The following is a 55873-nucleotide window of genomic DNA, read 5'->3' on the forward strand; positions in this document are numbered from 1 at the left end:
GCAACGCTTGTGGAACGCGCACCCATCCGGCGGATTCAGCGGGTTGGGCAGCTCACCGGCAATGCGGATCTTCGGCTTCAACGGGTCCGGGTGGATCGCCGGTGTCGCCGACAGCAGCGCTTGCGTATACGGATGCAGGGGCTTCTCGTAGATATCCTCCTTCGGCCCCATTTCCGCCGGCCGGCCCAGGTACATCACCAGCACCTGGTCAGCCACATGGCGCACCACCGCCAGGTTGTGGGAGATGAACACGTAGGCGGTGTTGAACTCCTTCTGCAGGTCCATGAACAGGTTCAGCACCTGGGCCTGGATCGACACGTCCAGCGCAGACGTTGGTTCGTCCGCCACCAGCACCTTGGGTTGCAGCATCATCGCCCGGGCCAGGGCGATACGCTGGCGCTGGCCGCCGGAGAACATGTGCGGGTAGCGCTGGTAGTGCTCGGGGCGCAGGCCCACCTGCTCCATCATCTTCTGCACTTTCTCGCGGCGCTCGGCCTTGCTCAGCGAGGTGTTGATCAGCAGCGGTTCGGCCAGTTGGTCGCCGATCTTCTGCCGAGGGTTGAGCGAGGCGTAAGGGCTCTGGAACACCATCTGCACGTCGCGGCGCAGTTGCTTGCGCTGGTCCTTGCTGGCGCCTTTGACTTCATGCCCGGCAATCTGCAGCGAGCCGGACGACGGCTCTTCGATCAGCGTCAGGGCACGGGCCAGGGTGGACTTGCCGCAGCCGGACTCGCCCACCACGGCGAGGGTCTTGCCGGCCTCCAGTTCGAACGACACGCCATTGAGCGCACGCACCAGGGCGTGGCCCTTGAACAGGCCACGGGACACTTCGTAATGACGGGTCAGCTCACGGGCGGATAGAACGACGCTCATCACGCCACCTCCTGGTTCAGCGGGTAGAAGCAACGCACCAGGCTATGGGCCTGGGGATCGAGGGCCGGGCGCTGGCGGCGGCAGTTTTCCTGCACGTACGGGCAGCGTGGCGACAACAGGCAACCCTGAGGGCGGTCATAGCGGCCGGGGACGATGCCGGGCAGCGTGGCCAGGCGTTCGGCGCCGATGCTGTGCTCGGGGATCGCCGCCAGCAGGGCTTCGCTGTAGGGGTGGGCGGGGATGTCGAACAACTCCGGCACCTGGCCCACTTCCACGGCCTGGCCGGCATACATCACGCACACGCGTTTGGCGGTCTCGGCGACCACGGCCAGGTCGTGGGTGATCAGGATCAGCGCCATGTTGCGCTCTTTCTGCAGGTTGACCAGCAGCTCCATGATCTGCGCCTGGATGGTGACGTCCAGCGCGGTGGTGGGTTCGTCGGCGATCAGCAGCTTGGGTTCGCCGGCGATGGCCATGGCGATGGCCACGCGCTGGCTCATGCCGCCGGACAGCTGGTGCGGGTAGGCGTCGAGGCGGCTTTCGGCGGCCGGGATCTCGACCTTCTTCAACAGCTCCAGCGCCCGCTGGCGCGCGGCCTTGCCCTTGAGCCCGAGGTGCTGGCGCAGCACTTCCTCGATCTGGTAGCCGACCGTGTAGCTGGGGTTGAGCGCGGTCATCGGGTCCTGGAAGACCATGGCGATGTCCTTGCCCACCACCTTGCGCCGTTGCCGGCCGCTGAGCTTGAGCATGTCGGTGCCGTCGAACGTCAGATGGTCGGCGGTGATGCGCCCGGGGGCGTCGATCAGGCCCATCAGGGCCATCATGGTGACCGATTTGCCGGAGCCGGATTCGCCGACGATGGCGAGGATCTCGCCGGCCTCCACCGCAAGGTCGAGGCCATCGACGACCGGTACCGCATTGGCGTCGCCGAAGCGCACGTTCAGGTTGTTGATCTGCAACAGTGACATGGCGGTCTCCTCAGGCGGCGTTCTTGAGTTTCGGGTCCAGCGCGTCGCGCAGGCCGTCGCCCATCAGGTTGATTGCCAGCACACTGAGCAAAATGGTCAGGCCTGGCAGGCTTACTACCCACCAGGCGCGCTCGATGTAGTCGCGGGCCGAGGCCAGCATGGTGCCCCACTCGGGGGTTGGCGGCTGCACGCCCAGGCCAAGGAAGCCCAGGGCGGCGGCGTCCAGGATCGCCGAGGAGAAGCTCAGGGTGGCCTGGACGATCAGCGGCGCCATGCAGTTGGGCAGCACGGTGACGAACATCAGCCGTGGCAGGCTGGCACCGGCCAGGCGCGCGGCGGTGACGTAGTCACGGTTCAGCTCGCCCATCACCGCAGCGCGGGTCAGGCGCACGTAGGAGGGCAGCGAGACGATGGCGATGGCGATCACCGTGTTGATCAGCCCTGGGCCGAGGATGGCGACGATGGCCACGGCCAGCAGCAGCGAGGGCAGCGCCAGCATCACGTCCATCAGGCGCATGATCGAAGGGCCGAGGATTTGCGGGAAGAACCCGGCCAGCAGGCCCATCAGGATGCCGGGGATCAGCGACATCACCACCGACGACAGGCCGATCAGCAGCGACAGGCGCGCGCCCTGGATCAGTCGCGACAGCAGGTCGCGGCCCAGTTCGTCGGTACCGAGGATGAATTGCCAGGTGCCGCCTTCGAGCCACACCGGCGGGGTGAGCAGGAAGTCGCGGTACTGCTCGCTGGGGTTGTGTGGTGCCACCCAGGGGGCGAACAACGCGCAGAACACCACCAGGGTCATGAAGGCCAGGCCGGCCACCGCGCCTTTGTTGCGCGAGAAGGCCTGCCAGAATTCCTTGTACGGGGAGGGGTAGAGCAAGCTCTGGTCAACCACGCTGGACGGGGTGACGGATTTCGGGATCGGGCTGGTCATGGCGAACTCCTCAGCGCTGATGACGGATGCGTGGGTTGACCAGGCCGTAGAGGATGTCCACGACGAAGTTCACCAGGATCACCAGGCAGGCGATCAGCAGGATGCCGTTCTGCACCACCGGGTAGTCACGGGCGCCGATGGCTTCGATCAGCCATTTGCCGATGCCCGGCCAGGAGAAGATGGTTTCGGTGAGTACCGCACCGGCCAGCAATGTGCCGACCTGCAGGCCGAACACGGTCAGCACCGGGATCAGGGCGTTGCGCAGGCCGTGGATGAACACCACGCGGGCCGGTGACAGGCCCTTGGCGCGGGCGGTGCGGATGTAGTCTTCGCGCAGCACTTCAAGCATCGACGAACGGGTCATGCGCGCGATCACCGCCAGCGGGATGGTGCCCAGCACGATGGCGGGCAGAATGAGGTGCATCACCGCGTCCTTGAACGCGCCTTCCTCATCGCTGAGCAGGGTGTCGATCAGCATGAAACCGGTCGTTGGCTCGATGTCGTAGAGCAGGTCGATACGCCCGGAAACCGGGGTCCAGCCCAGGCTTACCGAGAAGAACATGATGAGAATCAGGCCCCACCAGAAGATCGGCATGGAGTAGCCGGCCAGCGAGATGCCCATGACGCCGTGGTCGAACAGCGAGCCGCGCTTGAGCGCAGCGATCACCCCGGCCAGCAGGCCGATGATGCCGGCGAACAGCAGGGCGGCGAAGGCCAGTTCGAGGGTCGCGGGGAACAGCGTGGTGAATTCGTGCCACACGCTTTCACGGGTGCGCAGCGACTCGCCGAGGTCGCCCTGGGCGAGCTTGCCGATGTAGTCCAGGTACTGCACCGGAAGGGGTTTGTTCAGGCCCAGGCGCTCCATGGCCTGGGCGTGCATTTCGGGGTCGACCCTGCGTTCGCCCATCATCACTTCCACAGGGTCGCCGGGGATCAGGCGTATGAGCGCGAAGGTCAGCAGGGTGATACCGAAGAAGGTCGGGATCAACAGGCCCAGGCGTCGGGCAATGAAACTCAACATGTTGGGGGTACCTCATCAGCCACTAAGGGCAGAACCGCCGGCTACCTTGCAGATTGCCGGCGGTCGTTATTGTTCTACTTCACCTTGGTGGTGGCGAAGTTATTGTTGGTCAGTGGGTTGATCACATAGCCTTCGACGTTTTCGCGCATCGCGGTGAACATCTTCGGGTGGGCCATGCTGATCCACGGTTGGTCCTCATCGTACACCGCCAAGGCCTGGTTATAGAGCTTGGCGCGTTCGTCGTTGTCGATCACTTCGCGGGCACGGGTGATCAGCTCCTGGAACTTGCTGTTGCACCAGCGCGCGTAGTTCTCGCCGCTCTTGGCGGCATCGCAGCTGAGCATCGGGCTGAGGAAGTTGTCCGGGTCGCCGTTGTCGCCGGCCCAGCCTGCCGAGACCAGGTCGGCCTCACCCTTCTTGGCGCGGCGCAGCATCTCGGCCCATTCCATCACGCGGATATCGAGCTTGATGCCCACCTTGGCCAGGTCGGCCTGCAGCATTTCCGCGGACAGGCGCGGATTGGGGTTGGTCGGGCCGCCACCATTGCGGGTGAACAGGGTGATCACCGTGCCTTCGGGTACGCCGGCCTGCTTGAGCAGTTCACGGGCCTTGTCCAGGTCGTGGGGCGGGTTCTGGTTGTCGGTGTTGTAGCCGATCATGGTGGGTGGGTACGGGTTGACCCCGACCAGTGCGTTGCCCTTGCCGAACAGCTGGTCGACGTGGGTCTGGCGGTCGAAGGCCATGTTGATCGCCTTGCGCACGCGCACATCGCTCAGGTACTTGTGCTGGGTGTTCATCGAGATGTAGCCGGTGACCAATGCCTCGATCTCGGCGACCTTGAGCTTGGGATCGGTCTTGATGCCTGGCACGTCGTCAGGCTTGGGGTACAGGGCGATCTGGCATTCGTTGGCGCGCAGTTTTTGCAGGCGCACGTTGCTGTCGGTGGCGATGGCGAATATCAGCGCGTCGGCCGGTGGCTTGCCACGGAAGTAGTCCGGGTTGGGCTTGTAGCGGACCTGGGCATCCTTGTTGTAGCGCTGGAACACGAACGGGCCGGTGCCGATGGGCTTGCTGTTGAGGTCGCCGGTCTTGCCGGCCTTGAGCAACTGGTCGCCGTACTCGGCGGAGTAGATCGAGGTGAAGGCCATGGCCAGGTCGCGCAGGAAAGGCGCCTCTGGGCGGGTCAGGGTGATCACCACGGTGTGGTCGTCGGTTTTCTCCACCGACTTGAGCAGGTCCTTGAAGGCCATGCTTTCGAAATACGGGTAGCCGACGCTGGTCTTGTCGTGCCACGGGTGGTCCGGCCGCAGCTGGCGGTTCAGGCTCCACAGCACATCGTCGGCGTTGAAGTCGCGGGTGGGGGTGAAGTAGTCGGTCGTGTGGAACTTCACCCCTTCACGCAGGTGGAAGGTGTAGACCAGGCCGTCGGGGCTGATGTCCCAGCGGGTGGCCAGTGCAGGCTGGATCTCGGTGGTGCCGGGCTTGAAGTCGACCAGGCGGTTGAAGATGGCCTCGGCCGTGGCATCGGCGGTGACGGCGGTGGTGTACTGGACGATGTCGAAGCCTTCGGGGCTGGCCTCGGTGCACACCACCAGCGGCTTGGCCGCCACCGTGGATGCCGCGCCCAGGATGACCGCTGCCAGGGCAGCGCGTAGCGGTAACGATTTCATGAAACCTCCCTGCAGTGCTAGTTCCAGCGTAGCCGCCACGGCCCGTGGGGAGTCGGGCCGTGGCGCCAGCGGTCAGAGGATGTTGAACGGAATGGTGGTCACGATACGGAATTCATCGAGGCTGCCGTCGCCCTGGGCCTTGCTGGCGCGGTGGGCGGTGTAGGTGGCGCGGATGCTGGTGTCCTTCAGCGGGCCGCTCTGCACGGCATAGCTGGTGCCGATGCCCCACTCGTAGTGGTTCTCGCCGTTCAGGCCTTTGACGTCATAGGCGGTGCCCTTGTAGTGGGTGCCGTCGATGTCCCAGCCGCGGGCGTTGTACAGGTTGAACTTGAGGCCCGGTACGCCGTACCCCGCCATGTTCAGCACGTAGCTGATCTGCAGCGATTTTTCGTTCGGGCCGTTGAAGTCCGACAGCAGCGAGTTGGCCAGGTAGATGCCGTTGGTCTCGTGCAGGTAGTCGAAGTACTCGTTGCCGTTGACCTGCTGCCAGGAGGCGCTGAGGGTGTGGGCCTGGTGAGTGAGACCGAACGACAGGCTGTAGGTGTCGTTGTCGATCTCGCCCATCTTCTTGCTGCCGGCGTCCACGGTCTTGTAGTAGTTCAAGCCGGTGGTCAGGCTCAGTACCGAACTGTCGCCCAGCACGTGGTTGGCGCCGAAGTAGTACTGGTTCCAGAAATCGTCGACCTTGGTCGCGTAGAGGCTGGTGGTCAGGCTCGTGAACGGCTGGTAGTTGATGCCGGCGGTGCTGGCGCGGTCGGTCTCGACACCCGTGGCGCTGTACTCGCTGCGGAACTTGCTCAGGCTTTGTTCGGTACGTGGCGAGACGCGGTCGAAGGTGCCCAGGTCGAACGACAGGTTGTCGAACTCGGCGCTGTGCAGGAACGCACCCTGGAAGCTCGAGGGCAGGGCGCGGTTGCCGATGTAGGCGATCATCGGGGTGTCCACCGACTGGCGGCCCACGGTGAGGGTGGTGTTGGACACCCGTGCCTTGACGTTGCCCAGGCCCATCTTGCTCCACTGGCCGATCACGTCGCCGTCGCTGTGGGTCAGCGTGCGGTTGTTGGGGCCGGCCACGGCGGCGCGGCCGCGCTCCAGCGCCACGGCGTTGTAGGCGGCGGCCTCGACGGCGAAGCCCACGGTGCCTTCGGTGAAGCCCGAGCTGTAGTTGAGGATGGTGCCCTGTACCCAGTTGTCACGGCTGTGGGTGGGGTGGCGGCTGCCGTCGCTCTTGTAGTACTTCCACAGCGGCGCGCGGGTGGCGCGTTCGCGGGCGTACCAGTTGCGGGTGCTGCCGGACAGGCTCTGGCCTTCGATGAAGCCTTTGGCTTCGGCCTGCTCGCTGTCGGCCTTGAGCGTGACGGGGACGAACTCCTGGCTCATCGGTTCGGCCTGGGCCATGGCGCAGAAGGCACCGATGGACAAGGCCAGTGCGGTTTTGGTGGTGCGTTTCAAAATCAAAGCTCCCTTTCTATTTTTTTAGTTATCACCCGTGCCTTGTGGGCCGGGCCTGTAGCGGTGACGCGGTACTGCAATGTTTGCCTTGGGGTCGCCAGGCAAATCCGGGCTGCACGCGGCCGCGGGAGTGGGTCGCACTCCCGGCCAGGCAATGCAGGGTCAATCGATGCTGACGCCGGAGAAAACGTTGCGTCCGAAGGGGCTGACCTTGAAATCTTTGACGCTGATGCTCAGGGGCTGGTTGACCGTGGAGTGGGCCACCGGGGTGATCGGTACCTGCTGCTTGAGTCGTTGTTGTGCTTGCTGATAAAGCGCGGTGCGTTGTTCGCGGTCGGTGACTTGCTTGGCTTGCTTGACCAGGGTGTCGTACTGGCTGTCGCACCACAGGGAGTAGTTGTTGCTGCCGATGGCATCGCAGCTGAACAGGGTGCCGAGCCAGTTGTCGGGATCGCCGTTGTCGCCGGTCCAACCGATCAGGGCGATGTCGTGCTCACCGCTTTTCATGCGTTTGAGGTACTCACCCCACTCGTAGCTGACGATGCGCACCTTGAAGCCCAGCTTGGACCAGTCAGCTTGCAGCATTTCGGCCATGAGCTTGGCGTTGGGGTTGTAGGGGCGCTGGACGGGCATGGCCCAGAGGGTGATTTCGGTGCCTTCCTTGACCCCGGCCTGCTTGAGCAGGGCCTTGGCTTTTTCCGGGTCGAAAGGTGCGTCCTTGAGCGAGTCGTCGTAGGACCACTGGGTGGGGGGCATGGCGTTGACCGCAGGCTGGCCGGAGTCCTGGTAGACGGCCTGGATGATCGCCTGCTTGTTCACCGCCATGTCCATGGCCTGGCGTACTTCGAGGCGGTCGAACGGCGGATGCTGGGTGTTGTAGGCGATGTAGCCGAGGTTGAAACCAGGTTGCTGCAGCACTTGCAGCTTGTTGTCCTGTTTGAGTGCCTGCAGGTCGGCCGGGCGGGGGTGGAGAGTGACCTGGCATTCATTGCGGCGCAGTTTCTGGATGCGCACCGAAGGGTCGACGTTGATCGAGAACACCAGGTTGTCGATTTTGACCCGCTCGGGTGCCCAGTACTCCTTGTTGCCCTTGTAGCGGATCTGAGAGTCCTTTTGATAGCGCTGGAACACGAACGGGCCGGTGCCGATCGGTTTCTGGTTGATGTCGCTGGGCTTGCCCTGCTTGAGTAGCTGGTCGGCGTACTCGGCAGAAAGTATGGAGGCGAAGGCCATGCCAAGGTTCTGGATAAACGCAGCGTCGACCTTGTTGAGGGTGAATACGACGGTCATGGGTGCGGTTTTTTCGACCTTGGCGATGTTCTTGTCCAGGCCCATGCTGACGAAGTAGGGGAATTCGGTAGGGTAGGCCTTGCGGAAGGGTTGTTCCTTGTCGAGCATGCGGTTGAAGGTGAACAGCACGTCGTCGGCGTTGAAGTCACGGGTGGGCTTGAAGTCCTTGTTGCCGTGGAACTTCACCCCCTTGCGCAGGTGAAAGGTGTAGCGCAGGCCGTCTTCGGAGACTTGCCAATCAGTGGCCAGACCCGGTTGCACGGCGGTGCCGCCGCGCTCGAACTCGACCAGGCGGTTGTAGATTGGTTCGGCGGCGTCGTTGTCGGTGGCCGCGGTGTACTGGGCGGTGTCGAAGCCGGCCGGGCTGCCTTCGGAGCAGAACACCAGGTTGTTGGCCTGGCTCAGCGAGGCCTGGCTCAAGAGGCCGAGGGCCAGCAGGGTGGAGCACAGCGTGGTGAGGCGCATGGCAGATCCTTTGTCCGTGTTTTTTCGGGCCGCGACAGGCAAAAGCGCGGCTGTGGCATCCCGGTCATGACGATAGAGGCGTCACGGTGCGGGAACCAGGGTTCAAGTACTGGGATTGGGGCGGGACTGTTCTGGCAAGCGTGAGGGAAATTTCCTACGCATTGCCCGATCGTGTTATCGCCCCGCCAACAAACCTGCCGGCGGGGCAATCACGAGCGTTACTTGTCCACGCTGACCCCGTAGAAGGAGTTCAGGCCGAAGGGGCTGATCTTGAAGTCCTTCACGGACGTGCTCATGGGCTGATACACGGTGGAGTGGGCGATCGGGGTGATCGGCACCTGTTCCTTGAGGATGTGTTGCGCCTGCTTGTACAGCTCGGTGCGCTTGGCCTGGTCGGAGGTGGCCTTGGCCTGCTTGATCAGGTCGTCATACGGCTTGTAGCACCACTTGGAGAAGTTGTTGCCGTCCATGGCGTCGCAGCCATAGAGCGTGCCCAGCCAGTTGTCCGGGTCACCGTTGTCGCCGCTCCAGCCAATCAGCATGGCGCCTTGCTCGCCACCTTTGGAGCGCTTGATGTACTCACCCCATTCGTAGCTGACGATCTTGGCCTTGATGCCGACCTTGGCCCAGTCGGACTGGAGCATTTCGGCCATCAGCTTGGCGTTGGGGTTGTAGGGGCGCTGCACCGGCATGGCCCACAGGGTGATCTCGGTGCCTTCCTTGATGCCGGCCTCTTTGAGCAGTTGCCTGGCCTTCTCGGGGTCGTACTTGGCGTCCTTGATGGTGGTGTCATAAGACCACTGGGTCGGCGGCATGGCGTTGACCGCCAGCTGGCCAGCACCCTGGTACACCGAATCGATGATCTGCTGCTTGTTCACCGCCATGTCCAGCGCTTCGCGGACCTTGAGTTGCGACAGCGGGTTGGGCTCGTTGCTGCCCTTGACCTTGTCCATCACGTTGTAGGCGATGTAGCCGAGGTTGAAGCCGGCCTGGTCGGGCATCTTCAGCTTCTTGTCCTGCTTCAATGGTTCGATGTCGGCGGGGCGCGGGAACAGGGTGACCTGGCACTCGTTCTTCTTGAGTTTCTGCATGCGCACCGAAGCGTCGGTGCTGATGGCGAAGATCAGGTTGTCGATCTTCACATCCTCGGGCTTCCAGTAGTCCTTGTTGCCCTTGTAGCGGATCTGCGCGTCTTTCTGGTACTTGCTGAACACGAACGGGCCGGTGCCGATCGGCTTCTGGTTGATGTCGGCGGGCTTGCCCTGCTTGAGCAACTGGTCGGCGTATTCGGCGGACTGGATGGACGCGAAGCTCATCGCCAGGTTCTGGATGAACGCGGCATCGACTTCGTTGAGGGTGAACTTGACGGTGTGCTCGTCGACCTTTTCGACCTTGGCGATGTTCTTGTCCATGCCCATGTCGGTGAAGTACGGGAATTCGGTGGGGTACGCCTTGCGGAACGGCTGGTCCTTGTCGAGCATGCGGTTGAAGGTGAACAGCACGTCGTCGGCGTTGAACGCACGGGTGGGCTTGAAATAGTCCGTGGTGTGGAACTTGACGCCTTCGCGCAGGTGGAAGGTGTAGGTTTTGCCGTCGTCGGAGACTTCCCACTTGGTGGCCAGGCCCGGGATCACCGCGGTGCCGCCACGCTCGAACTGGGTGAGGCGGTTGAAGATGGTTTCTGCCGAGGCGTCGAAGTCGGTTCCGGTGGTGTACTGGCCAGGGTCGAAACCTGCCGGGCTGCCTTCGGAGCAGAACACCAGGTTGGAGGCGGCGAGCGCGGACGGAGCGCCGGCTAGCAAGCCTGCACCGACCAGGAACGGAATGACTGCGTGTTTGAGCATGGTGGCCTCATTGTTGTCATTTTTTTAGATTGAGGCGGCCTCGTGAGCCGACCTGCGGATACTTATGCAGGGGCTATTCCCAATGCAACACTCAGCAGGAGGGTTGGCAGCAAAACGTGGGACGGTCGTACATGGATGTCGCATCCATATAACTTTGGCGAATGTTGATCGTTTGCGCGGCGGGTTAGAGCGGGTTTTTCAAGATATTTCGCACTACAGGCGACAAGCGGATGCACCCGTTTGGTGCGTAGGAAGGGTCTGAAATGGCTGCCCGAGACGGTCTTGATCGTCCCGGGCATTCATTTGGAGAGGTCAGGGCACCTGAACTTCGATCAGGCCATCGGCGCTCATGCTGACTTCGCTGGTGCCGGCCTCGATGTCGGGGGCCGGCGCGGCTTCGTCGGCGGCCTTGGCCATCATCGCCATCGGTGCGCTGCGCAGGTATGGGCGAGGGTAGCCGCTGCTGTTGAGGTTGAGGCTGACCACTTTATAGCCCTTGCCGCCGAGTGCCTCGGTGGCCAACTGGGCGCGGGACTTGAACGCGGCGACGGCATCCTTGAGCAGGTCGTCCTCGCTGGCCTTGCGGGTGGACGGGGCGATGGAGAAGTCCATGCCGCCCATTTTCAGGTCCTGCAGCAGCTCGCCGGTGAGCTTGGACAGGGCCGGGAAGTCGGCGCTTTCCAGGCGCAGCTCGGCGCGTTCGCGCCAGCCGGTGATCTTCTGGCCCTTGGTGTCGTAGATCGGGTAGCTGTTGCGGCTGCCCTGGCTGATCTTCACGTCCTTCACTTCGCGGGCCTGCTGCACCGCCTTGTTCATGGTTTCGGTGATCTGCTTGGCGAGCTTGCCCGGGTCGGTGTTCTGCGCTTCGCTGTACAGCGTCACCACCATCAGGTCGCGGGCGACCTCCTTGCTGACTTCTGCGCGCAGCGACACCTGGTTGTAGCGCGGCTCGTCGGCGGCCATGGCGGGCAGGCTGGCAAGCATGCCGCAGGACAGGGCGAACGCGGCACCGCGACGGGAAATGTGCATGTATAGCTCCTTGGCAAAGAAAGGCGTGGGCAGAACCTGCGTTCCACGCATGGCCGATCAGACCGGGGTCAGTGTAGTGGGTTCAAAAATGCCATCATGAATCTGTGACAAAGTGTGGCGCTTTGCCGCATCGCTGCAGCGAGGCGCCTGGCTTCGGTATACTCCAGCCGATTTTCCTGGAGCACTCATCGGGAGAGCTCATGCTCGCCGCCGCACATCCGCTGTCCGCTACACGCCAGAACCTCTGGCGCCTGACCTTCATTCGCATCCTCGTTCTGGCCGCCCAGGCCGGCTCGGTGGGCGTGGCCTACTGGACCGAGCTGCTGCCGCTGCCGTGGTTCTCGCTGGCGCTCACGTTGGTGCTGTCGTCGCTGCTGTGCGCCTTCACCGCCTTGCGCCTGCGCCTGTCGCTGCCGGTCACCGAACTCGAGTACGCGCTGCAGCTGGCCTGCGACCTGCTGATCCACAGCGCGCTGCTGTATTACTCGGGGGGCTCGACCAACCCCTTCGTCTCTTATTACCTGGTGCCGCTGGCGATCGCCGCGGTGACGCTGCCGTGGATCTATTCGCTGGTGCTGTCGGGTATCGCCCTGGTGGCCTACAGCCTGCTGCTGGTGCAGTACTACCCGCTGGAGACGCTGCCGCTGGCGCGCGACACCATGCAGGTGTACGGCATGTGGCTGAGCATCGCCCTGGCCGCGGCGGTGATCACCTTCTTCGCCGCGCGCATGGCCGAGGAGCTGCGCCGCCAGGAGAACCTGCGCGCCGAGCGCCGTGAAGAAAGCCTGCGCGACGAGCAGTTGCTGGCCGTGGCCACCCAGGCCGCTGGCGCCGCCCACGAGCTGGGTACACCGCTGGCGACCATGAGCGTGCTGCTCAACGAGATGCGCCAGGATCATAACGATCCACAGTTGCAGGAGGACCTGCAGATCCTCCAGGACCAGGTCAAGCTGTGCAAGGAAACCCTGCAGCAGCTGGTGCGTGCTGCCGAGGCCAATCGCCGCCTGGCCATCGTCGAGCAGGACGTCACCGCCTGGCTGGATGAAGCGCTCAACCGTTGGCACCTGATGCGCCCGGAGGCCAGCTACCGCTTCCAGCGCCTGCGCGATGGCGTTGTGCCGCGGCTGATCCCGCCACCAGACCTGACCCAGGCGCTTCTGAACCTGTTGAACAACGCCGCCGATGCCTGCCCGGACGACCTGGAGGTGCGCCTGGACTGGGACGCCCAGGACATCGTCATCAGTATCCGCGACCACGGCCCCGGTATGCCCCCGGCGATCGCCGAGGCCATCGGCAAGCCTTTTATTACCACCAAGGGCAAAGGCTTCGGCCTGGGCCTGTTCTTGAGCAAGGCCAGCGTGACCCGTGCGGGCGGTTCGGTGAAACTCTATAGTCATGAACAGGGTGGCACCCTGACCGAATTGCGCCTGCCCCATGGCAAGCGAGGAGATGAACGATGAGCGAAGAAAACCAGGTCGAAGGCGAAGAACTGCCGCACCTGCTGCTGGTGGACGACGATGCCACCTTCACCCGGGTGATGGCCCGTGCCATGGCCCGTCGGGGTTTCCGCGTGAGCACCGCGGGTTCTGCTGAAGAAGGCTTGAAGCTGGCCGAGCAGGACCTGCCCGACTACGCCACGCTGGACTTGAAGATGGAAGGCGACTCGGGCCTGGTGCTGTTGCCCAAGCTGCTGGAGCTGGACCCGGAAATGCGCGTGGTGATCCTGACCGGTTACTCGAGCATCGCCACGGCGGTCGAGGCGGTCAAGCGCGGTGCCTGCAACTATCTATGCAAGCCGGCTGACGCCGATGATGTGCTGGCGGCGCTGCTGTCGGAGCACACCGACCTGGACACCCTGGTGCCGGAAAACCCGATGTCGGTGGACCGCTTGCAGTGGGAACACATCCAGCGGGTGCTGGGCGAGCATGAAGGCAATATCTCCGCCACCGCGCGGGCGTTGGGCATGCACCGGCGCACCTTGCAGCGCAAGTTGCAGAAGCGCCCGGTACGGCGTTGAAAAATCGCGGGCCAAGTCGCAGCGGCGAACCGCCGCTGCGACTTGGCCCGCGATGACGTTTAAGAGGCTTTTACTCCCGAACGGTCAACCCGCACCGCCAACTGCCCCGCGCCAGCGGGCGCCTCGAACGCCACCAGCCCCGCCGCCGGCACCTTGGCCCGGCCTATGACCTTGCCATCGCGCAGCAACTCCAGCGGCATGCCTGCCAACGATTGGCCAGAGGCCAGCTCCATCTTGATCCTGATAGTCATCGGTGACCTCCTTGTCACGCGTTGCGATCGATATAAGTGTTTGTCACGCCATCCAGGCTGGCGATCAGTTCCGGTGAACCACCGCGGAACTGGCGGAACAGGTTGCGTTTGCGCTGCCGGCCATCCACCGGCACCTGCACGGTGGGGTGGAATTGATCGGTCAGTTCGGCATAGCTGCCCCACGGGCCGATGTACGACTCGTCGAGCTGGTCGGTGACGCTGAAGGCATAGCGCACCGCATTGCCCCGCTGCCAGTTGAGCCCGTCCGGCTCACGGCGCTGCCAGCCGATGATCGTCGGTGCACCGACGGGCGACTCGATGAAACCGGCGGGTTTGTTCGGTGTGTAGTCCTTGAGCAGCAGGTAGGTGCTCCAGCCCCACCAGTCGGCGATGCGCTGGCGGTCGTTGAGGTTGTTGACGTCCTTGCGGCGCAGCACGCTCTTGCCGTCCTGGAAGTACAGCGGGGCGAAGTTGCCCGGCACCAGGTCCTGCTCGGCGGCACGCAGGTCAGGGGCCAGGCGCAGGGCGGCATAATCCTTGGCCGGCGGCACGCGGCCATCGGCGAAGGCCTGGAACACCTCGTCGGCCGAGCGTTGCACGGCACGCCCGACCTGGCGGCGGTTGGCCACATCGACGCTGTCGAAGTAGCGCTTGTCGCCATAGGCGCGCCATTGTTCACCTTCGGCATTGCGCACGGCCAGGCCGTACTTGCTGTCCTCGTCATGCATGAAGCGCGAGATCAGCGAGCCGACATCGCTTGGGGTGACGGTGTCGGCCAGCGCCTTGCGCGGCACCCGCAGGTGGCCGGCGGAGAACAGGTCGGTGAGGAAGTGGTCGGCGAAGGCGTTCATCGCATAGGCCAGTTGCAGGTCACGTTCTGCACCACTGGCGCGGGCTTTCAAGGCCTGCTGCAGGGCGGCGGCGTGGCCGGCCTGGTAGGCCAGCAGTGCCCAGGGACCGAAGTGGTCCCAGTTGCTGGCGGCCAGTTTCAGGTAGCGGCCGAGTGGGAACAGGTCGGAGGCGAAGCTGCCGCCGCCGGTGATGCGGTTCCAGCGCGCCGACAGGCTGTCGCCCAGTGCGTCGTAGGCCTCGTGAGGCTGGCGACCCTCTTTGATGGCCCGGTTGGCGGCGGCGATTTCTTCCTGCATGACGGCAAGGATCTGCTCGGCCTCGGCTTTGGCCGCCGGCAGGCGGGCCAGCGAGTCGAAGGCCTGGACGAAGCGCTCGACGCGCTCACCCTCGCTGCTGCCATCGGCGATCGGGCGGTCGGGCAGGCCGTAGAAGTCGCCACCCAGGGCGATCACCTGGCCGTAGGTGAGGCTCAGGCCGTTGGGCAGCGGCAGCGGCGACTGGTGGGCGGGGATGGCCGACTGGCCAACCTCGTAGCGCAGCAGGGTGTTGTCACCGATGGCGGTGTGTTCGCCACCTTCGAAGAACAGCTCGGGGCCGCGAGGTACTGTTTTGTCGCTGCTGCCGGGTACGGCGAAGCGGTGGTACTTGAGGGTGTGGTGGCCGTGCATGACCAGCACCAGGTGGCTGTCCGGGCCGGGGAGGGCAATGCCCTGCGGGTCGAACAGCTGGTCGAGGTCGGCGACCACCAGCGTGGCCTGGGCCTGAGGGGCCGCAGGCGGGGTTTGCATTCCTGACATGATTTGCTCCTTGCAAAGTCGGGATCATCCATTTTTAACTGTATGCATATACAGTATTCGTCATCATATTCAGGAAATTTCCTACGTCAAGCGCTGTTTGTGCTGCCAAGTGGCACCTTCGGCGGGCGCAAGGCCCTGGCACTGACGTATCATTGGGCCCCTGACGGCTACCCCCAGGACTCGCGCTGCATGCTCGCCCTTCTTATCCAGACACTGAACATCACGGCACCCGTGTTCGCCATGCTGTTCATGGGCGTGCTGCTCAAGCGCATCCGCTTGATCGACGACAACTTCAACAAGGTCGCCTCAACGCTGGTGTTCAACGTGTGCATGCCGGCACTGCTGTTCCTCGGCATCTATCACGCCGACCTGGCCGCGGCGGTCAAACCCGGGGTCATCCTCTACTTCATCGGTGCCACCCTGGTGGGCTTCGGCCTGGCCTGGGGGCTGGCGATCTGGCGCTGCCCGCAGGCGGACCGCGGCATCTACACCCAAGGCGCGTTCCGCGGCAACAACGGCGTAATCGGCCTGGCCCTGGCGGCCAGCCTGTACGGCGACTACGGCATCTCGCTCGGCGCGGTGCTGGCGGGGCTGGTGATCCTCATGTACAACTCGCTGTCGGCGGTGGTGCTGGCGGTGTACAGCCCGGACCTCAAGTCCGACCCGTGGAGCATCTGCAAGAGCATCCTCAGCAACCCGCTGATCATCAGCGTGCTGGTGGCCACGCCCATGGCCTACGGCCAGGTGCCGCTGCCCAACTGGTTGCTGACCTCCGGCGACTACCTGGCGCAGATGACTCTGCCGCTGGCGCTGATCTGCATCGGCGGCACCTTGTCGCTGGCGGCGCTGCGCGACAGTGGCCGGCTGGCCTTCGATGTGAGCCTGGTGAAGATGGTCTGGCTGCCGCTGCTGGGCACCCTGGGTGCGTGGCTGTGCGGCTTTCGCGGCGCCGAGCTGGGCATCCTGTTCCTCTACATCGGCAGCCCCACCGCGGCGGCGAGCTATGTGATGGCGCGCGCGGCCAATGGCAACCACGAACTGGCGGCGTCGATCATCGTCATCACTACACTGATGGCGGCCATCACCACCAATATCGGCATTTTCGTCTTGCAGTGGGGCGGCTGGATCTAGACCCTCATTGCACACAAAACCAACAACACGGCCTCACCTAAAGGACACTTCATGCAAGACCAGAGCACGCCCGAGCGCTTGCAGCGCGGGCTGAAGAATCGCCATATCCAGCTGATCGCGCTGGGCGGGGCCATCGGCACCGGGCTGTTCCTGGGCATCGCCCAGACCATCCAGCTGGCCGGCCCCTCCGTGCTGCTGGGCTACGCCATCGCCGGCCTGATGGCCTTCCTGATCATGCGCCAGCTCGGCGAGATGGTGGTCGAGGAGCCGGTCGCCGGCAGCTTCAGCCACTTCGCGCACCAGTACTGGAGCGAGTTCGCCGGCTTCGTCTCGGGCTGGAACTATTGGGTGGTGTACGTGCTGGTCGGCATGGCCGAGCTCACCGCAGTGGGCATCTACGTGCAGTACTGGTGGCCGGAGTTCCCCACCTGGGCCACGGCGGCGATCTTCTTCGTGGTCATCAACGCCATCAACCTGACCCAGGTGAAGGTGTATGGCGAGATGGAGTTCTGGTTCGCCCTGGTCAAGGTGGTGGCGATCGTCAGCATGATCGGCTTTGGCGCCTGGCTGCTGGGCAGCGGCCACGGTGGGCCGGAGGCCAGTGTCGCCAACCTGTGGCAATACGGCGGCTTCTTCCCCAATGGTGTGACCGGGTTGATCATGGCGCTGGCGGTGATCATGTTCTCCTTCGGTGGCCTGGAACTGGTCGGCATCACCGCCGCCGAAGCGGCCAACCCGCGCGAGAGCATCCCCAAGGCCACCAACCAGGTGGTCTACCGCATCCTGATCTTCTACATCGGCGCCCTGGCGGTGCTGCTGGCGCTGTACCCGTGGCAGAAAGTGGTGCAGGGCGGCAGCCCGTTCGTGATGATCTTCCACGAGCTGGACAGCGACCTGGTGGCGACCATCCTCAATATCGTGGTGCTGACCGCCGCACTGTCGGTGTACAACAGCTGCGTGTACGCCAACAGCCGCATGCTGTTCGGCCTGGCTTCGCAGGGTGATGCGCCGCGCCAACTGCTCAAGGTCAGCCGCCGTGGCGTACCCCTGACCGCGCTGGGCGTGTCGGCGTTCGCCACCGGCCTGTGTGTGCTGATCAACTACCTGATGCCGGGTGAGGCGTTCGGCCTGCTGATGGCCCTGGCGGTGTCGGCGCTGGTGATCAACTGGGCGAGCATCAGCATCACCCACCTGAAGTTCCGCAAGGCCAAGCTGGCCGCCGGCATCCAGCCGTTTTACCGCAGCCTGTGGCACCCGCTGAGCAACTACCTGTGCCTGGCGTTCATCGTGCTGATCCTGGTGGTGATGTACCTCACCCCGCCGATTCGCATCTCGGTGATGCTGATCCCCGCGTGGATCGCGGTGCTGTGGGTGGCGTTCCGCATGAAGAAGGCCCGTCAGGCCCGATGAGGTAAATCGAGCCGGCCCTATCGCCGGCAAGCCCCACCCTGAAATTTGCACGTCACCTGTAGGAGCGGCCTTGTGTCGCGAAAGGGCCGCAGTGCGGCCCCGGCGATCTTGGGCGTACTCGAGAACCTGGGGGCGCTGCGCACCCCTTTCGCGACACAAGGCCGCTCCTACAGATTCACGTGCAAGACAGTTGCTCCCACGGGGCTTTGCAAAATGGGCACACTGTGGGAGCCGGCTTGCCGGCGATAGGGCCGGTTGTCATTTAGCCTTCGTAGCTGTCGATCACTTCCTGCGCCGCGCGGAACGCATCGATCGCCGCCGGCACGCCGGCATACACCGCGCAGTGCAGCAGCGCTTCGCGAATCTCTTCCACCGTGCAGCCATTGTTCAGCGCACCACGCACGTGCCCCTTGAGCTCCTGCGGGCATTTGAGCGCCGTCAGCGTGGCCAGGGTAATGAGGCTGCGGGTCTTGAGCGGCAACCCTTCACGTGTCCACACGCCACCCCAGGCATGCTCGTTGACGAAGTCCTGCAGCGGTTGAGTGAATTCGGTCGCATTACCCAGGGCGCGGTCGACGAAGGCATCGCCCATCACCTGGCGGCGCATGCTTTCGCCGGTCTGTTTCGAATCAGCCATGTTGTTACCCTTAGTGTTGGCGGCGCCAGGCGCGCAGTGTCGTGTACAGCAGCACGGCCCCGAGCACTGGCAGAACGTAGAACAGCATCAGTTTTTCCAGGCGCCCGGCCAACGGCAGGCCGGTGGTGAAGGTCACCACGTGCAGGCCGTAGGCCAGGTACAGGCAGAGGAACACCAGGCCTTCGGCGCGGGTCACCCGGTAGCCGGAATAGAACACCGGCAGGCACAGCGCGGCGACACCCAGCATCACCGGCAGGTCGAAGTCCAGGGCGTTGGGTGAGATGGTCAGCGGCTGGGGGGTGACCAGCGCGGTCAGGCCCAACACGGCCAGCAGGTTGAACAGGTTGCTGCCGATCACCGTGCCCACGGCGATCTCGCGCTCGCCGCGCAGGGCGGCGATCAGCGCGGCGGCCAGTTCGGGCAGTGAGGTGCACACGGCGACCACAGTGAGGCCGATGACCCGCTCCGACAAACCCAGGTCGGTGGCCACCTCCACGGCAGCCTCCAGCAGCAGGTGCCCGGCCAGGCTGAGCAGGCCGAGCCCGATCACTACCTGCAGCAGGGTGCCGCTCCAGAAGCGGCCGGCGCTGGTATGCGCTGCATCCGCTGGTGGATAGGTGCGGGCATAGTGGCGCGACTGGTGCCACAGCATCAGCAGGTAGCCCAGCAACCCGAGCAGCAGCACCGCGCCTTCGACACGCCCGAGCAGGCCGTTGCTGGCCAGCAGGTAGACCGCGGCGCTGGCGACGATCATCAATGGGATGTCCAGGCGCACCAGCTGGCGCGACACCCGCAGGGGAATGATCAGCGCGGCCAAGCCGAGGATCACCAGCACGTTGAAGATGTTGCTGCCCACCACGCTGCCCAGGGCCACGTCCGGTGCGCCCTGGTAGGCGGCCTGCAGGCTCACGGTCAGCTGTGGCGCGGTGCTGCCGAAGGCTACCAGGCTCAGGCCGATGATCAGTGGGCGCACATGCAGGCGGGTGGCCAGGCGCAGGGCCGCGCGCACCAGCAGTTCGGCGCCGAGGATCAGCAATAGCAGGCCCACGCCCAGTTGCAGGAGGCTGAAGGTGGGGAGGGTGGCCAGGTCGAAAATGGCGAGGGCTCCAGTCAGGTCAATCGCTCAGACCTTGTACCCGGACTCGCGCCGTTCCGCTACGCAGCATGCCGATTTTTTCTGCGGCCGCCCGTGACAGGTCGATCAGCCGGCCGCGGGTGTGCGGGCCGCGGTCGTTGATACGCACGATCACGCTGCGTTGATTGTTCAGGTTGGTGACCAGCACCCGGCTGCCGAAGGGCAGGCTGCGGTGGGCGGCGGTGAGGCCGTGCTGGTTGAAGGGCTCGCCGCTGGCGGTGCGTTTGCCGTGGTGGCGTGAACCGTAATACGAGGCGGTGCCGGTTTCGTTGTAACCGCGCGGGTCGATGTCGTGGCTGGCGCAGCCGGCCAGTGCAGAGAAAAGAGCCAGGGTGGCAAGGGATCGTTTTAGCAAGGCAGGTGATCTCCAGTGCGGCCATTCGCGGGCAAGCCCGCTCCCACAAGAAAGTCGCTGCCAGTGAATGCGCCGCCATGCCTGTGGGAGCGGGCTTGCCCGCGAACGAGGGCAGAGCCCTCGCAGGATTACAGGGGTGAAACAATCACCCTTCGAGCTTGGCCTTGAGCAATTGGTTCACTTGCCCCGGGTTGGCCTTGCCTTTGGAGGCCTTCATCGCCTGGCCGACGAAGAAGCCGAACATCTTGCCGCGCTTGGCTTCATCGGCGGCGCGGTACTGTTCGACCTGTTCGGCGTTGGCGGCGAGCATCTCGTCGAGCATCTTGTCGATCGCACCGGTGTCGGTGACCTGCTTGAGGCCTTTGCTTTCGATGATGCTGTCGGCATCACCTTCACCGGCGGCCATGGCCTCGAACACGGTCTTGGCGATCTTGCCGCTGATGGTGTTGTCGCGGATGCGCAGCAGCATGCCACCCAGTTGCTCGGCGCTCACCGGCGACTGGTCGATCTCCACGCCCAGCTTGTTCAGCAGGCTGCCCAGCTCGACCATCACCCAGTTGGCGGCCAGCTTGGCGTCGCCGCCAATCGTGACCACCTGCTCGAAGTAGTCGGCCTGCTCGCGGCTGGAGGCCAGCACGTTGGCATCATACGCCGACAAGCCGTACTGGCTCTGGAAGCGCTCGACCTTCTGCGGTGGCAGTTCCGGCAGGCCGGCGCGCACGCTGTCGAGGAAGCTTTGCTCGATAACCACCGGCAGCAGGTCAGGGTCGGGGAAGTAACGGTAGTCGTTGGCTTCCTCCTTGCTGCGCATGGAGCGGGTCTCGTCCTTGTTCGGGTCGTACAGACGGGTTTCCTGCACCACCTTGCCGCCGTCTTCGATCAGGTCGATCTGGCGCTGGATCTCGCTGTTGATCGCGCGTTCGATGAAGCGGAACGAGTTGACGTTCTTGATCTCGCAGCGGGTGCCGAACTCAACCTGGCCTTTCGGCCGGATCGACACGTTGCAGTCGCAGCGCAGCGAGCCTTCGGCCATGTTGCCGTCGCAGATACCGAGATAGCGCACCAGGGCGTGGATCGCCTTGACGTAGGCTACGGCCTCTTTCGCACTGCGCATGTCCGGCTCGGAGACGATCTCCAGCAGCGGGGTGCCGGCGCGGTTCAGGTCGATGCCGGTGGCGCCGTTGAAGTCTTCGTGCAGGCTCTTGCCGGCGTCTTCTTCAAGGTGCGCGCGGGTCACGCCGATGCGCTTGAGGGTGCCGTCTTCCAGGGCGATGTCCAGGTGGCCCTTGCCGACGATCGGCAGGTCCATCTGGCTGATCTGGTAGCCCTTGGGCAGGTCGGGGTAGAAGTAGTTCTTGCGCGCGAACACGTTGCGCGGGCCGATCTCGGCATCGATCGCCAGGCCGAACATGCACGCCATGCGCACGGCTTCCTGGTTGAGCACCGGCAGCACGCCGGGCATCCCCAGGTCGACCAGGCTGGCCTGGGTGTTCGGCTCGGAGCCGAAGGTGGTGGCGCTGCCGGAGAAGATCTTCGACTGGGTGGCGAGCTGGGTATGAATCTCCAGCCCGATCACAACTTCCCATTGCATGTGTGAACTCCTCAGAAGCCGTTGGGGGCGCGGGTGTGCCAGTCGGTGACTTGCTGGTAGCGGTGCGCGATGTTGAGCAGGCGGCCTTCCTGGAAGTACGGGGCCAGCAGTTGCACGCCCACCGGCAGGCCGTCGACGAAGCCGGCCGGCATCGACAGGCCTGGCAGGCCCGCCAGGTTGGCGGTGATGGTGTAGACGTCTTCAAGGTAGGCGGCGACCGGGTCGCTGCTCTTCGAACCGAGCTTCCAGGCCGGGTTCGGCGTGGTCGGGCCGAGGATCACGTCGACGTCGTTGAAGGCGGCCACGAAGTCGTTCTTGATCAGGCGGCGGATCTGCTGCGCCTTGACGTAGTAGGCATCGTAGTAGCCGGCCGACAGGGCGTAGGTGCCGACCATGATGCGCCGCTGCACTTCGACACCGAAACCTTCGCCACGGGAGCGCTTGTACAGGTCGGTGAGGTCTTTCGGGTCTTCGCAGCGGTAGCCGAAGCGCACGCCGTCGAACCGTGACAGGTTGGAGGAGGCTTCGGCGGGGGCGATCACGTAGTACGCCGGGATGGCGTGCTGCATGTTCGGCAGGCTGATTTCCTTGACCACCGCGCCGAGCTTTACCAGCTCCTTGACGCTGGCCTGGACCAGGTCGGCGATGCGCGGGTCGAGGCCGGCGCCGAAGTACTCCTTCGGCAGGCCGATGCGCAGGCCCTGCAGCGAGGCGTTGAGGTTGGCGCTGAAGTCCGGCACTGGCTCGTCGACCGAGGTCGAGTCCTTGCTGTCGAAGCCGGCCATGCCTTGCAGCAGCAGGGCGCAGTCCTCGGCGGTGCGGGCCAGCGGGCCGCCCTGGTCGAGGCTGGAGGCGTAGGCGATCATGCCCCAGCGCGACACGCGACCGTAGGTCGGTTTCAGGCCGGTGAGGTTGGTCAGCGCGGCCGGCTGGCGGATCGAGCCGCCGGTGTCGGTGCCGGTGGTGGCCGGTAGCAGGCGCGCGGCCACGGCGGCAGCCGAACCGCCGGACGAGCCGCCCGGTACGTGTTCGAGGTTCCACGGGTTCTTCACCGCGCCGTAGTGGCTGGACTCGTTGGCCGAGCCCATGGCGAATTCGTCCATGTTGGTCTTGCCCAGGGTCACCATGCCGGCTTCGGCCAGCTTGGCGACCACGGTGGCGTCGTAGGGCGCGGTGAAGTTGTCGAGCATCTTCGAGCCGCAGCTGGTGCGCACGCCGTTGGTGCAGAACAGGTCTTTGTGGGCGATCGGGGCGCCCAGCAGCGCGCCGGTTTCGCCAGCGGCGCGACGGGCGTCGGCGGCGCGGGCCTGTTCCAGGGCCTGTTGTTCGGTGATGGTGATGAAGCTGTTGAGCTGCGGGTCGAGCTGCTTGATGCGCGTCAGCAGCGTGCCGGTCAGTTCTTCAGAGGAGAACGACTTGTCGGCGAGGCCACGGGCGATCTCGGCCAGAGTGAGTTGATGCATGGCAGGCGCTATCCCTTAATCGATGACTTTCGGAACCAGGTACAGACCGTTCTCGGTCGACGGGGCGACGGCCTGGTAGCGGTCGCGCTGGTTGCTTTCGGTGACCTGGTCGGGGCGCAGGCGCTGGGTGGTCTCCAGCGGGTGGGCGAGCGGTTCGATGCCCGTGGTGTCGACGGCCTGCATCTGGTCGACCAGCCCGAGAATACTGTTCAAGGCATCGGTGATGCGTGGCAATTCGCCTTCATTCAGGCCCAGGCGGGCCAGATGGGCGATCTTTTCCACGTCGGAGCGTTGCAGCGCCATGGGGATCTCCAGGGAAAACGACAGACGGAAAGGGTCCGTAGATGAGGAACATGCCGGGATTTCGGCGGTCAAAGGGCCGCGATCATCGGCAGGCATGCTCGGAAAAACGACCAATTTAACATATTGGCTCCTTGCCCAAAATCCCTGCCATTGTTAGAGTTTGCCGCACTTTTTTACCCACGCTTTCCCCAGGGTCACTTTCCCATGTTCAAGAAACTGCGTGGCATGTTTTCCAGCGATCTGTCCATCGACCTGGGTACTGCCAACACCCTTATCTACGTGCGTGAGCGCGGTATCGTCCTGAATGAGCCCTCGGTTGTTGCCATCCGTACCCACGGCAACCAGAAAAGCGTCGTCGCAGTCGGTACCGAAGCCAAGCGCATGCTGGGCCGCACCCCCGGCAACATTGCAGCCATTCGTCCGATGAAGGACGGCGTGATCGCCGACTTCAGCGTTTGTGAAAAAATGCTGCAGTACTTCATCAACAAGGTGCATGAAAACAGCTTCCTGCAGCCCAGCCCACGGGTGCTGATCTGCGTGCCGTGCAAGTCGACCCAGGTCGAGCGCCGTGCCATTCGTGAGTCGGCCCTCGGTGCCGGCGCCCGTGAAGTGTTCCTGATCGAAGAGCCCATGGCCGCCGCCATCGGTGCCGGCCTGCCGGTCGAAGAGGCCCGTGGCTCGATGGTCGTCGACATCGGTGGTGGTACCACCGAGATCGCCCTGATCTCGCTCAACGGTGTGGTCTACGCCGAATCCGTGCGGGTTGGCGGCGACCGCTTCGACGAAGCCATCGTCACCTACGTGCGCCGCAACTACGGCAGCCTGATCGGCGAATCCACCGCCGAGCGCATCAAGCAGGAAATCGGTACCGCCTACCCAGGCGGCGAAGTGCGCGAAGTCGACGTGCGTGGCCGCAACCTGGCCGAGGGCGTACCACGTGCCTTCACCCTGAACTCCAACGAAGTGCTCGAAGCGCTGCAAGAATCGCTGGCGACCATCGTCCAGGCGGTCAAGAGCGCCCTGGAGCAATCGCCACCGGAGCTGGCCTCGGACATCGCCGAGCGTGGCCTGGTGCTGACCGGTGGTGGCGCCCTGCTGCGTGACCTGGACAAGCTGCTGGCCCAGGAAACCGGCCTGCCGGTGATCGTCGCCGAAGACCCGCTGACCTGCGTCGCCCGCGGCGGTGGCCGTGCGCTGGAGATGATGGACAAGCACGCCATGGACCTGCTCTCCAGCGAGTGATCGCTGGCGTAGCCGTGTATCCGCAGGTTTACAGGTGGCACGCACAGTGCTACCTGTATGCGCTGCGCTGGCGCCCGTTCGGGCGTCGATTCCGTCAACCCGCAAGCAGGCCGGTGCGTTGCCCCATGTCCAATGACTTTCTGAGTCGTCCACGAGGAACGGCCCATTAAACCGCTTTTCTCCAAGGGCCCCTCGCTGGGCGTTCGCCTGCTCGTGCTGGTGGTGATGTCGGTCGCGCTGATGGTGGTCGACTCGCGCTTCGACCTGCTCAAGCCGGTCCGCAGCCAGATGGGCCTGGTGTTGATGGAATCCTACTGGATCACCGACTTGCCGCAGCGCATGTGGCAAGGTGTTGCTGGCCAGTTTGGCAGCCGCACCGAGCTGATCGCCGAGAACGAGAAACTCAAGACCGAAGCCCTGCTGCTGCAGGGGCGCCTGCAGAAGCTGGCCGCCCTGACCGAGCAGAACGTGCGCCTGCGCGAGTTGCTCAACTCGTCGGCGCTGGTCAACGAGAAGGTCGAGGTCGCCGAGCTGATCGGTGTCGACCCCAACCCGTTCACCCACCGCATCCTGATCAACAAGGGCGAGCGCGATGGGGTGTTCCTCGGCCAGCCGGTGCTCGATGCCCGCGGCCTGATGGGCCAGGTGGTCGAGCTGATGCCGTACACCGCGCGGGTGCTGCTGCTCACCGACACCACCCACAGCATTCCGGTGCAGGTCAACCGCAACGGCCTGCGCGCTATCGCCAGCGGCACCGGCAACCCGGAACGCCTGGAGCTGCGCCACGTGGCCGACACCGCCGATATCAAGGAAGGCGACCTGCTGGTCAGTTCCGGCATGGGCCAGCGCTTCCCGGCGGGTTACCCGGTGGCCACGGTCAACGAAGTGATCCACGACTCCGGCCAGCCGTTCGCCATCGTCCGCGCCATCCCCACCGCCGCGCTCAACCGCAGCCGCTACATGCTGCTGGTGTTCAGCGACCGACGCACACCGGAAGAGCGCGCCACCGAGGCAGCGATCGCCCAGGAAGAAGCTGATCGCCAGGGCGCCGGCCATGTTCAGGCCCCGGCCACGCCTGCGGCGCCTGCCAATGCCAGCCAGGCCGTGCCCGCTGTGGCACCGACGACACCTGCAGCCACCCCGGCTGCGCATGCGCCGACACCGGCTCAGCCGGCCGCCGCGCCTGCCCAGCCCCGGAGACAATAAATGGCCAGCACCCGTAGCAGAAACGGCTGGGCCATCTGGCTGACCTTCGCCATCGGCCTGTTGCTCAGCGTTTCGCCCCTGCCGCAGTTCATGGAAGTGTTCCGACCCATGTGGCTGGCGCTGCTGCTGGCCTTCTGGACGCTCACCGTCCCTGGCAAGGTTGGCATGACCACCGCCTTTCTGCTGGGCCTGGCCGAGGATGTGCTGTATGGCACCTTGCTGGGGCAGAACGCGCTCATCCTCACCTTGATCACCTTCCTGGTGCTGTCGTTGCAGCAGCGTTTGCGCATGTTCCCCATGTGGCAACAGAGCCTGGTGATCCTGGTGATCTTCGGCATCGCCCAGCTGATCCAGCTGTGGCTCAGCGCCCTGACCGGCAACCGGCTGCCAACCCTGGCGCTGGTCTGGTCGGCGGTGATCAGTGCCTTGCTCTGGCCTTGGGTGAGTTTTGCCCTGCGCGGCTTGCGCGTGCGCCTGCACATTCACTGACGCTGCGTCACCACTGACAGGGAGATGTCCACATGCCTCACCTTTACCTGGCCTCCGGTTCGCCGCGCCGTCGTGAACTGCTGACCCAGATCGGCGTGCCATTCACCGTCGTCAGCGCGCCGATTGATGAAACCCCGCTGCCCGGCGAAGCCCCGGCGGCTTACGTCGAGCGTCTGGCCCAGGCCAAGGCGGTGGCCGGTTTCGCCCAGACCGACGGCACCGGTGTGGTGCTGGGGGCGGACACCACGGTGGTGCTGGACGACGATATCCTCGGCAAGCCAGAAGACCGTGAACACTTCCTGGCCATGCTCGGCGACCTGTCCAAGCGCGAGCACCAGGTGCTCACCGCCGTGGCCTTGACCGATGGCCAGCGCAGTATCAGCCGCTGCATCACTACCACTGTGCGTTTTCGCGCCATCTCCTTCGAAGAAGCCCTGCGCTACTGGGCCAGCGGCGAGCCGCTGGACAAGGCCGGTGGCTATGCCATCCAGGGTTTGGGCGCGGTGTTCGTCAGCGGCATCGAGGGCAGTTACTCCGCCGTAGTCGGTTTGCCTCTGAGCGAGACGGCCGAACTGCTGGAGCAGTTCGCCATTCCCTGCTGGCAGCTGCCGGAGGATTCGGCGCCACGCTAGCCAGCCACCCCGCAGCGATCCATGATTACCCCAGACCATTGACGAGAGCCTGCCATGAGTGAAGAGATCCTGATCAACATCACCCCGATGGAATCACGCGTGGCAGTGGTGGAGAACGGTGTCCTGCAGGAAGTGCACGTCGAGCGCACCCAGCGCCGTGGCATCGTCGGCAACATCTACAAGGGCAAGGTGGTGCGGGTGCTGCCGGGCATGCAGGCGGCCTTCGTCGACATCGGCCTGGAGCGCGCGGCGTTCATCCATGCGTCCGAGATCTCCCAGCGCGAAGGCTCGGCGGTGGAGACCATCACCGCGCTGGTCCACGAGGGCCAGGCGCTGGTGGTGCAGGTGACCAAGGACCCGATCGGCACCAAGGGCGCGCGCCTGACCACCCAGTTGTCGATCCCGTCGCGCTACCTGGTGTACATGCCGCGCAGCAGCCATGTCGGCATCTCGTTGAAAATCGAGGAAGAAGCCGAGCGCGAACGCCTCAAGCAGGTGGTCGCCGACTGCATGGCCAAGGAAGAGATGAAGGACGCCGGCGGCTTCATCCTGCGCACCGCCGCCGAAGGCGCGCGTGCCGAGGACATCCTCCAGGACATCCGCTACCTGCGCCGCTTGTGGGAGCAGATCGGCGCGCAGATCCAGACCTGCGGCGCGCCCACTGTGATCTACGAAGACCTGGGGCTGGCCCTGCGTACCCTGCGCGACCTGGTCAACGCCAAGATCGAGAAGATCCGCATCGACTCCCGGGAAACCTTCCAGAAAACCACGCAGTTCGTCGCCGAACTGATGCCGGAAATTGCCGATCGTCTGGAACATTACCCCGGCGAACGGCCGATCTTCGACCTGTACGGTGTCGAGGACGAGATCCAGCGTGCGCTGGAGCGCAAGGTGCCGCTCAAGTCCGGGGGCTACCTGGTGGTCGACCCGGCCGAGGCGATGACCACCATCGACGTCAACACCGGTGCGTTCGTCGGCCATCGCAACCTCGAAGAAACCATCTTCAAGACCAACCTCGAAGCGGCCACCGCCATTGCCCGCCAGCTGCGCCTGCGCAACATCGGCGGGATCATCATCATCGACTTCATCGACATGGAGGACGAGGAGCACCAGCGCCAGGTCCTGCGTACGCTGGAGAAGCAGCTCGAGCGTGATCACGCCAAGACCAACATCATCGGCATCACCGAGCTGGGCCTGGTGCAGATGACCCGCAAGCGCACCCGCGAAAGCCTCGAACAGGTGCTCTGCGAGCCCTGCGCCGCCTGCCAGGGGCGCGGCAAGCTGAAGACCCCCGAGACTATTTGTTACGAGATCTTCCGCGAGATCCTGCGTGAGGCCCGCGCCTACCAGGCCGAAGGCTATCGGGTGCTGGCCAACCAGAAGGTGGTCGACCGCCTGCTCGACGAAGAATCGGGCAACGTCGCCGAACTGGAAGCGTTCATCGGGCGAACCATTCGCTTCCAGGTCGAATCCATGTACTCCCAGGAACAATACGATGTGGTGCTGCTCTGACCCTGCTTGACCACGGGTGGCCCACGGAAGGGCTGGCAAAGCGTCATTCCCCGGCCATAGTTAATGGACGACTTGGAGGGCCTTGGCCATGGAACGTCTGACCCGCGTTCTGGGCGCCTTGACCCGCTGGGGGTTGGCAATCTGCGCCCTGCTGGCGGTGCTGGTGGCGCTGTATGTCAGCCTCGGTCGGCAACTGATACCACTGGTCGCCGAATACCGTGCGGATGTCGAGCTCAAGGCCGAACAGGCCTTGGGCTTGCCTGTGCATGTCGGAGCACTGGAGGGGCGCTGGAGCGGACTGGCCCCGGTGCTGCGGGTACGTGACCTGCAACTGGGCGAGGGCGCGGACGCGCTGCGCCTGGACGAGGTCAAGCTGGTGCCGGACCTGTGGGCCAGCCTCAAGGCCCGTGAAGTGCGGCTGGCCCGGGTGCAACTGGGTGGCCTGCAACTGATCCTGCGTGAGGACGAGCAAGGCGCCTGGGCGCTCGAAGGCCTGCCACACCAGGATGACGCCCCATTCGACCCGGCCGAGGCACTCAAGCGCCTGCGCCAGCTGGGGCGTGTCGACCTGTTCGACAGCCAGGTCACGTTGCACCCCTGGCAGCGCGAACCCCTCACGCTCACCTACGTCAGCCTCGGTTTGCAGGCCGGCGCCTCGCGCCAGAGCCTCGACCTGCGCGCCACCTTGCCCGATGGCCAGCCGCTTGCAGTAAAGCTGCGCACCCAGGCCACGGCCAAGGCCTGGCGTGACGGGCGCATCGAAGCCTACCTCAGCCTGCCGCAGAGCGATTGGGCGCGCTGGTTGCCACCGCGCCTGCTGGGCCAATGGCAGGCCAGCACGCTGCGTGCCGGTGGCGAGTTGTGGATCGACTGGAGCCAGGGCCAGTTGCAGCGGGCCGTGGCACGCTTGAACGCACCGCAGCTCAAGGGCGCCTACAGCACACGCAAGGCCGTCACCCTCGAAAACCTGGCCCTGGCGGCCTGGTTCCAGCGCAAGGACGAAGGTTTCGATGTGGTGCTCGACTCGCTCGCCACGAACATCGGCAAGACCCGCTGGGAGTCGCACCTGCAACTGGCGCAGCGCGCAGGCCAGACCCCCGCCGAAGAATCCTGGCAGGTCCAGGCCGACCGCCTGGATTTGACCCCGTTGACGCCGCTGATCGAAGCCCTCGCCCCCCTGCCGGAGCCGGCAATGGCCGCAGTCGATGCCCTCAAGGTGACCGGTGCGCTGCGCAATGTGCGCCTGGACATCCGGCCCAAGGCCGAAGGCGACCAGCGCGTGCAGTTCGCCGCCAACCTGGAGAAGGTCGGTTTCGACGCCTACCACGGTGCACCGGCGGCCGGTAACGTCAGCGGCGCCATCAGCGGTGACCTGGGCCAGGGCGAACTGCGCCTGGATACCGATGCGTTCATGCTGCACCTGTACCCGATCTTCGCCAAACCCTGGCACTACCAGAAAGCCAATGCGCGCCTGACCTGGACGCTCGACAAGGAAGGCTTCACGCTTATCGCGCCGTACATCAAGGTGCTGGGCGAGGAGGGCAAGATCGCTGCCGACTTCCTGATCCGCCTGTGGTTCGAGGAAGGCCGTGAAGACTACATGGACCTGCGCGTCGGCCTGACCGAGGGCGATGGCCGCTACACCGCCAAGTACCTGCCTGAAGTGCTCAGCCCGGCATTGGACGAGTGGCTGCGCAGCGCCATCGTCAAGGGCAACGTCGACGAGGGCTATTTTCAGTACCAGGGCTCGCTCAACCATGGCGCGCCGCCCCATGCCCGCGACATCAGCCTGTTCTTCAAGGTGCATGACGCCGCGCTGGACTTCCAGCCAGGCTGGCCGCAGGTGCAGCAGGTCGAGGGCGATGTCTATATCGAGGACACCGGGGTGCGCATCAAGGCCCGCAAAGGCCTGCTGCTCGATACCCGGGTCACGGATGTCAACGTGAACATTCCCCATGTCGAGGGTGACCAGCACAGCCACCTGCACCTGGATGGCGATTTCGACGGCAGCCTTGGCGATGGCCTGAAGATCCTCAAGGAGGCGCCGATCGGTACCGGGGCGATCTTCGCCGGCTGGGAAGGCGCAGGCCCGCTCAAGGGCAAGGTCAAGCTGGACATCCCGCTGGCCCATGGGCAGCGGCCCAAGGTGCTGGTGGACTTCGCCACCGCCGACGCGACGTTGAAAGTCGCGCCGCCAACGCTTGAGCTGAAGCGGCTCAAAGGTGATTTCAGCTTCGATTTCGACAAAGGCCTGAGTGGCAAGGGCATTACCTTGCAGGCATTCGGCAAACCGGTCACTGCGCAAATCGCCGCCGAAGGCAAGGGTGGGCAGATCCAGAGCCGCATCAGCGCCAGTGGCGTGGTGGGGCTCAAGGCCCTGACCGACTGGCTGCAGTTCCAGCAGGCGCTGCCGGCCTCCGGCGAGCTGCCCTACCAATTGCAGGTCATGCTGGGTAGCCAGGACAACCGGCTGACGGTCGAGTCCTCGCTACAGGGGTTGGTCATCGACTTGCCGGCACCCTTCGGCAAGGCGGCGGCGGACGCCCGCGACAGCCGCTTCAGCCTGACCCTGCAAGGGCCGGAGCGGCGTATCGACGCCCGCTACGCCGACCTTGCCCGCTTTGCCTACGCCGCGCCCGCCGACAAGTTGGCCCAGGGCCGTGGCGAGCTGTTGCTGGGCACTGGCGAGGCCAACCCGCCGGCCAGTCAGGGCCTGCGCGTGCGGGGGCGACTCGACACACTGGACCTGGCCCCCTGGCAGCAGCAGATGGACCGTCTTGGCGGCCAGGACCCTGGCGGCAACGCGCGGCAGAGCCTGCTGGGCGTCGACTTGAGCATCGGCCAACTGAAGGCCTTCGGCATGGACCTCAACCAGGCGGTGGTACGCCTGGCGCGAGGCGGCCCGGCCTGGGACCTGCGCCTGGACAGCAAAGAGGTCATCGGCAATGCGCGCATTCCCGATGCCAAGGGCGCGCCCATGAACATCCGCCTGCAGACCCTGCGCCTGCCGCCCGCCAACCCCAACGAAAGCCAGCCGGAGAACGCCCCCGACCCACTGGCTGATGTCGATCCGCGCCGGGTGCCGGCGCTGGACCTGACCATCGACAAGCTGTATCGCGGTGACGATCTGTTCGGCAATGTCGCCCTCAAGTTGCGCCAGACCCCGCGCGGCATGGCCATGGAAGATATCGACCTCGACCTCAAGGGCCTGCGCATCGATGGCAGCGGTGGCTGGGAAGGCGCGCCCGGCAGCGCTTCGAGCTGGTACAAGGGCCGCCTGGACGGCAAGAACCTGGCCGATGTGCTCAAGGCCTGGGGCTTCGCGCCATCGGCCACCAGCCGTGACTTCCGCATGGATGTGGACGGGCGCTGGCCGGGCTCGCCGGCCTGGGTCAGCCTCAACCGCTTCTCCGGCAGCCTCGATGCCGCCCTGCGCTCCGGGCAGTTCGTCGAAGTCGAGGGTAGCGCCCAGGCCCTGCGGGTGTTCGGCCTGCTCAACTTCAACTCGATCGGCCGCCGCCTGCGCCTGGACTTCTCCGACCTGTTCAGCAAGGGCCTGGCCTACGACCGGGTCAAGGGCCTGCTGGTGGCCAGCGAGGGGGTGTACGTGACGCGTGAACCGATCACCGTCACCGGGCCGTCGAGCAACTTCGAGCTCGACGGCACCCTGGACCTGGTGCGTGATCGGGTCGATGCCAACCTGCAGGTCACCCTACCCGTGACCAATAACCTGCCGCTGGCGGCGCTGATCGTCGGTGCGCCGGCGGTGGGCGGCGCGTTGTTCCTGGTCGATCGCCTGATCGGTGACCGTGTATCGCGCTTCGCCAGTGTGCACTATCGGGTCGAAGGGCCGGTCAAAGAGCCTAAAATCACTTTTGTGAAACCTTTTGATAAGTAACCCGGGGGCAGGATGACAGTTGCGGTGATCCAGATGGTCAGCCAGGACGATGTGCTGGCCAACCTGCAACGTGCCAGGGCGCTGCTGGAGCAGGCCGCCGCAGGCGGCGCGCGGCTGGCCGTGTTGCCGGAGAACTTCGCCGCCATGGGCCGGCGCGACGCCGCCGCCCTCGGCCGCGCCGAGGCGCTGGGCGAGGGGCCGATTCTGCCCTGGTTGAAACAGGCCGCTCGCGACCTCAGGTTATGGATTGTCGCCGGCACCTTGCCGTTGCCGCCGGTCGGCCAGCCGGGCATGAAAGCCCATGCCTGCTCGTTGTTGATCGACGAACACGGCGAGTTCGCCGCACGCTACGACAAGCTGCACCTGTTCGACGTGGACGTGGCCGACAACCGTGGCCGTTATCGCGAGTCTGACGACTATGCCCATGGCAGCCAGGTGGTGGTGGCCGATACACCGGTGGGGCGCCTGGGTTTGACGGTGTGCTACGACCTGCGTTTCCCCGAGCTGTACAGCGCCTTGCGCGCAGCCGGGGCCGAGCTGATCAGCGCGCCGGCGGCGTTCACTGCGGTGACGGGTGCTGCGCACTGGGAAGTGCTGATTCGTGCGCGGGCCATCGAAACCCAATGCTATGTGTTGGCTGCCGCCCAGGGTGGCGTGCATCCAGGGCCGCGGGAAACCCATGGCCAGGCGGCGATCATCGACCCCTGGGGGCGGATCGTTGCGCAACAGGCGCGGGGCGAAGCGGTATTGCTCGCCACCCGCGACAGTGAAGAACAGGCGTCCATCCGGGCGCGCATGCCGGTGGTCAGCCACCGGCGCTTTTTCTCGCAGGACGCCTTGCGGCCTGCGCACACCTCGGAGTGACTATGAGCCAGATGTTTTCCACCGTCAGTGAGCAGCTCCTGGCCCCGGGCGGGTTGACCCTCGACAGCCTGCAGGCGGTGCTGGGCGAGGTGGCCGGGCCCGGCATCGATGCCGCCGACCTGTACTTCCAGGGCCAGATCTCGGAAACCTGGGCGCTGGAAGACGGCATCGTCAAGGAAGGCAGTTTCAACCTCGACCAGGGCGTGGGCGTACGTGCCCAGTCCGGCGAGAAGACCGGCTTCGCCTACAGCAACGCGATCAATCTCGAAGCGCTGACCTCGGCCGCCCGTGCCGCGCGGTCGATCTCCCGCGCCGGCCAGGAAGGCAAGGTACAGGCCTTCCGCAGCCAGGATGTGACCGCGCTGTACGCGCATGACAACCCGCTGGATGTGCTCAGCCGCGCCGAGAAGGTCGAGCTGCTCAAGCGTGTCGATGCCGCGACCCGCGCCCTCGACCCGCGTATCCAGCAGGTCAGCGTGAGCATGGCGGGTGTCTGGGAGCGCATCCTGGTCGCCGCCACCGATGGCAGCCTGGCTGCCGATGTACGGCCGCTGGTGCGTTTCAACGTCAGTGTCATCGTCGAGCAGAACGGCCGCCGCGAGCGGGGCGGGCAGGGCGGTGGCGGGCGTACCGACTACCGCTACTTCACCGAAGAGCGGGTCATGGGCTATGCCCGTGAAGCGCTGCGCCAGGCGCTGGTCAACCTCGAGGCGATCCCCGCACCGGCTGGCACGCTGCCGGTGGTGCTGGGTCCGGGTTGGTCCGGTGTGCTGCTGCACGAGGCGGTGGGCCACGGCCTGGAGGGTGACTTCAACCGCAAGGGCAGCTCGGCGTTCAGTGGCCGTATCGGCGAACAAGTGGCTTCGAAGCTGTGCACCATCGTCGACGACGGCACGCTCGAAGGGCGCCGTGGTTCGCTCAGCGTCGATGACGAAGGCACCCCGACCGAGTGCACCACGCTGATCGAAAACGGCATCCTGAGGGGTTACATGCAGGACAAGCTCAACGCCCGCCTGATGGGCATGGCGGTCACCGGCAACGGCCGGCGCGAGTCCTACGCCCACCTGCCAATGCCGCGCATGACCAATACCTACATGCGCGCCGGCGACAGCGACCCGCAGGAAATCATCGCCTCGGTGAAGAAGGGCATCTATTGCGCCAACCTTGGCGGTGGCCAGGTGGACATCACCAGCGGCAAGTTCGTGTTCTCCACCAGCGAGGCGTACTTGATCGAAGACGGCAAGATCACCGCACCGGTCAAGGGCGCAACGTTGATTGGCAATGGTCCGGAGGCGATGAGCCGGGTGTCGATGGTCGGCAACGACCTGGCGCTGGACAGCGGCGTGGGTACGTGCGGCAAGGATGGGCAATCGGTGCCGGTGGGCGTTGGCCAGCCGACGCTGAAGCTGGATGCGATTACGGTAGGTGGTACCGGCGCGTGATCAACGATCGCGGGGCAAGCCCGCTCCCACACACGCCGGCAAAGGCGATGTGGGAGCGGGCCTGCCCCGCGATGGCTTCAACGCAATCCGCGCTGGACCTCGTCGAGGTCGCGGATGTACTTGAACACCTTGCGCATGGCGGCAGGCGGCTTGTTCCGCGCCTTTTCGTGCTGGGCATGACGGATCAGCGAGCGCAGGTGCTGGCGGTCGGTGTCGGGGTATTCGTTGACGAAGCGCTCGAGGTCTTCGTCGTTACCGTCGATCAGGCGATCGCGCCAGCGCTCCAGGTTGTGGAAGCGCTCGTTGTACTGGCGGGTCGAGCTGTCGATCTGTTCGAGCACGGCATGAATGGCGTCCAGGTCCTGTACGCGCATCAGCTTGCCGACGAACGACATGTGGCGTTTGCGGGCGCCATGGGCGGTGTGCTTGCTGGCCTCGTCGAGTGCCTTGCGCAGCTCGTCGGTCAGGGGCAGGCGGGCCAGGGTGTCGGCCTTGAGGGTGGTGAGGCGTTCACCGAGTTCGACCAGCGCATGCAGCTCGCGCTTGATCTGGGTTTTGCTTTTTTCGCCATCGAAGGCGTCGTCGTAAGAATCAACCATGGGGGCCGTCCGCAAGAAATCGCCGCCATGATAACCAGTCGGGGGCCGCTTGTCCGGCCCGGTCGTAGAATGACCCAAGCCGTACGCAGAATTTTTGAGTGGAGAGAACCATGAGTGCAGTCCAGAGCGTAGGCCCCAAGGACCTGCCGGCGTTGCAGGAACAGGTCGAGGCGATCGTCGCCGAAGCGCGCCGGCAGGGCGCCAGTGCCTGCGAAGTGGCGGTGTCGCTGGAGCAGGGCCTGTCCACCACGGTGCGCCAGCGCGAGGTCGAGACCGTCGAATTCAACCGCGACCAGGGTTTCGGCATCACCCTCTACGTTGGCCAGCGCAAGGGTTCGGCCAGCACGTCGGCCAGTGGGCCTGAGGCCATCCGCGAAACCGTTGCGGCGGCCCTGGCCATCGCCAAGCACACCTCCGAAGACGAATGCTCGGGCCTGGCGGATGCTGCGCTGATGGCCCGCGAGATCCCCGACCTCGACCTGTACCACGACTGGGACATCGAGCCGGAAAAGGCCATCGAGATGGCGCTGGCCTGCGAAGCGGCAGCCTTCGATGCCGACAAGCGCATCCTCAACGCCGACGGCACCACCCTCAATACCCACCAGGGCGTGCGGGTCTATGGCAACAGCCATGGCTTCATCGGTGGCTACGCTTCGACCCGCCACAGCCTGAGCTGCGTGATGATCGCCGAGGGTGACGGGCAGATGCAGCGCGACTACTGGTACGACGTCAATCGCCAGGGCCAGTTGCTGGCCGACCCGCGCAGCATTGGCCAGCGTGCCGCCCAGCGCGCGGCCAGCCGCCTGGGCGCACGCCCGGTGCCGACCTGCGAAGTGCCAGTGCTGTTCTCTGCCGAGCTTGCGGGTGGGCTGTTCGGCAGCTTCCTGTCGGCGATCTCCGGCGGCAACCTGTACCGCAAGTCGTCGTTCCTCGAAGGCACCATCGGCCAGCGCCTGTTCCCCACCTGGTTGACGCTGGACGAGCGCCCGCACATTCCGCGCGCGCTGGGCAGTGCGGCATTCGATGGCGATGGCCTGGCCACCTATGCCAAGCCGTTCGTCGACAAGGGCGAGCTGGTGTCCTACATCCTGGGTACCTACTCCGGGCGCAAGTTGCAGTTGCCCAGCACCGCCAACTCGGGAGGCGTGCACAACCTGTTCGTCACCCATGGCGTGGAGGACCAGGCGGCGTTGATCCGGCGCATGGGCCGCGGTTTGCTGGTGACCGAGCTGATGGGCCATGGCCTGAACATGGTGACGGGGGACTACTCCCGCGGCGCGGCGGGCTTCTGGGTGGAGAACGGCGAGATCCAGCATGCCGTGCAGGAGGTGACCATCGCCGGCAATATGAAGGACATGTTCCAGCAGATCGTGGCGATCGGCAGCGATATCGAGACCCGTAGCAATATCCACAGTGGCTCGGTGCTGATCGAGCGGATGACCGTGGCGGGCAGCTGATGTGCTTTTGTGGGAGCGGGCCTGCCCCGTGATGCGTGTCATCACCCTCGCGGGGCAAGCCCGCTCCCACAACCCCCTGTGCTGACCATCTCCGACCCGGCCCGGCCATCGCGCCGGGTTTTTATTTGCTTTTGCTCGTCTTGAATTGATTCTAATTATCAATTAATAATGAATATCATTATCCAGTCACCCGGCGATGATGTTCATGAAATCCGTCCTCCACGAACTGCCCTACCTGGAAAACTGGCGCTGGCTCAGCCGGCGCATCCGCTGCGCGCTCGAACCTGATGAGCCGCGCCTGATCGAGCACTACCTGGCTGAAGGCCGCTACCTGGTGTGCTGCACCGAAACCTCGCCCTGGACGGTGGCGCTGACCGCCTTCCGCCTGCTGCTGGATACCGCCAACGACCGCATGCTGCCCTGGCATTGGCGCTGCCTGTGCCTGGACCAGGCCTGGCGCCCGCTGCTCGACCTGCGCAACCTCGACCGCCGCGAACAGAACCAGCGCTGGCAACCCTACGCCATGCAGCTCGCCAACTGCGTGCTGCTGCCATCGATTTCTCCCGAAGAACTGATGCAAGGACTTGACGATGAGTGATACCCGTATCGAACGCGACAGCATGGGCGAACTGCAGGTGCCGGCCCAGGCCCTGTACGGTGCCCAGACCCAGCGTGCGGTCGACAACTTCCCGGTCAGCGGCAAGCCGATGCCGGCCCAGTTCATCCGCGCCCTGCTGCTGGCCAAGGCGGCGGCGGCCAAGGCCAATGTCGAGTTGGAGCAACTGAGCGCGGGGCAGGGCGATGCCATCGTCAAGGCGGTGCAACAGCTGCTGGCCGGCGACTTCATCCAGCACTTCCCGGTGGATGTGTTCCAGACCGGTTCCGGCACCAGTTCGAACATGAACGCCAACGAAGTCATCGCCACCCTGGCCAGCCGTGTGCTGGGCGAGCCGGTCAATGCCAACGACCATGTCAATTGTGGCCAGAGCAGCAACGACATCATCCCCACCACCATCCACGTCAGTGCCGCGCTGGCCTTGCATGAACAACTGCTGCCGGCCCTGCGCCACCTGACCCAGGTGATCGAGGCCAAGGCCGTTGAAGTGCATCCGTTCGTGAAGACCGGCCGCACCCACTTGATGGATGCCATGCCGGTGCGCATGAGCCAGGTGCTGGGTGGCTGGGCCGCGCAGATCAAGGGTGCCCAGGCGCATATCGAAGCCACCCTGCCGAGCCTGCAAGCGCTGGCCCAGGGCGGCACGGCGGTAGGCACTGGCATCAATGCCCACCCGCAGTTCGCGGCTGGTTTCGCCCGGCAGCTCAGCGGCCTGACCCAGGTCGAGTTCACCCCAGGTGACAACCTGTTCGCCCTGATCGGCTCGCAGGACACCGCCGTGGCCTTGTCTGGCCAGCTCAAGACCGCTGCCGTGGCCCTGATGAAGATCGCCAACGACCTGCGCTGGATGAACTCCGGTCCACTCGCCGGGCTTGGCGAAATCGAGCTGCAAGGCTTGCAGCCGGGCTCGTCGATCATGCCGGGCAAGGTCAACCCGGTCATCCCGGAAGCCACCGCCATGGTTGCGGCCCAGGTGATCGGCAACGACGCCACCATCGCCGTGGCTGGCCAGTCGGGCAACTTCGAGTTGAACGTGATGCTGCCGGTGATCGCCCGCAACCTGCTGGAGAGCATCGAGCTGATGGCCAACGTCAGCCGGCTGTTGGCGGACAAGGCCATCGCCAGCTTCAAGGTCAATGAAGGCAAGCTCAAGGAAGCGCTGTCGCGCAACCCGATCCTGGTCACCGCGCTGAACCCGATCATCGGTTACCTCAAGGCCGCCGAGATCGCCAAGACCGCCTACAAGCAGGGCCGGCCGATCATCGACGTGGCGCTGGAGCACACCGACCTGTCGCGCGATCAGCTCGAAGCCCTGCTCGACCCGGAAAAACTCACCGCCGGCGGCATCTGAGCCAGGGCCGCCCAGGAGGCACGTCATGCAGCACTGGAGACGCACCACGCAAACCGCTAACCAGCTGTTCGAGCAAGGGGAGCTGGTCGATGCCCGGGAACACTACCTGCAGGCGCTGGCCCTGGCCCAGGTGCTGTTCGAGCGCTGGCATGACGTCGACGAGGCGGTGGCCGCGCTGGTCATCGCCCATCACAACCTGGCCGACCTGCACCTGCGCCTGAACCAGCCGCACGAGAGCGCCGACTACCTGTGCGCCGCTCACCAGCGGCTGCTTCAGGCCAGCCAGGCGCCGCGTCTGCCTCAGGCGCTGCGCGATGCCGCGTTGCGCCATAGCGCCCGAACCTATACCGAGCTGCTGGGGTTCATCGCCGAATACGGGCAATACCCACGCACCGAGCGCCTGCTCAATCGCCACTCGCCAGCGTCGAGCGAGTTGCTTGTGCAGCCGGACGTTACTCAATCTCCCGCCTACGGAATTCATTGAAATGCCGCATACCTTGCCTGCACTGACCTATGCCTACGATGCGCTGGAGCCACATATCGATGCCCAGACCATGGAGATCCACCACACCAAGCACCATCAGACCTACGTCAACGGCCTGAATGCCGCTGTCGAGGGTACCGACTGGGCCCAGTGGCCGGTCGAAAAACTGGTGGGGGCGGTCAAGCAGTTGCCTGAGAGCTTGCGTGGCGCGGTGATCAACCATGGCGGTGGCCACGCCAACCACACGCTGTTCTGGACGGTCATGTCGGCCCAGGGCGGTGGGCAGCCAACCGGCCAGGTGGCCAGCGCAATCGACGCCGAACTGGGTGGTTTCGAGGCGTTCAAAGAGGCCTTCACCAAAGCCGCCCTGACCCGTTTCGGCAGCGGCTGGGCCTGGCTCAGCGTCACCCCGCAGAAAACCTTGGTGGTGGAGAGCAGTGCCAACCAGGACAGCCCGCTGATGCACGGCAACACCCCGATTCTGGGCCTGGACGTGTGGGAGCACGCCTACTACCTGAAGTACCAGAACCGACGGCCGGAGTACATCGGCGCGTTCTACAACGTGGTCGACTGGTCCGAAGTGGAACGTCGCTACCTTGAAGCATTGAAGTGAGTCGGACCGGTATGAGCTCCGAGGTGATGTCTGTTGGCAGTGTGCGCCTGTTCCGCCTGGCGCTGGGGACCTTGCTGTTGCTGGTCGGCACCGCGCTGCTGGTGGCGCGGGGCATCGCCTGGCTGGACCTGGAACCGCGCATGCTGCGGGCGCTGGAGGGTGGCGCCTTGTGCGCCCTGGGTACGGCATTGGGGGCGGTACCGGTACTGGTCATCCGCAACATGCCGGTGGCCGTGGCGGACACCTTGCTCGGTTTCGGCGCTGGCGTGATGCTGGCGGCCACCGCGTTTTCGCTGATCATCCCTGGGCTGGATGCCGCCCAGGCCATCGGTTTCAGCCCGTGGGGCGCCGGCGGGCTGATCAGCAGTGGCTTGTTGTTTGGCGCGTTGTGTCTGTTCCTGGTTGACTTGAAGGTCTCTGGTGCCTCACCAGAGGCGCTGGTCGGTCATGAACAGAAGCCCGTAATTGCTGCGCGGATCTGGCTGTTCGTGATTGCCATCATTGCCCACAACATCCCCGAAGGTATGGCCATCGGCGTCTCCGCCGGCGGTGGCATGCCCGATGCCGACAGCCTGGCCATGGGCATTGCATTACAGGATGTGCCGGAGGGGCTGGTGATCGCGCTGGTGCTGGCGGGGGCGGGGATGCCGCGGTTCAAGGCGTTTCTGATCGGCGCCGCATCGGGGTTGGTCGAGCCGCTGGCTGCGGTGATCTGCGCCTGGCTGGTGAACATTGCCGAACTGCTGTTGCCGTTGGGGTTGGCTTGTGCCGCCGGGGCCATGCTGCTGGTGGTGACCCAGGAGATCATTCCCGAGTCACGCAGTAACGGCAATCACCGGTTGGCCAGCCTGGGACTGTGCGTTGGCTTCTGCTTGATGATGGTGATGGATACGGCGATGTCTTGAACCTCAGGCGAAGATGACTTCCACCCGACCTTCGCGTCGGGTTTGAGGTGCCTCTTTGACCACGATCTGCACGTCTCGTCCCAAGCGGGCGAGGCAGTCGATCATCTTGCTCTCGCTGATACCGCGGAATTTGCCGCGTGTGAGGGCGGAGACCTTGGGTTGGCTCAGGCCGAGCAGTTCGGCAGCCTGTAACTGGGTGAGTTGGCGTGCCTTGATTATGCTGCAGATAGTGCTGGCCAGGCGGGCTTTGACCAGCATCTCTCGGGGGGTGGCGAAGTGCAGGTCAGCGTAGACGTTGTCGGTGCCTTCTTCGATTTCGATCATGTGGTTTTCCCCTTCGAGTGGGCCTGCGCCATTTTCAGCCGAGCATTGATCAAGTCAATGTCCTGCTTCGAGGTCTTGATGCCGCTGCGGGATTTCTTCTGGAAGCAGTGCAGTACGTAAACGGCATCAACCAGACAGATGGTGTAGACCGCGCGGTAGGTGTCGCCGAAATGGTCCTCTACGACTTCCAGTACACCCGAGCCAGAGAACCCTTTGAGCACCTTTGCCTGTAGGTGTCTACCGCCTTCCTGTGCCTGATGCAGGGCGAAGCCGAACACATCCTGGACATCTGCTGGCAGTGCCTGGATGTCCCTGCGTGAGCTTCCAACCCAGAACAATGCTTTTATCTGCTTGATCGCATCCATGGGATCGCCTCGAATCTATACCCATATTGGTATAGTGGCAATCACACGATCAGCCCGCCGACAATTGGTAGCGAATGTTACGCGGTGAAGGTTTACTCGCCTTCGTCGAAGAAGTTGTTGATCAGTTCCACCAGCGCATCCATGGCGTCGGTGTCCTGCTCACCCTCGGTGGCCAGGTGCACCTGGGTGCCCTTGCCGGCGGCCAGCATCATTACCGCCATGATGCTCTTGCCGTCCACCAGTTTGTCTGGTGCGCGGCCCACGCGCACCGCGCAGGGGAAGCGCCCGGCCACACCGACGAACTTGGCTGCCGCCCGGGCGTGCAGGCCCAGCTTGTTGATGATGGTGATTTCGCGGGCGGGCATCGTGAGGCGGATCCTGTGGGCTAGAGGTCGCGGTGGCGGACCTGGACGTTTTTCAGGGTTTGCTGCAGCAGCTGGCCGAGCCGTTCGGTGATATAGACCGAGCGGTGGTGGCCGCCGGTGCAACCGATGGCGATGGTGACATAGGCGCGGTTGCTGGCGGCAAAGCGCGGCAGCCACTTGAGCAGGTAGCTGGAGATGTCCTGGAACATCTCCTCGACGTCTGGCTGCGCGGCCAGATAATCAATGACCGGCTGTTCGAGGCCGGAATGTTCACGAAGTTCCGGCTTCCAGTAGGGGTTGGGCAGGCAGCGCACGTCGAACACCAGGTCGGCATCCACAGGCATGCCGCGCTTGAAACCGAACGACTCGACCAGAAAGGCAGTGCCCGGTTCCGGTTGGTTGAGCAGGCGCAGCTTGATCGAGTCGCGTAGCTGATAGAGGTTCAGCTTGGTGGTATCGATCTTCAGGTCGGCCAGGTCGGCGATGGGGCCCAGCAGCTCACTTTCCACGCGGATGGCCTCGGCCAACGAGCGGTTGGCGTTGGTCAGCGGGTGGCGTCGGCGGGTTTCGGAAAACCGTTTAAGCAGTGTTTCTTCGTCAGCGTCCAGGTACAACACATCGCACTGGATATGGCGTGCGCGCGCTTCTTCCAGCAGGTCTGGAAAGCGCGTGAGATGGCTGGGCAGGTTGCGCGCGTCGATCGAGACAGCGACCTTGGGCTGCTGCAGCTCGGTGTTGATCAGCGCGTTCTCCGCCAGCTGCGGCAGCAACCCGGCAGGCAGGTTGTCGATGCAGTAGTAGCCGTTGTCTTCCAACACGTCGAGTGCGGTGCTCTTACCAGAGCCGGAGCGGCCGCTGACGATGATCAGGCGCATGTTCAGTGCTCGTTCTGTACGTCCAGGACGACCTGGTAGAGTGATTCGCTGCTACCGGCGGCACGCAGGCGATCGCGGACCTCCTTGCGATCGAGCATGCTGGCGATCTGGCGCAGCAGTTCAAGGTGGGCATCGGTGGCGGCTTCGGGGACCAGCAGGACGAACAGCAGGTCGACCGGGGCGCCATCGATGGCATCGTAATCGATGGGGGCATCCAGGTGCAGCAGGGCGCTGACAGGCGCGCTGCAACCTGCCAGGCGGCAGTGGGGAATGGCGATGCCATTGCCAAAACCGGTGGAGCCCAGTTTTTCGCGAGCCCACAGGCTGTCGAAGACGTCTTGCATCTCCAGCTCGGGTACTTGCTCGGCGATCAGGTTGGCGACCTTTTCCAGGGCGCGCTTCTTACTGCCGCCCGGCACGTTCACGAGGGAACGGCCGGGGGTCAGGATGGTTTCAAGTCGGATCATGGATGAGGGGGATCAGCGGGCGGCTGCACCTTGCAGCAGGCTTTGCTGTTTTTCCTTGTGTTTTTTCAGTTGACGATCGAGCTTGTCAGCTAAAGCGTCGATCGCGGCATACATGTCTTGATGTTCGGCGTTGGCGACCACTTCGCCGCCGGGAATCTGGAGTGTTGCTTCAACCTTCTGCTGCAGCTTTTCGACTTTCATGATCACCGTTGCATTGGTGATCTTGTCGAAATGCCCTTCCACGCGGGCGAGCTTCTCGAGCACGTAATCGCGCAGTGGTTGGGTGACTTCTACATGCTGGCCACTGATGTTGACTTGCATACAGCTTCTCCTTTGTTGCCCGTGCATAAAGAGGCAGGTATTGCACCTGCCACTGAAACGCTGTGGCACATCCCGGGGCTACATCAATCGCTTGCGTTCGCTTGACGGGGCAATCCCCAGCGACTCGCGGTACTTGGCGACGGTGCGACGGGCTACCTGGATGCCTTGTGCCTCCAGTAAACCAGCGATCTTGCTGTCACTCAATGGCTTTTTCTGATTTTCCGCAGCCACCAGTTTCTTGATGATCGCGCGGATCGCCGTGGACGAGCATTCGCCGCCTTCGGCGGTGCTCACGTGGCTCGAGAAAAAGTATTTCAGTTCGTAGATGCCGCGTGGCGTGTGCATGTATTTCTGCGTGGTCACGCGGGAAATGGTCGACTCGTGCATGCCCACCGCTTCGGCGATGTCGTGCAGCACCAGCGGCTTCATGGCCTCGTCGCCGTGGTCGAGGAAGCCGCGCTGGTGCTCGACGATCTGCGTCGCCACCTTCATCAGGGTTTCGTTGCGGCTTTGCAGGCTCTTGATGAACCAGCGCGCCTCCTGCAGCTGGTTGCGCATGAAGGTGTTGTCGGCGCTGGTGTCGGCGCGGCGAACGAAGCCTGCGTACTGCGGGTTGACCCGCAGGCGCGGCACGGCTTCCTGGTTGAGCTCGACCAGCCAGCGCTCACTGTCCTTACGCACGATGACGTCCGGCACCACGTACTCGGGTTCGCTGGACTCGATCTGCGAACCGGGGCGCGGGTTGAGCGTCTGCACCAGTTCGATGACCTGGCGCAGCTCGTCTTCCTTGAGCTTCATGCGGCGCATCAGCTGGCTGTAGTCGCGGCTGCCAAGCAGGTCGATGAAGTCGGTGACCAGGCGTTTGGCCTCGCTCATCCAGGGTGTGGACGCCGGCAGCTGGCGCAGTTGCAACAGCAGGCACTCGCCCAGAGAGCGGGCGCCGATGCCGGCGGGCTCGAACTGCTGGATGCGATGCAGCACCGCCTCGACCTCGTCCAGCTCGATATCGAGCTCGGGGTCGAAACCTGCGCAGATTTCGTCGAGGGTGTCTTCCAGATAACCCTGCCCGTTGATGCTGTCGATCAGGGTCACGGCGATCAGCCGGTCGGTGTCCGACATGGGGGCGAGGTTGAGTTGCCAGAGCAGGTGGCTCTGCAAGCTCTCGCCCACCGAGGTGCGGGTGGTGAAGTCCCACTCGTCGTCATCGTTGCTGGGCAGGTTGCTGGCGCTGGTCTGGTAGATGTCTTCCCAGGCGGTGTCGACCGGTAGTTCGTTGGGAATGCGCTCGGCCCATTCACCCTCTTCCAGGTTCTCGCTGTTGTTGCTGCTGGTTTCCTGGAAGCTGCTGTCCTGCACTTCGGCGACCGGTTTGTTCTCGGCGTTGTCCGCCATCGGGTCGCTGTTGTCGAAGTCGTCGCCGTCTTCCTGGCGTTCGAGCATCGGATTGGACTCCAGCGCTTCCTGGATTTCCTGTTGGAGGTCCAGGGTGGAGAGCTGGAGCAGACGGATGGCCTGTTGCAACTGCGGTGTCATCGTCAGTTGCTGGCCCATTTTTAGGACGAGCGATGGTTTCATGGCAGGGGCTTAATACCTTGTTCGCCGGCGCGCATGCGCCATCCACTACACGTAGGGCGCTGGGCGCCAATTTTAAGCAAGTTATATGCCTGAAATTGCAGCGTTTGCCTAGAGCACAGTAACACTTAAGCCCCGATCGGGCGTGTGCGCCAGTGCTCCAGACAGCCTGGGTCAGAGGCGGAACTCGTGACCGAGGTAGACTTCCTTGACCAGCTGGTTGGCCAGGATGGTTTCGGCATCGCCTTCGGCGATGAGTTGGCCATCGTTGACGATGTAGGCGGTCTCGCAGATGTCCAGTGTTTCGCGAACGTTGTGGTCGGTGATCAGTACACCGATGCCTTTGTTCTTGAGGTGATGGATGATCTGCTTGATATCGCCGACCGAGATGGGGTCGACGCCCGCGAACGGTTCGTCCAGCAGGATGAACTTGGGTGCGGTGGCCAGGGCGCGGGCGATCTCGACACGGCGGCGTTCACCACCGGACAGGCTCATGCCCAGGTTGTCGCGGATGTGGCTGATGTGGAACTCCTGCAGCAGGCTTTCCAGCTCTTTGCGCCGGCCGTCGCGGTCGAGGTCCTTGCGGGTCTCGAGGATGGCCATGATGTTGTCGGCCACCGACAGCTTGCGGAAGATCGAGGCTTCCTGCGGCAGGTAGCCGATGCCGGCCTGGGCGCGACCATGCATGGGCTGGTGGCTGACGTCGAGGTTGTCGATCAGTACGCGCCCCTGGTCGGCCTGGACCAGCCCGACGATCATGTAGAAGCAGGTGGTCTTGCCGGCGCCGTTGGGGCCGAGCAGGCCGACGATCTGGCCACTGTCGATGGACAGGCTGACGTCGCGCACGACTTGCCGGCCCTTGTAGCTCTTGGCCAGGTGCTGGGCTTTGAGGGTTGCCATTTACTCGGCCTTTTTCTTCGGTTGAATGACCATGTCGATGCGCTGACGTGGTGCAGTCACGTTACCGCCACGACCGGCGGTGGCCACCTGGGTCTTGGTGTTGTAGACGATCTTCTCGCCTTCGGTGGTGTTGCCTTCGTTCTCGACCTTGGCGCGGTCGGTGAGAATCACCATGTCTTTTTGCGCCTGGTACTGGATGGTCACGGCCCAGCCTTTCATCTTGTCGGGCTTGGCGGCATTCTGCTGCTGCTCGAAGTAGGCCAGGTTGCCCACCGAAGTGACCACGTCGATGTCGCCAGAGGCGGCACGGGTCATGGTGACCGTGTTGCCTTTGATCATCATCGAGCCTTGCGTGATGATCACGTCGCCGGTGTAGGTGGCCACGCCCTGCTTGTCGTCCAGGTGCGCGTTGTCGGCCTGGATGCGGATCGGCTGGTCACGGTCGTTCGGCAGGGCGAAGGCGCTCGCGCTTCCCAGTGCTACGCCCAGGCTGAGCAGAAGGGGGATGGTTTTAACGAGCCTCATACTGTCCTCTTACGTTAGAGAGCAGGTCCATCCTGCCTTCTTTCAAATACGCTTTCATTCCTTTGCCCGTAGTCGTGCCACCGGCGCCGTCGATTCTAACGGCTTGCTCGGTCTGCGCATATTGCTTCTGCGGGAACACGGTCATGCGCGTGCTGGTGATGATGGTGTTGCGGTTCTTCTCGTCGGTGCGGGCGACCCGCACGTTGTCGATCAGTTCGACCTCGGTGCCGTCCGGGTTGACCTCGGCGCGGGTGCTCTGCACGTGCCACGGGTACTCGGTGCCGCGGTACATGTGCAGGTCTGGCGTGGTCACCAGGGTGACTTCGCTGGCCTTGAGGTGCTCGACTTTGTCGGCGGTCATTTCGTACTGCAGCTTGCCGTCCGGCAGGAACTGCACGCTGTGGGCATTGATCGCGTAGTAGTCGATGGCGCTTTCGTCGGTTTGTGCCACCGGCTTGTCGAGGAAGCTCTCGGGGCTGACGTTCCAGTAGCCTATCGCGACCAGCACGGCGGCGATCACGCCAAGCAGTGCGAAGTTTCGAATTTTCTTGCTGAGCATGGGCAGCCTTACAGGTAATTGGCGTTGGCAGCGTCCAGGGTGCCCTGGGCCTGCATGATCAGTTCGCAGAACTCGCGGGCGGCGCCTTCGCCGCCGCGTGCCTGGGTGACCCCATGGGCATGCTGGCGCACAAACGCTGCGGCGTTCTGCACCGCCATGCCCAGGCCGACGCGGCGGATCACCGGCAGGTCGGGCAGGTCGTCGCCCAGGTAGGCGACCTGCTCATAGCTTAGCCCGAGCTGTGCGAGCAGCCCGTCGAGCACCACCAGCTTGTCCTCGCGGCCCTGGAACAGGTGCGGAATGCCGAGGTTGTTTGCCCGGCGCTCGACCACGGGGGTTTTGCGGCCGCTGATGATGGCGGTGGTCACGCCCGCGGCCATGAGCATCTTGATGCCGTGGCCGTCGAGGGTGTTGAAGGTCTTGAACTCGCTGCCGTCCTCGAGGAAGTACAGGCGCCCATCGGTGAGCACGCCGTCGACGTCGAACACCGCCAGCTTGATGGCCTTGGCGCGTTGCATCAGGTCCTGGTTCATTTACATCACTCCGGCGCGCAGCAGGTCATGCATGTTCAGGGCGCCGGTCGGGCGGTCATCCTGATCGACCACCACGAGTGCGCTGATCTTGTGGTCTTCCATGATTTTCAGGGCCTCGGCGGCGAGCATTTCGGCGCGGGCGGTCTTGCCGTGCACGGTCATGACCTCGTCGATGAGGGTCGTGTGCACATCGATGTTGCGGTCCAGGCTGCGGCGCAGGTCGCCGTCGGTGAAGATCCCGGCCAGCGTGCCGTCTTTCTCCATGACCACGGTCATGCCCAGGCCTTTGCGAGACATTTCCAGCAAGGCGTCCTTGAGCAGTGTGCCGCGATCGACCCGTGGTAGCTCTTCGCCCGCGTGCATCACGTTTTCGACCTTGAGCAGCAGGCGACGGCCCAGCGCTCCGCCAGGGTGCGAGAAGGCGAAGTCTTCGGCGGTGAAACCGCGGGCTTCCAGCAAGGCGATGGCCAGGGCATCGCCCAGTACCAGGGCTGCCGTGGTGGAGGAGGTGGGCGCGAGGTTCAGCGGGCAGGCTTCCTGGGCTACGCTGGCGTCGAGGTTGACCTCGGCGGCCTGGGCGAGCGCAGAGTCCGGGTTGCCGGTCAGGCTGATCATCTGGATGCCCAGGCGCTTGATCAGCGGCAACAGGGTGACGATCTCGGCGGTGCTGCCGGAGTTGGACAGGGCCAGGATGACATCGTCGCGGGTGATCATGCCCATGTCGCCGTGGCTGGCCTCGGCTGGGTGCACGAAGAAGGCAGGCGTGCCGGTGCTGGCGAGCGTTGCGGCAATCTTGTTGCCGATGTGTCCGGACTTGCCCATGCCGACCACGACCACGCGGCCCTTGCTGGCCAGGATCAGTTCACAGGCCTTGATGAAATCACCGTCGATGCGGGCTAGCAGTGCCTGCACTGCTTCGAGTTCCAGGCGCAGGGTGCGCTGGGCGGATTGGATCAGCTCGCTGGATTGGCTCATGTCGAAAACGCAATGCCTGATGAAAAGGCGGCGATTATAGCCGCAATGTGTGAAAGGCTCATCCTTCGAATGTCATAAGGATGCCGCACAAGCCTGTCATTGCCCTGAACGAGTCGGTTGACGGCCTTGGGGCGGGCGTGCCAGCGGTGCTATAGTTCGCCGCTGTTCGGCCCGCCAGGGATCAGTGTGCCTTCAAGATGAGGGCAGGCGTCCATGAAGACGAGGCTGCATTGCAAGGAGTCTAGATGAGTGTGGATAGCGCCTGCGCGGTCGAGCTGAAGGGGGTCACCTTCAAGCGCGGTTCGCGCAGCATTTTCAGCAACGTGGACATCCGCATTCCACGCGGCAAGGTCACCGGCATCATGGGTCCATCGGGCTGCGGCAAGACCACTTTGCTGCGGCTGATGGGCGCGCAGTTGCGGCCGGCCAGCGGCGAAGTCTGGGTCAATGGCCAGAACCTGCCCGCGCTGTCGCGCAGTGACCTGTTCGACGCACGCAAACAGATGGGCGTACTGTTCCAGAGCGGCGCACTGTTCACCGACCTCGACGTCTTCGAGAACGTCGCCTTCCCGTTGCGCGTGCACACGCAACTGCCCGACGAGATGATTCGCGACATCGTCCTGATGAAGCTGCAGGCCGTGGGCCTGCGCGGCGCCATCGACCTGATGCCCGACGAGCTCTCTGGCGGCATGAAGCGCCGGGTGGCACTGGCCAGGGCCATCGCCCTCGATCCACAGATCCTCATGTACGACGAGCCGTTCGTCGGCCAGGATCCGATCGCCATGGGTGTGCTGGTGCGCCTGATCCGCCTGCTCAACGACGCACTGGGCATCACCAGCATCGTGGTCTCCCACGACCTTGCGGAAACCGCGAGCATCGCCGACTACATCTATGTGGTCGGCGACGGCCAGGTGCTGGGGCAGGGCACGCCTGCGGAGCTGATGGGCTCGGATAACCCACGCATCCGTCAGTTCATGAAGGGCGACCCGGATGGCCCGGTCCCATTCCATTTCCCTGCGCCCGATTACCGCGCCGATCTGTTGGGGGCGCGTTGATGCGCAGAAAATCCTTACTCGAACGTATCCGCCTGTTCGGCCGTTCGGCCATCGACGTGTTGGCCGTGCTGGGTCGTTCCTGCATCTTCCTCGGCCATGCGCTGATCGGCCGGGGCAGTGTAGGCGGCGGCTTCCAACTGCTGGTCAAGCAGCTCTATTCGGTCGGCGTGCTGTCGCTGGCGATCATCGTCGTGTCCGGTGTGTTCATCGGCATGGTGCTGGCGTTGCAGGGCTATAGCATCCTCGCCCGCTACGGTTCGGAGCAGGCGGTGGGGCAGATGGTCGCCCTGACCCTGCTACGCGAACTCGGCCCGGTGGTGACCGGCCTGCTGTTCGCTGGCCGCGCAGGCTCGGCGCTGACCGCCGAAATCGGCAACATGAAATCCACCGAGCAACTGTCGAGCCTGGAGATGATCGGGGTCGACCCGCTCAAGTACATCGTCGCGCCACGCCTGTGGGCCGGCTTCATTTCGCTGCCGTTGCTGGCGCTGATCTTCAGCGTGGTGGGCATCTGGGGTGGTTCGTGGGTCGCCGTCGACTGGCTGGGCGTCTACGAGGGCTCGTTCTGGGCCAACATGCAGAACAGTGTTTCGTTCACCGACGACGTGATCAATGGGCTGATCAAGAGCCTGGTGTTTGCCTTCGTCGTCACCTGGATCGCCGTATTCCAGGGGTATGACTGCGAGCCCACCTCAGAAGGGATCAGCCGTGCCACCACCAAGACCGTGGTCTATGCCTCGTTGGCAGTCCTGGGTCTGGACTTTATTCTGACCGCCTTGATGTTTGGAGATTTCTGATGCAAAACCGCACCCTGGAAATCGGTGTCGGCCTGTTCCTCCTGGCCGGGATCCTGGCGCTGCTGCTGCTCGCCCTGCGTGTCAGCGGGCTGTCGGCCAGCCCGAGCAGCGACTCGTACAAAGTTTATGCGTATTTCGACAATATCGCCGGTTTGACGGTCAGAGCTAAAGTGACCATGGCCGGCGTGACCATCGGCAAGGTCACCGCCATCGATCTGGACCGCGATTCGTACACCGGCCGGGTGACGTTGCAGCTGGACAAGAAGGTCGACAACCTGCCGACCGACTCCACGGCCTCGATCCTCACCGCCGGCCTGCTGGGCGAGAAGTACATCGGCATCAGCGTCGGTGGCGAAGAGGCGGTACTGAAGGACGGCAGCACCATCCACGACACGCAGTCGGCGTTGGTGCTGGAGGACCTGATCGGCAAGTTCCTGCTCAACACCGTGGGCAAGGAACCGAAAGAAGCTCAACCGGCAAATTAAGGAGTTTCCATGATTTCCATCCTGCGACGTGGCGTGCTGGTTCTGCTGGCGGCCCTTCCCCTGCTGGCCGTGGCGGCACCGGGGCAGTCTGCCCGTGATGTCATCCAGGGCACCACCACTCAACTGCTGAGTGACCTGAAGGCCAATAAAGAGCAGTACAAGGCCAACCCGGAGGCGTTCTACAACGCGCTCAACAGCAACCTTGGCCCAGTGGTCGATGCCGACGGCATCTCTAAAAGCATCATGACCGTCAAGTACTCGCGCAAGGCCACCCCTGAGCAGATGCAGCGCTTCCAGGACAACTTCAAGCGCAGCCTGATGCAGTTCTATGGCAATGCGCTGCTCGAGTACAACAACCAGGGCATCACCGTCGACCCGGCCAAGGCCGAGGATGGCGATCGCACCAGCGTTGGCATGAAAGTGACCGGTAACAACGGTGCGGTCTACCCCGTGCAGTACACCATGGAGAAGATCGGCGGCGAGTGGAAAGTGCGCAACGTCATCGTCAACGGTATCAACATCGGCAAGCTGTTCCGCGATCAGTTCGCCGACGCCATGCAGCGCAATGGCAACAACCTGGACAAGACCATCGACGGCTGGGCTGGCGAGGTAGCCAAGGCCAAGCAGACCGCCGAGACCTCGCCGGATAAGGAAGTCAAATGAGCGATGCTGCCGTGAGCATGGCCGAGCCAGGCGTGCTGCGCTTGGCAGGCGTGCTGGACTACCGCAGCGGGCCGGCCTTGCGCAAGCAGGGCAAGGCCCTGATCGACGGCAGCGGTGAAACGCAGCTGGTGCTCGATTGCAGCGCCGTGGCCAAGTCGAGCAGTGTCGGGTTGTCGCTGCTGCTGGGCTTCATGCGCGATGCCCAGGCCGCCGGCAAACGTTGCGAACTGCGCGGCATGCCAGAGGCAATGCGCGAAATCGCCGAGGTCTATGACCTCGATGAAGTGCTGGCAGGCTGATGGCCTGCAGCAAGGTGAGCGCCCCTCGGTCAGCGCGCCCGCACATGGGCTTCGCAGGCGAGGGGCTTTTTTGTATGATGGCCGACCCGCGCGCGTTGGGCGCCGATCGAGGTTGAGCATGCAGGCCGTAGAAGTCAAAAGCTTTCTGGAAGAGAAAATGCCGGGAACCCGGGTCGAAGTTGAAGGCGAAGGCTGCAACTTCCAGTTGAACGTGATCAGCGACGAGCTGGCCGGCCAGAGCCCGGTCAAGCGTCAGCAGGCGATCTATGCTCACCTCAATCCGTGGATCTCAAACGGCAGCATCCACGCGGTAACCATGAAATTCTTCAGCAGCGCAGCCTGGGCTGAGCGCACCTGAGCCAACTTGGCGGCGAGACACGTATGGACAAACTGATTATTACTGGCGGCCCCCGCCTCGATGGCGAGATCCGCATTTCCGGTGCGAAGAACTCGGCCCTGCCGATTCTCTCGGCCACCCTGCTGTGCGACGGCCCGGTCACGGTCGGCAACCTGCCGCACCTGCACGACATCACCACCATGATCGAGCTGTTCGGGCGCATGGGCATCGAGCCTGTGATCGACGAAAAGCTGTCGGTGGAAATCGACCCACGCACCATCAAGACCCTGGTCGCCCCTTACGAGCTGGTCAAGACCATGCGCGCCTCGATCCTGGTGCTCGGCCCTATGGTCGCCCGCTTTGGTGAAGCCGAAGTCGCGCTGCCAGGCGGTTGCGCCATCGGCTCGCGTCCGGTCGACCTGCACATTCGCGGCCTGGAAGCCATGGGCGCGAAGATCGAGGTCGAAGGCGGCTACATCAAGGCCAAGGCCCCTGAAGGCGGCTTGCGCGGCGCGCACTTCTTCTTCGACACCGTCAGCGTGACCGGTACCGAGAACATCATGATGGCCGCGGCCCTGGCCAAGGGCACCAGCGTGCTGCAGAACGCCGCCCGCGAACCCGAAGTGGTCGACCTGGCCAACTTCATCAACGCCATGGGCGGCAAGGTCCAGGGCGCTGGCACCGACACCATCACCATCGAAGGTGTGGAGCGTCTGCACCCCGCGACTTATCGTGTCATGCCCGACCGTATCGAGACTGGCACCTACCTGGTCGCCGCTGCCGTGACCGGTGGCCGCGTCAAGGTCAAGGATACCGATCCGACCATTCTTGAAGCCGTACTTGAAAAACTCAAGGAAGCCGGCGCCGATATCACCACCGGCGAAGACTGGATCGAGCTGGACATGCACGGCAAGCGGCCCAAGGCCGTCAACCTGCGCACCGCACCGTACCCGGCGTTTCCGACCGACATGCAGGCGCAGTTCATCTCGCTCAACGCCATCGCCGAAGGCACGGGTGCAGTGATCGAGACCATCTTCGAAAACCGCTTCATGCACGTCTACGAGATGCACCGCATGGGCGCGCAGATCCAGGTCGAGGGCAACACTGCCATCGTCACTGGCGTCAACGCGCTCAAGGGCGCTCCAGTGATGGCTACCGACCTGCGCGCTTCCGCAAGCCTGGTGCTGTCGGCCCTGGTCGCCGAGGGTGACACCCTGATCGATCGCATCTACCACATCGACCGTGGTTACGAGTGCATCGAGGAAAAACTGCAGATGCTGGGCGCGAAGATCCGTCGCGTACCGGGCTAGTCTGTGATCGGCGCAGGGACGCGCCAGCCGAATCGTATGCGGTCGGGCCCTTTGCCCGGCCTGCTATAGCTGCTTAAGGACCGACGTTTCCCATGTTGACCATCGCGCTATCCAAGGGCCGCATTCTCGACGACACCCTGCCGTTGCTGGCCGAAGCCGGCATCGTGCCCACCGAGAATCCGGACAAGAGCCGCAAGCTGATCATCCCCACCACGCAGGATGATGTGCGCCTGCTTATCGTGCGTGCCACTGACGTGCCGACCTACGTCGAGCATGGCGCTGCCGACCTCGGTGTGGCCGGCAAGGACGTGCTGATGGAGTACGGCGGCCAGGGCCTGTACGAGCCCCTGGACCTGCAGATTGCCCAATGCAAGCTGATGACCGCTGGTGTTACCGGTGCGCCCGAACCCAAGGGCCGCCTGCGGGTAGCCACCAAGTTCGTCAACGTGGCCAAGCGCTACTACGCCGAGCAAGGCCGCCAGGTCGACATCATCAAGCTGTACGGCTCCATGGAGCTGGCTCCGCTGATCAACCTCGCCGACAAGATCATCGACGTGGTCGACACCGGCAACACTTTGCGCGCCAACGGCCTGGAACCCCAGGAACTGATCGCCACGATCAGCTCGCGCCTGGTGGTCAACAAGGCCTCCATGAAAATGCAACACGCCCGCATTCAAAGCCTGATCGACACCCTGCGCAACGCCGTCGAATCGCGACACCGCGGCTGACTGCTGCGCGACATTCCGTCGCGCCCGTCTATCCGCGTCATAGCCTTCTTTCTCGGGTGCCCGCGCGGATGGACTGGTAGCCTTGGGCGCCTGAGCATTCGCTAATCAACTGAGGCCCTCGCCATGACCGTGTCCACTGCAATTGCCCGTCTCAACGCCGCTGACCAGGATTTCGCCCGACATCTTGATCATCTGCTGAGCTGGGAAAGTGTGTCCGATGACGCGGTCAATCAGCGCGTGCTCGACATCATCAAGGCCGTGCGTGAGCGTGGCGATGCGGCGCTGGTGGAATTCACCCAGCGTTTCGACGGTGTCGATGCCAAGACCATCGACGACCTGATTCTCGACCGTGCCCGCCTGGAGCTGGCGCTGACCCGTATCACCTCGGTGCAGCGTGAAGCGTTGGAGAAAGCCGCTAATCGCGTGCGCATCTACCACGAGCGGCAGAAGCAGGATTCCTGGCAGTACACCGAGGCTGATGGCACCGTGCTCGGCCAGAAGGTTACCCCGCTGGACCGTGCCGGTTTGTATGTGCCGGGTGGCAAGGCGTCGTACCCCTCATCGGTACTGATGAACGCGATCCCGGCGAAAGTGGCCGGCGTGTCCGAGGTGGTGATGGTGGTGCCAACGCCGCGTGGCGAGGTCAACGAGCTGGTGCTGGCCGCGGCTTGCATCGCCGGTGTTGATCGCGTGTTCACCGTTGGTGGCGCCCAGGCTGTCGCGGCCCTGGCCTACGGCACCGAGAGCGTGCCGCAGGTGGACAAGATCGTCGGCCCGGGCAATATCTACGTGGCCACCGCCAAGCGTCACGTGTTCGGCCAGGTCGGTATCGACATGATCGCCGGCCCGTCGGAGATCCTCGTGGTCTGCGATGGCCAGACCGACCCGGACTGGATCGCCATGGACCTGTTCTCCCAGGCCGAGCACGACGAGGACGCGCAGGCGATCCTGGTCAGCCCCGACGCCGAGTTCCTCGACCGCGTTGCCGCCAGCATCGACAAGCTGCTGCCGACCATGGAGCGTGCCGAGATCATCGAGAAGTCGATCAACGGCCGTGGCGCACTGATCCAGGTGCGTGACATGCGGCAGGCCATCGAAGTGGCCAATCGCATCGCCCCCGAGCACCTGGAGCTGTCGGTGGCCGATCCGCAGGCCTGGCTGCCGCAGATCCGCCATGCCGGTGCGATCTTCATGGGCCGTCACACCAGCGAGGCGCTGGGCGACTATTGCGCCGGCCCCAACCACGTGTTGCCGACGTCTGGTACTGCACGTTTCTCGTCGCCGCTGGGGGTTTATGACTTCCAGAAGCGTTCGTCGATCATCTTCTGCTCCGAGCAAGGTGCGTCGGAGCTGGGTCACACCGCTTCCGTGCTGGCCCGTGGCGAATCGCTGACCGCGCACGCGCGCAGCGCCGAATACCGCATCCTCAACGAGAAGGGGAACTGAGCATGAGTCGTTTCTGGAGTCCCTTCGTCAAGGACCTCGTACCCTACGTGCCGGGCGAGCAGCCCAAGCTGGCGCGGTTGGTCAAGCTGAACACCAACGAGAACCCGTATGGCCCTTCGCCCAAGGCGCTGGAGGCCATGCGCGGCGAGCTGAATGACAACTTGCGTCTGT

The 55873-nt window shown here is 64.2% G+C and carries 58 protein-coding genes (2 of these 58 only partly in view); 28 read left to right on the top strand and 30 right to left on the bottom strand.

Annotated elements, in window-relative coordinates; all coding sequences use genetic code 11:
* From IX761_RS07645 to IX761_RS07685, 9 genes are all read right to left on the bottom strand, one after another.
* A protein-coding gene (locus IX761_RS07645) for a peptide ABC transporter ATP-binding protein (RefSeq protein ID WP_194789002.1) crosses the window boundary here: on the bottom strand, positions 1-873 show its 5' portion. The gene continues 96 nt to the left of window position 1, outside the view; only the first 873 of its 969 coding nucleotides appear in the window; its start codon is at positions 871-873; the stop codon falls past the left edge of the window.
* Complete coding sequence (locus tag IX761_RS07650) at positions 873-1841, bottom strand: ABC transporter ATP-binding protein (protein WP_194789003.1); 969 nt, start codon at positions 1839-1841, stop codon at positions 873-875. Before IX761_RS07650 ends, IX761_RS07645 begins: the two co-directional genes overlap by 1 nt.
* Positions 1842-1851: 10 nt before the next feature.
* Positions 1852-2778 carry an ABC transporter permease subunit gene (locus IX761_RS07655; RefSeq protein ID WP_194789004.1) on the bottom strand — a complete coding sequence of 309 codons (927 nt, stop codon included), beginning with the start codon at positions 2776-2778 and terminating at the stop codon, positions 1852-1854.
* 10 nt (positions 2779-2788) lie between these two features.
* Positions 2789-3799: an ABC transporter permease subunit gene (locus tag IX761_RS07660; protein ID WP_194789005.1), complete on the bottom strand. Its 1011-nt coding sequence runs from the start codon at positions 3797-3799 to the stop codon at positions 2789-2791.
* A 74-nt stretch (positions 3800-3873) separates the two neighbouring features.
* Positions 3874-5469 (bottom strand): ABC transporter substrate-binding protein, encoded by a 1596-nt coding sequence (locus tag IX761_RS07665; RefSeq protein WP_194789006.1) that lies wholly within the window; start codon positions 5467-5469, stop codon positions 3874-3876.
* Between the two features lie 72 nt (positions 5470-5541).
* Positions 5542-6921 (bottom strand): OprD family porin, encoded by a 1380-nt coding sequence (locus IX761_RS07670; RefSeq protein ID WP_194789007.1) that lies wholly within the window; start codon positions 6919-6921, stop codon positions 5542-5544.
* A gap of 162 nt (positions 6922-7083) precedes the next feature.
* Positions 7084-8676 carry an ABC transporter substrate-binding protein gene (locus IX761_RS07675; RefSeq protein ID WP_194789008.1) on the bottom strand — a complete coding sequence of 531 codons (1593 nt, stop codon included), beginning with the start codon at positions 8674-8676 and terminating at the stop codon, positions 7084-7086.
* Between the two features lie 218 nt (positions 8677-8894).
* Entirely contained in the window at positions 8895-10520 is a 1626-nt protein-coding gene (locus IX761_RS07680; protein WP_194789009.1) for an ABC transporter substrate-binding protein, read from the bottom strand.
* Positions 10521-10832: 312 nt separating this feature from the next.
* Entirely contained in the window at positions 10833-11549 is a 717-nt protein-coding gene (locus tag IX761_RS07685; RefSeq protein WP_194789010.1) for an SIMPL domain-containing protein, read from the bottom strand.
* A gap of 200 nt (positions 11550-11749) precedes the next feature.
* Here IX761_RS07685 and IX761_RS07690 point away from each other — a divergent pair, with 200 nt between their 5' ends.
* Together IX761_RS07690 and IX761_RS07695 are read left to right on the top strand one after the other, a co-directional pair.
* Positions 11750-13009 carry an ATP-binding protein gene (locus tag IX761_RS07690; RefSeq protein WP_194789011.1) on the top strand — a complete coding sequence of 420 codons (1260 nt, stop codon included), beginning with the start codon at positions 11750-11752 and terminating at the stop codon, positions 13007-13009.
* Entirely contained in the window at positions 13006-13566 is a 561-nt protein-coding gene (locus tag IX761_RS07695; protein ID WP_194789012.1) for a response regulator transcription factor, read from the top strand. Before IX761_RS07690 ends, IX761_RS07695 begins: the two co-directional genes overlap by 4 nt.
* Positions 13567-13625: 59 nt before the next feature.
* Here the strand turns inward: IX761_RS07695 and IX761_RS07700 are convergent, their stop codons facing one another.
* Both IX761_RS07700 and IX761_RS07705 read right to left on the bottom strand, forming a co-directional pair.
* Positions 13626-13817 carry a hypothetical protein gene (locus IX761_RS07700; RefSeq protein ID WP_194789013.1) on the bottom strand — a complete coding sequence of 64 codons (192 nt, stop codon included), beginning with the start codon at positions 13815-13817 and terminating at the stop codon, positions 13626-13628.
* 14 nt (positions 13818-13831) lie between these two features.
* Positions 13832-15466, bottom strand: coding sequence for a phospholipase (locus IX761_RS07705; protein WP_194789014.1), 1635 nt, complete (start codon positions 15464-15466; stop codon positions 13832-13834).
* Positions 15467-15655: 189 nt separating this feature from the next.
* Here IX761_RS07705 and IX761_RS07710 point away from each other — a divergent pair, with 189 nt between their 5' ends.
* Both IX761_RS07710 and IX761_RS07715 read left to right on the top strand, forming a co-directional pair.
* Positions 15656-16597, top strand: coding sequence for an AEC family transporter (locus IX761_RS07710; RefSeq protein ID WP_194789015.1), 942 nt, complete (start codon positions 15656-15658; stop codon positions 16595-16597).
* Between the two features lie 51 nt (positions 16598-16648).
* Entirely contained in the window at positions 16649-18007 is a 1359-nt protein-coding gene (locus IX761_RS07715) for an amino acid permease (protein WP_194789016.1), read from the top strand.
* A gap of 262 nt (positions 18008-18269) precedes the next feature.
* On the opposite strand, the gene IX761_RS07720 is transcribed toward IX761_RS07715, so the two are convergent.
* From IX761_RS07720 to gatC, 6 genes are all read right to left on the bottom strand, one after another.
* Positions 18270-18644, bottom strand: coding sequence for a carboxymuconolactone decarboxylase family protein (locus tag IX761_RS07720; RefSeq protein WP_194789017.1), 375 nt, complete (start codon positions 18642-18644; stop codon positions 18270-18272).
* A 10-nt stretch (positions 18645-18654) separates the two neighbouring features.
* Positions 18655-19698 (bottom strand): calcium/sodium antiporter, encoded by a 1044-nt coding sequence (locus tag IX761_RS07725; protein WP_194789056.1) that lies wholly within the window; start codon positions 19696-19698, stop codon positions 18655-18657.
* A gap of 61 nt (positions 19699-19759) precedes the next feature.
* Entirely contained in the window at positions 19760-20134 is a 375-nt protein-coding gene (locus IX761_RS07730; protein WP_194789018.1) for a septal ring lytic transglycosylase RlpA family protein, read from the bottom strand.
* A gap of 145 nt (positions 20135-20279) precedes the next feature.
* Positions 20280-21725 carry an Asp-tRNA(Asn)/Glu-tRNA(Gln) amidotransferase subunit GatB gene (gatB, locus tag IX761_RS07735; RefSeq protein WP_194789019.1) on the bottom strand — a complete coding sequence of 482 codons (1446 nt, stop codon included), beginning with the start codon at positions 21723-21725 and terminating at the stop codon, positions 20280-20282.
* An 11-nt stretch (positions 21726-21736) separates the two neighbouring features.
* Complete coding sequence (gene gatA, locus IX761_RS07740; protein WP_194789020.1) at positions 21737-23188, bottom strand: Asp-tRNA(Asn)/Glu-tRNA(Gln) amidotransferase subunit GatA; 1452 nt, start codon at positions 23186-23188, stop codon at positions 21737-21739.
* 15 nt (positions 23189-23203) lie between these two features.
* Entirely contained in the window at positions 23204-23491 is a 288-nt protein-coding gene (gene gatC / locus IX761_RS07745; protein ID WP_011532396.1) for an Asp-tRNA(Asn)/Glu-tRNA(Gln) amidotransferase subunit GatC, read from the bottom strand.
* A gap of 204 nt (positions 23492-23695) precedes the next feature.
* Here gatC and mreB point away from each other — a divergent pair, with 204 nt between their 5' ends.
* The 8 genes from mreB (at position 23696) to tldD (ending at position 34776) form a co-directional block, all read left to right on the top strand.
* Entirely contained in the window at positions 23696-24733 is a 1038-nt protein-coding gene (mreB, locus tag IX761_RS07750) for a rod shape-determining protein MreB (protein ID WP_003255163.1), read from the top strand.
* Between the two features lie 213 nt (positions 24734-24946).
* The gene (gene mreC, locus IX761_RS07755; RefSeq protein ID WP_416366762.1) at positions 24947-25939 is read left to right on the top strand and encodes a rod shape-determining protein MreC; all 993 of its coding nucleotides are present in this window, start codon (positions 24947-24949) and stop codon (positions 25937-25939) included.
* Complete coding sequence (gene mreD / locus IX761_RS07760) at positions 25940-26428, top strand: rod shape-determining protein MreD (protein ID WP_194789021.1); 489 nt, start codon at positions 25940-25942, stop codon at positions 26426-26428.
* A 32-nt stretch (positions 26429-26460) separates the two neighbouring features.
* Positions 26461-27060: a Maf family protein gene (locus IX761_RS07765; RefSeq protein ID WP_194789022.1), complete on the top strand. Its 600-nt coding sequence runs from the start codon at positions 26461-26463 to the stop codon at positions 27058-27060.
* Between the two features lie 54 nt (positions 27061-27114).
* On the top strand, positions 27115-28572 hold the full coding sequence (gene rng / locus IX761_RS07770) for a ribonuclease G (RefSeq protein ID WP_194789023.1): 1458 nt from the start codon (positions 27115-27117) through the stop codon (positions 28570-28572).
* Between the two features lie 88 nt (positions 28573-28660).
* Positions 28661-32470 carry a YhdP family protein gene (locus IX761_RS07775; protein ID WP_194789024.1) on the top strand — a complete coding sequence of 1270 codons (3810 nt, stop codon included), beginning with the start codon at positions 28661-28663 and terminating at the stop codon, positions 32468-32470.
* A 12-nt stretch (positions 32471-32482) separates the two neighbouring features.
* Entirely contained in the window at positions 32483-33334 is an 852-nt protein-coding gene (locus IX761_RS07780) for a carbon-nitrogen hydrolase family protein (protein ID WP_194789025.1), read from the top strand.
* 2 nt (positions 33335-33336) lie between these two features.
* The gene (tldD, locus tag IX761_RS07785) at positions 33337-34776 is read left to right on the top strand and encodes a metalloprotease TldD (RefSeq protein WP_194789026.1); all 1440 of its coding nucleotides are present in this window, start codon (positions 33337-33339) and stop codon (positions 34774-34776) included.
* 77 nt (positions 34777-34853) lie between these two features.
* Here tldD and yjgA read toward each other — a convergent pair whose 3' ends face one another.
* The gene (gene yjgA, locus IX761_RS07790; protein ID WP_194789027.1) at positions 34854-35375 is read right to left on the bottom strand and encodes a ribosome biogenesis factor YjgA; all 522 of its coding nucleotides are present in this window, start codon (positions 35373-35375) and stop codon (positions 34854-34856) included.
* 110 nt (positions 35376-35485) lie between these two features.
* On the opposite strand from yjgA, the gene pmbA reads away from it, so the two are divergent.
* The 6 genes from pmbA (at position 35486) to IX761_RS07820 (ending at position 40801) form a co-directional block, all read left to right on the top strand.
* Positions 35486-36832, top strand: coding sequence for a metalloprotease PmbA (gene pmbA / locus IX761_RS07795; RefSeq protein WP_194789028.1), 1347 nt, complete (start codon positions 35486-35488; stop codon positions 36830-36832).
* A gap of 196 nt (positions 36833-37028) precedes the next feature.
* Positions 37029-37430 (top strand): FagA protein, encoded by a 402-nt coding sequence (locus IX761_RS07800; RefSeq protein ID WP_194789029.1) that lies wholly within the window; start codon positions 37029-37031, stop codon positions 37428-37430.
* Positions 37423-38799, top strand: coding sequence for a class II fumarate hydratase (locus IX761_RS07805; protein ID WP_194789030.1), 1377 nt, complete (start codon positions 37423-37425; stop codon positions 38797-38799). Before IX761_RS07800 ends, IX761_RS07805 begins: the two co-directional genes overlap by 8 nt.
* Positions 38800-38824: 25 nt before the next feature.
* A complete protein-coding gene (locus tag IX761_RS07810) occupies positions 38825-39283 on the top strand; it encodes a hypothetical protein (RefSeq protein ID WP_194789031.1) in 459 nt (152 codons plus the stop codon).
* 1 nt (position 39284) lies between these two features.
* On the top strand, positions 39285-39896 hold the full coding sequence (locus tag IX761_RS07815; RefSeq protein ID WP_194789032.1) for a superoxide dismutase: 612 nt from the start codon (positions 39285-39287) through the stop codon (positions 39894-39896).
* A gap of 11 nt (positions 39897-39907) precedes the next feature.
* A complete protein-coding gene (locus IX761_RS07820; protein ID WP_194789033.1) occupies positions 39908-40801 on the top strand; it encodes a ZIP family metal transporter in 894 nt (297 codons plus the stop codon).
* A 3-nt stretch (positions 40802-40804) separates the two neighbouring features.
* On the opposite strand, the gene IX761_RS07825 is transcribed toward IX761_RS07820, so the two are convergent.
* The 12 genes from IX761_RS07825 to IX761_RS07880 all read right to left on the bottom strand — a co-directional run bounded on the left by IX761_RS07825 (position 40805) and on the right by IX761_RS07880 (position 48582).
* A complete protein-coding gene (locus IX761_RS07825; protein WP_194789034.1) occupies positions 40805-41125 on the bottom strand; it encodes a helix-turn-helix domain-containing protein in 321 nt (106 codons plus the stop codon).
* Positions 41122-41424 (bottom strand): type II toxin-antitoxin system RelE/ParE family toxin, encoded by a 303-nt coding sequence (locus tag IX761_RS07830; protein ID WP_228533357.1) that lies wholly within the window; start codon positions 41422-41424, stop codon positions 41122-41124. The genes IX761_RS07825 and IX761_RS07830 overlap by 4 nt, the downstream gene beginning before the upstream one ends.
* 158 nt (positions 41425-41582) lie before the next feature.
* Positions 41583-41855 (bottom strand): HPr family phosphocarrier protein, encoded by a 273-nt coding sequence (locus IX761_RS07835; protein ID WP_194789036.1) that lies wholly within the window; start codon positions 41853-41855, stop codon positions 41583-41585.
* A gap of 20 nt (positions 41856-41875) precedes the next feature.
* Positions 41876-42730, bottom strand: a complete 855-nt coding sequence (gene rapZ, locus IX761_RS07840; protein ID WP_194789037.1) for an RNase adapter RapZ — start codon at positions 42728-42730, stop codon at positions 41876-41878.
* A gap of 2 nt (positions 42731-42732) precedes the next feature.
* Positions 42733-43197 carry a PTS IIA-like nitrogen regulatory protein PtsN gene (ptsN, locus tag IX761_RS07845; RefSeq protein WP_194789038.1) on the bottom strand — a complete coding sequence of 155 codons (465 nt, stop codon included), beginning with the start codon at positions 43195-43197 and terminating at the stop codon, positions 42733-42735.
* A gap of 12 nt (positions 43198-43209) precedes the next feature.
* Entirely contained in the window at positions 43210-43518 is a 309-nt protein-coding gene (gene hpf, locus IX761_RS07850; RefSeq protein WP_011532415.1) for a ribosome hibernation-promoting factor, HPF/YfiA family, read from the bottom strand.
* 78 nt (positions 43519-43596) lie between these two features.
* Positions 43597-45093 carry an RNA polymerase factor sigma-54 gene (locus IX761_RS07855; RefSeq protein ID WP_194789039.1) on the bottom strand — a complete coding sequence of 499 codons (1497 nt, stop codon included), beginning with the start codon at positions 45091-45093 and terminating at the stop codon, positions 43597-43599.
* A 171-nt stretch (positions 45094-45264) separates the two neighbouring features.
* Positions 45265-45990: an LPS export ABC transporter ATP-binding protein gene (lptB, locus tag IX761_RS07860; protein ID WP_194789040.1), complete on the bottom strand. Its 726-nt coding sequence runs from the start codon at positions 45988-45990 to the stop codon at positions 45265-45267.
* A complete protein-coding gene (gene lptA, locus IX761_RS07865; RefSeq protein WP_194789041.1) occupies positions 45991-46515 on the bottom strand; it encodes a lipopolysaccharide transport periplasmic protein LptA in 525 nt (174 codons plus the stop codon).
* Entirely contained in the window at positions 46502-47074 is a 573-nt protein-coding gene (gene lptC / locus IX761_RS07870; RefSeq protein ID WP_194789042.1) for an LPS export ABC transporter periplasmic protein LptC, read from the bottom strand. Before lptC ends, lptA begins: the two co-directional genes overlap by 14 nt.
* Positions 47075-47082: 8 nt before the next feature.
* Complete coding sequence (locus tag IX761_RS07875; RefSeq protein WP_194789043.1) at positions 47083-47607, bottom strand: KdsC family phosphatase; 525 nt, start codon at positions 47605-47607, stop codon at positions 47083-47085.
* Entirely contained in the window at positions 47608-48582 is a 975-nt protein-coding gene (locus tag IX761_RS07880; RefSeq protein WP_194789044.1) for a KpsF/GutQ family sugar-phosphate isomerase, read from the bottom strand.
* 245 nt (positions 48583-48827) lie between these two features.
* Here IX761_RS07880 and IX761_RS07885 point away from each other — a divergent pair, with 245 nt between their 5' ends.
* From IX761_RS07885 to hisC, 10 genes are all read left to right on the top strand, one after another.
* Positions 48828-49637: an ATP-binding cassette domain-containing protein gene (locus IX761_RS07885; RefSeq protein WP_194789045.1), complete on the top strand. Its 810-nt coding sequence runs from the start codon at positions 48828-48830 to the stop codon at positions 49635-49637.
* Positions 49637-50434, top strand: coding sequence for a lipid asymmetry maintenance ABC transporter permease subunit MlaE (gene mlaE, locus IX761_RS07890; protein ID WP_194789046.1), 798 nt, complete (start codon positions 49637-49639; stop codon positions 50432-50434). The genes IX761_RS07885 and mlaE overlap by 1 nt, the downstream gene beginning before the upstream one ends.
* The gene (gene mlaD, locus IX761_RS07895) at positions 50434-50919 is read left to right on the top strand and encodes an outer membrane lipid asymmetry maintenance protein MlaD (RefSeq protein ID WP_194789047.1); all 486 of its coding nucleotides are present in this window, start codon (positions 50434-50436) and stop codon (positions 50917-50919) included. The genes mlaE and mlaD overlap by 1 nt, the downstream gene beginning before the upstream one ends.
* Positions 50920-50928: 9 nt before the next feature.
* Positions 50929-51582 carry an MlaC/ttg2D family ABC transporter substrate-binding protein gene (locus IX761_RS07900; protein ID WP_194789048.1) on the top strand — a complete coding sequence of 218 codons (654 nt, stop codon included), beginning with the start codon at positions 50929-50931 and terminating at the stop codon, positions 51580-51582.
* Positions 51579-51881, top strand: a complete 303-nt coding sequence (locus IX761_RS07905) for an STAS domain-containing protein (protein ID WP_194789049.1) — start codon at positions 51579-51581, stop codon at positions 51879-51881. The genes IX761_RS07900 and IX761_RS07905 overlap by 4 nt, the downstream gene beginning before the upstream one ends.
* 118 nt (positions 51882-51999) lie before the next feature.
* Entirely contained in the window at positions 52000-52239 is a 240-nt protein-coding gene (locus tag IX761_RS07910) for a BolA family protein (protein WP_194789050.1), read from the top strand.
* A 23-nt stretch (positions 52240-52262) separates the two neighbouring features.
* On the top strand, positions 52263-53528 hold the full coding sequence (murA, locus tag IX761_RS07915) for a UDP-N-acetylglucosamine 1-carboxyvinyltransferase (RefSeq protein WP_194789051.1): 1266 nt from the start codon (positions 52263-52265) through the stop codon (positions 53526-53528).
* Positions 53529-53620: 92 nt separating this feature from the next.
* Entirely contained in the window at positions 53621-54256 is a 636-nt protein-coding gene (gene hisG / locus IX761_RS07920; protein ID WP_011532429.1) for an ATP phosphoribosyltransferase, read from the top strand.
* Between the two features lie 123 nt (positions 54257-54379).
* On the top strand, positions 54380-55702 hold the full coding sequence (gene hisD / locus IX761_RS07925; RefSeq protein WP_194789052.1) for a histidinol dehydrogenase: 1323 nt from the start codon (positions 54380-54382) through the stop codon (positions 55700-55702).
* A 2-nt stretch (positions 55703-55704) separates the two neighbouring features.
* A protein-coding gene (gene hisC, locus IX761_RS07930; RefSeq protein ID WP_194789053.1) for a histidinol-phosphate transaminase crosses the window boundary here: on the top strand, positions 55705-55873 show its start. 881 nt of this gene lie beyond the right edge of the window; 169 of the gene's 1050 nt are visible here — the first part of the coding sequence; its start codon is at positions 55705-55707; the stop codon falls past the right edge of the window.

It is taken from the genome of Pseudomonas sp. UFMG81 (genome assembly GCF_015354575.1).
Classification (GTDB): domain Bacteria; phylum Pseudomonadota; class Gammaproteobacteria; order Pseudomonadales; family Pseudomonadaceae; genus Aquipseudomonas.

Excerpts from the sequence above, each read along its gene's own strand:
- IX761_RS07650 (WP_194789003.1), bottom strand. The coding sequence starts at position 1,841 with ATGTCACTGTTGCAGATCAACAACCTGAACGTGCGCTTCGGCGACGCC.
- IX761_RS07655 (WP_194789004.1), bottom strand. The coding sequence starts at position 2,778 with ATGACCAGCCCGATCCCGAAATCCGTCACCCCGTCCAGCGTGGTTGAC.
- IX761_RS07660 (WP_194789005.1), bottom strand. The coding sequence starts at position 3,799 with ATGTTGAGTTTCATTGCCCGACGCCTGGGCCTGTTGATCCCGACCTTC.
- IX761_RS07665 (WP_194789006.1), bottom strand. The coding sequence starts at position 5,469 with ATGAAATCGTTACCGCTACGCGCTGCCCTGGCAGCGGTCATCCTGGGC.
- IX761_RS07675 (WP_194789008.1), bottom strand. The coding sequence starts at position 8,676 with ATGCGCCTCACCACGCTGTGCTCCACCCTGCTGGCCCTCGGCCTCTTG.
- IX761_RS07680 (WP_194789009.1), bottom strand. The coding sequence starts at position 10,520 with ATGCTCAAACACGCAGTCATTCCGTTCCTGGTCGGTGCAGGCTTGCTA.
- IX761_RS07685 (WP_194789010.1), bottom strand. The coding sequence starts at position 11,549 with ATGCACATTTCCCGTCGCGGTGCCGCGTTCGCCCTGTCCTGCGGCATG.
- IX761_RS07690 (WP_194789011.1), top strand. The coding sequence starts at position 11,750 with ATGCTCGCCGCCGCACATCCGCTGTCCGCTACACGCCAGAACCTCTGG.
- IX761_RS07695 (WP_194789012.1), top strand. The coding sequence starts at position 13,006 with ATGAGCGAAGAAAACCAGGTCGAAGGCGAAGAACTGCCGCACCTGCTG.
- IX761_RS07700 (WP_194789013.1), bottom strand. The coding sequence starts at position 13,817 with ATGACTATCAGGATCAAGATGGAGCTGGCCTCTGGCCAATCGTTGGCA.
- IX761_RS07705 (WP_194789014.1), bottom strand. The coding sequence starts at position 15,466 with ATGTCAGGAATGCAAACCCCGCCTGCGGCCCCTCAGGCCCAGGCCACG.
- IX761_RS07710 (WP_194789015.1), top strand. The coding sequence starts at position 15,656 with ATGCTCGCCCTTCTTATCCAGACACTGAACATCACGGCACCCGTGTTC.
- IX761_RS07715 (WP_194789016.1), top strand. The coding sequence starts at position 16,649 with ATGCAAGACCAGAGCACGCCCGAGCGCTTGCAGCGCGGGCTGAAGAAT.
- IX761_RS07720 (WP_194789017.1), bottom strand. The coding sequence starts at position 18,644 with ATGGCTGATTCGAAACAGACCGGCGAAAGCATGCGCCGCCAGGTGATG.
- gatB (WP_194789019.1), bottom strand. The coding sequence starts at position 21,725 with ATGCAATGGGAAGTTGTGATCGGGCTGGAGATTCATACCCAGCTCGCC.
- gatA (WP_194789020.1), bottom strand. The coding sequence starts at position 23,188 with ATGCATCAACTCACTCTGGCCGAGATCGCCCGTGGCCTCGCCGACAAG.
- gatC (WP_011532396.1), bottom strand. The coding sequence starts at position 23,491 with ATGGCGCTGCAACGCTCCGACGTGGAAAAGATCGCCCATCTGGCCCGC.
- mreB (WP_003255163.1), top strand. The coding sequence starts at position 23,696 with ATGTTCAAGAAACTGCGTGGCATGTTTTCCAGCGATCTGTCCATCGAC.
- mreD (WP_194789021.1), top strand. The coding sequence starts at position 25,940 with ATGGCCAGCACCCGTAGCAGAAACGGCTGGGCCATCTGGCTGACCTTC.
- IX761_RS07765 (WP_194789022.1), top strand. The coding sequence starts at position 26,461 with ATGCCTCACCTTTACCTGGCCTCCGGTTCGCCGCGCCGTCGTGAACTG.
- rng (WP_194789023.1), top strand. The coding sequence starts at position 27,115 with ATGAGTGAAGAGATCCTGATCAACATCACCCCGATGGAATCACGCGTG.
- IX761_RS07775 (WP_194789024.1), top strand. The coding sequence starts at position 28,661 with ATGGAACGTCTGACCCGCGTTCTGGGCGCCTTGACCCGCTGGGGGTTG.
- IX761_RS07780 (WP_194789025.1), top strand. The coding sequence starts at position 32,483 with ATGACAGTTGCGGTGATCCAGATGGTCAGCCAGGACGATGTGCTGGCC.
- tldD (WP_194789026.1), top strand. The coding sequence starts at position 33,337 with ATGAGCCAGATGTTTTCCACCGTCAGTGAGCAGCTCCTGGCCCCGGGC.
- yjgA (WP_194789027.1), bottom strand. The coding sequence starts at position 35,375 with ATGGTTGATTCTTACGACGACGCCTTCGATGGCGAAAAAAGCAAAACC.
- pmbA (WP_194789028.1), top strand. The coding sequence starts at position 35,486 with ATGAGTGCAGTCCAGAGCGTAGGCCCCAAGGACCTGCCGGCGTTGCAG.
- IX761_RS07800 (WP_194789029.1), top strand. The coding sequence starts at position 37,029 with ATGATGTTCATGAAATCCGTCCTCCACGAACTGCCCTACCTGGAAAAC.
- IX761_RS07805 (WP_194789030.1), top strand. The coding sequence starts at position 37,423 with ATGAGTGATACCCGTATCGAACGCGACAGCATGGGCGAACTGCAGGTG.
- IX761_RS07810 (WP_194789031.1), top strand. The coding sequence starts at position 38,825 with ATGCAGCACTGGAGACGCACCACGCAAACCGCTAACCAGCTGTTCGAG.
- IX761_RS07815 (WP_194789032.1), top strand. The coding sequence starts at position 39,285 with ATGCCGCATACCTTGCCTGCACTGACCTATGCCTACGATGCGCTGGAG.
- IX761_RS07820 (WP_194789033.1), top strand. The coding sequence starts at position 39,908 with ATGAGCTCCGAGGTGATGTCTGTTGGCAGTGTGCGCCTGTTCCGCCTG.
- IX761_RS07825 (WP_194789034.1), bottom strand. The coding sequence starts at position 41,125 with ATGATCGAAATCGAAGAAGGCACCGACAACGTCTACGCTGACCTGCAC.
- IX761_RS07835 (WP_194789036.1), bottom strand. The coding sequence starts at position 41,855 with ATGCCCGCCCGCGAAATCACCATCATCAACAAGCTGGGCCTGCACGCC.
- rapZ (WP_194789037.1), bottom strand. The coding sequence starts at position 42,730 with ATGCGCCTGATCATCGTCAGCGGCCGCTCCGGCTCTGGTAAGAGCACC.
- ptsN (WP_194789038.1), bottom strand. The coding sequence starts at position 43,197 with ATGATCCGACTTGAAACCATCCTGACCCCCGGCCGTTCCCTCGTGAAC.
- hpf (WP_011532415.1), bottom strand. The coding sequence starts at position 43,518 with ATGCAAGTCAACATCAGTGGCCAGCATGTAGAAGTCACCCAACCACTG.
- IX761_RS07855 (WP_194789039.1), bottom strand. The coding sequence starts at position 45,093 with ATGAAACCATCGCTCGTCCTAAAAATGGGCCAGCAACTGACGATGACA.
- lptB (WP_194789040.1), bottom strand. The coding sequence starts at position 45,990 with ATGGCAACCCTCAAAGCCCAGCACCTGGCCAAGAGCTACAAGGGCCGG.
- lptA (WP_194789041.1), bottom strand. The coding sequence starts at position 46,515 with ATGAGGCTCGTTAAAACCATCCCCCTTCTGCTCAGCCTGGGCGTAGCA.
- lptC (WP_194789042.1), bottom strand. The coding sequence starts at position 47,074 with ATGCTCAGCAAGAAAATTCGAAACTTCGCACTGCTTGGCGTGATCGCC.
- IX761_RS07875 (WP_194789043.1), bottom strand. The coding sequence starts at position 47,607 with ATGAACCAGGACCTGATGCAACGCGCCAAGGCCATCAAGCTGGCGGTG.
- IX761_RS07880 (WP_194789044.1), bottom strand. The coding sequence starts at position 48,582 with ATGAGCCAATCCAGCGAGCTGATCCAATCCGCCCAGCGCACCCTGCGC.
- IX761_RS07885 (WP_194789045.1), top strand. The coding sequence starts at position 48,828 with ATGAGTGTGGATAGCGCCTGCGCGGTCGAGCTGAAGGGGGTCACCTTC.
- mlaE (WP_194789046.1), top strand. The coding sequence starts at position 49,637 with ATGCGCAGAAAATCCTTACTCGAACGTATCCGCCTGTTCGGCCGTTCG.
- mlaD (WP_194789047.1), top strand. The coding sequence starts at position 50,434 with ATGCAAAACCGCACCCTGGAAATCGGTGTCGGCCTGTTCCTCCTGGCC.
- IX761_RS07900 (WP_194789048.1), top strand. The coding sequence starts at position 50,929 with ATGATTTCCATCCTGCGACGTGGCGTGCTGGTTCTGCTGGCGGCCCTT.
- IX761_RS07905 (WP_194789049.1), top strand. The coding sequence starts at position 51,579 with ATGAGCGATGCTGCCGTGAGCATGGCCGAGCCAGGCGTGCTGCGCTTG.
- IX761_RS07910 (WP_194789050.1), top strand. The coding sequence starts at position 52,000 with ATGCAGGCCGTAGAAGTCAAAAGCTTTCTGGAAGAGAAAATGCCGGGA.
- murA (WP_194789051.1), top strand. The coding sequence starts at position 52,263 with ATGGACAAACTGATTATTACTGGCGGCCCCCGCCTCGATGGCGAGATC.
- hisG (WP_011532429.1), top strand. The coding sequence starts at position 53,621 with ATGTTGACCATCGCGCTATCCAAGGGCCGCATTCTCGACGACACCCTG.
- hisD (WP_194789052.1), top strand. The coding sequence starts at position 54,380 with ATGACCGTGTCCACTGCAATTGCCCGTCTCAACGCCGCTGACCAGGAT.